The 56965-nt window shown below is 67.3% G+C and carries 50 protein-coding genes and 4 tRNA genes (1 of these 54 cut by a window edge); 30 read left to right on the forward strand and 24 right to left on the reverse strand.

Annotation, left to right across the window (positions count from 1 at the left end; translation table 11 throughout):
* From AVE30378_RS26245 to AVE30378_RS26275, 7 genes are all read left to right on the forward strand, one after another.
* Positions 1–1409, forward strand: a 1409-nt coding sequence (locus tag AVE30378_RS26245; protein ID WP_165360309.1) for a 3-hydroxyacyl-CoA dehydrogenase family protein, incomplete at its 5' end; no start/stop codon positions are given.
* Positions 1410–1441: 32 nt separating this feature from the next.
* Positions 1442–2764 carry an OmpP1/FadL family transporter gene (locus AVE30378_RS26250; protein WP_129245143.1) on the forward strand — a complete coding sequence of 441 codons (1323 nt, stop codon included), beginning with the start codon at positions 1442–1444 and terminating at the stop codon, positions 2762–2764.
* A 49-nt stretch (positions 2765–2813) separates the two neighbouring features.
* A complete protein-coding gene (locus tag AVE30378_RS26255) occupies positions 2814–5204 on the forward strand; it encodes a 3-hydroxyacyl-CoA dehydrogenase/enoyl-CoA hydratase family protein (protein WP_129245145.1) in 2391 nt (796 codons plus the stop codon).
* Positions 5205–5360: 156 nt separating this feature from the next.
* The gene (locus tag AVE30378_RS26260; RefSeq protein WP_129245147.1) at positions 5361–6560 is read left to right on the forward strand and encodes an acetyl-CoA C-acyltransferase; all 1200 of its coding nucleotides are present in this window, start codon (positions 5361–5363) and stop codon (positions 6558–6560) included.
* Between the two features lie 17 nt (positions 6561–6577).
* Complete coding sequence (locus AVE30378_RS26265) at positions 6578–7123, forward strand: DUF4442 domain-containing protein (protein ID WP_129245149.1); 546 nt, start codon at positions 6578–6580, stop codon at positions 7121–7123.
* Positions 7087–7677 carry a chalcone isomerase family protein gene (locus AVE30378_RS26270; RefSeq protein ID WP_129245151.1) on the forward strand — a complete coding sequence of 197 codons (591 nt, stop codon included), beginning with the start codon at positions 7087–7089 and terminating at the stop codon, positions 7675–7677. Before AVE30378_RS26265 ends, AVE30378_RS26270 begins: the two co-directional genes overlap by 37 nt.
* A gap of 5 nt (positions 7678–7682) precedes the next feature.
* On the forward strand, positions 7683–9380 hold the full coding sequence (locus AVE30378_RS26275; RefSeq protein ID WP_129245153.1) for an AMP-binding protein: 1698 nt from the start codon (positions 7683–7685) through the stop codon (positions 9378–9380).
* 16 nt (positions 9381–9396) lie between these two features.
* Here AVE30378_RS26275 and AVE30378_RS26280 read toward each other — a convergent pair whose 3' ends face one another.
* Entirely contained in the window at positions 9397–10965 is a 1569-nt protein-coding gene (locus AVE30378_RS26280) for a sulfatase-like hydrolase/transferase (RefSeq protein WP_129245155.1), read from the reverse strand.
* Between the two features lie 8 nt (positions 10966–10973).
* The gene (locus AVE30378_RS26285; RefSeq protein ID WP_129245157.1) at positions 10974–11948 is read right to left on the reverse strand and encodes a Bug family tripartite tricarboxylate transporter substrate binding protein; all 975 of its coding nucleotides are present in this window, start codon (positions 11946–11948) and stop codon (positions 10974–10976) included.
* A 154-nt stretch (positions 11949–12102) separates the two neighbouring features.
* On the opposite strand from AVE30378_RS26285, the gene AVE30378_RS26290 reads away from it, so the two are divergent.
* The 6 genes from AVE30378_RS26290 (at position 12103) to AVE30378_RS26315 (ending at position 19329) form a co-directional block, all read left to right on the forward strand.
* Positions 12103–12627: a MarR family winged helix-turn-helix transcriptional regulator gene (locus tag AVE30378_RS26290; protein WP_129245159.1), complete on the forward strand. Its 525-nt coding sequence runs from the start codon at positions 12103–12105 to the stop codon at positions 12625–12627.
* Positions 12628–12875: 248 nt separating this feature from the next.
* Positions 12876–14993, forward strand: a complete 2118-nt coding sequence (locus AVE30378_RS26295) for a TonB-dependent siderophore receptor (RefSeq protein WP_244235149.1) — start codon at positions 12876–12878, stop codon at positions 14991–14993.
* A 139-nt stretch (positions 14994–15132) separates the two neighbouring features.
* Complete coding sequence (locus AVE30378_RS26300) at positions 15133–16164, forward strand: 2-keto-3-deoxygluconate permease (protein WP_422393622.1); 1032 nt, start codon at positions 15133–15135, stop codon at positions 16162–16164.
* Positions 16161–17378 carry a D-threonate kinase gene (gene dtnK / locus AVE30378_RS26305; protein ID WP_129245161.1) on the forward strand — a complete coding sequence of 406 codons (1218 nt, stop codon included), beginning with the start codon at positions 16161–16163 and terminating at the stop codon, positions 17376–17378. The genes AVE30378_RS26300 and dtnK overlap by 4 nt, the downstream gene beginning before the upstream one ends.
* On the forward strand, positions 17375–18427 hold the full coding sequence (gene pdxA / locus AVE30378_RS26310) for a 4-hydroxythreonine-4-phosphate dehydrogenase PdxA (protein ID WP_129245163.1): 1053 nt from the start codon (positions 17375–17377) through the stop codon (positions 18425–18427). Before dtnK ends, pdxA begins: the two co-directional genes overlap by 4 nt.
* Before the next feature lie 5 nt (positions 18428–18432).
* Positions 18433–19329: a GntR family transcriptional regulator gene (locus tag AVE30378_RS26315; protein WP_129245165.1), complete on the forward strand. Its 897-nt coding sequence runs from the start codon at positions 18433–18435 to the stop codon at positions 19327–19329.
* 28 nt (positions 19330–19357) lie between these two features.
* Here the strand turns inward: AVE30378_RS26315 and AVE30378_RS26320 are convergent, their stop codons facing one another.
* Entirely contained in the window at positions 19358–20026 is a 669-nt protein-coding gene (locus AVE30378_RS26320) for a FadR/GntR family transcriptional regulator (RefSeq protein ID WP_129245167.1), read from the reverse strand.
* Between the two features lie 183 nt (positions 20027–20209).
* On the opposite strand from AVE30378_RS26320, the gene AVE30378_RS26325 reads away from it, so the two are divergent.
* A complete protein-coding gene (locus AVE30378_RS26325) occupies positions 20210–21079 on the forward strand; it encodes a fumarylacetoacetate hydrolase family protein (protein ID WP_129245169.1) in 870 nt (289 codons plus the stop codon).
* A 62-nt stretch (positions 21080–21141) separates the two neighbouring features.
* Positions 21142–22113 carry a Bug family tripartite tricarboxylate transporter substrate binding protein gene (locus tag AVE30378_RS26330; protein WP_129245171.1) on the forward strand — a complete coding sequence of 324 codons (972 nt, stop codon included), beginning with the start codon at positions 21142–21144 and terminating at the stop codon, positions 22111–22113.
* Between the two features lie 40 nt (positions 22114–22153).
* Here AVE30378_RS26330 and AVE30378_RS26335 read toward each other — a convergent pair whose 3' ends face one another.
* From AVE30378_RS26335 to AVE30378_RS26355, 5 genes are read right to left on the reverse strand one after another with little or no spacing between them, the layout of a single operon-like run.
* Positions 22154–23635: a class I adenylate-forming enzyme family protein gene (locus tag AVE30378_RS26335; protein ID WP_129245173.1), complete on the reverse strand. Its 1482-nt coding sequence runs from the start codon at positions 23633–23635 to the stop codon at positions 22154–22156.
* A 9-nt stretch (positions 23636–23644) separates the two neighbouring features.
* Positions 23645–24379, reverse strand: a complete 735-nt coding sequence (locus AVE30378_RS26340) for a CoA-transferase subunit beta (protein ID WP_129245175.1) — start codon at positions 24377–24379, stop codon at positions 23645–23647.
* Positions 24372–25205, reverse strand: a complete 834-nt coding sequence (locus AVE30378_RS26345; protein ID WP_129245176.1) for a CoA transferase subunit A — start codon at positions 25203–25205, stop codon at positions 24372–24374. Before AVE30378_RS26345 ends, AVE30378_RS26340 begins: the two co-directional genes overlap by 8 nt.
* Positions 25206–25236: 31 nt before the next feature.
* The gene (locus AVE30378_RS26350; protein ID WP_129245179.1) at positions 25237–25959 is read right to left on the reverse strand and encodes an enoyl-CoA hydratase/isomerase family protein; all 723 of its coding nucleotides are present in this window, start codon (positions 25957–25959) and stop codon (positions 25237–25239) included.
* Positions 25956–27125 carry a CaiB/BaiF CoA transferase family protein gene (locus AVE30378_RS26355; protein WP_129245180.1) on the reverse strand — a complete coding sequence of 390 codons (1170 nt, stop codon included), beginning with the start codon at positions 27123–27125 and terminating at the stop codon, positions 25956–25958. Before AVE30378_RS26355 ends, AVE30378_RS26350 begins: the two co-directional genes overlap by 4 nt.
* A 311-nt stretch (positions 27126–27436) precedes the next feature.
* On the opposite strand from AVE30378_RS26355, the gene AVE30378_RS26360 reads away from it, so the two are divergent.
* Both AVE30378_RS26360 and AVE30378_RS26365 read left to right on the forward strand, forming a co-directional pair.
* Positions 27437–28405 (forward strand): tripartite tricarboxylate transporter substrate binding protein, encoded by a 969-nt coding sequence (locus AVE30378_RS26360; RefSeq protein ID WP_129245182.1) that lies wholly within the window; start codon positions 27437–27439, stop codon positions 28403–28405.
* Positions 28402–30003, forward strand: coding sequence for an FAD/NAD(P)-binding protein (locus AVE30378_RS26365; RefSeq protein WP_244235150.1), 1602 nt, complete (start codon positions 28402–28404; stop codon positions 30001–30003). Before AVE30378_RS26360 ends, AVE30378_RS26365 begins: the two co-directional genes overlap by 4 nt.
* Here the strand turns inward: AVE30378_RS26365 and AVE30378_RS26370 are convergent.
* Together AVE30378_RS26370 and AVE30378_RS26375 are read right to left on the reverse strand one after the other, a co-directional pair.
* The gene (locus AVE30378_RS26370; RefSeq protein WP_129245185.1) at positions 30000–30761 is read right to left on the reverse strand and encodes an IclR family transcriptional regulator; all 762 of its coding nucleotides are present in this window, start codon (positions 30759–30761) and stop codon (positions 30000–30002) included. The genes AVE30378_RS26365 and AVE30378_RS26370 overlap by 4 nt on opposite strands.
* Before the next feature lie 61 nt (positions 30762–30822).
* The gene (locus tag AVE30378_RS26375; RefSeq protein ID WP_129245187.1) at positions 30823–31437 is read right to left on the reverse strand and encodes a cysteine dioxygenase family protein; all 615 of its coding nucleotides are present in this window, start codon (positions 31435–31437) and stop codon (positions 30823–30825) included.
* A 167-nt stretch (positions 31438–31604) separates the two neighbouring features.
* Between AVE30378_RS26375 and AVE30378_RS26380 the strand changes: the two genes are divergently transcribed.
* The 3 genes from AVE30378_RS26380 to AVE30378_RS26390 all read left to right on the forward strand — a co-directional run bounded on the left by AVE30378_RS26380 (position 31605) and on the right by AVE30378_RS26390 (position 33538).
* Positions 31605–32405: an SIR2 family NAD-dependent protein deacylase gene (locus AVE30378_RS26380; protein ID WP_129245191.1), complete on the forward strand. Its 801-nt coding sequence runs from the start codon at positions 31605–31607 to the stop codon at positions 32403–32405.
* 151 nt (positions 32406–32556) lie between these two features.
* On the forward strand, positions 32557–33156 hold the full coding sequence (locus tag AVE30378_RS26385; RefSeq protein WP_129245194.1) for a helix-turn-helix domain-containing protein: 600 nt from the start codon (positions 32557–32559) through the stop codon (positions 33154–33156).
* Positions 33157–33289: 133 nt separating this feature from the next.
* Complete coding sequence (locus AVE30378_RS26390; RefSeq protein ID WP_129245196.1) at positions 33290–33538, forward strand: hypothetical protein; 249 nt, start codon at positions 33290–33292, stop codon at positions 33536–33538.
* A 94-nt stretch (positions 33539–33632) separates the two neighbouring features.
* Here the strand turns inward: AVE30378_RS26390 and AVE30378_RS26395 are convergent.
* Positions 33633–33709, reverse strand: a tRNA-Arg gene (locus AVE30378_RS26395).
* Between the two features lie 198 nt (positions 33710–33907).
* On the opposite strand from AVE30378_RS26395, the gene AVE30378_RS26400 reads away from it, so the two are divergent.
* A complete protein-coding gene (locus tag AVE30378_RS26400) occupies positions 33908–34138 on the forward strand; it encodes a DUF3079 domain-containing protein (RefSeq protein ID WP_129245198.1) in 231 nt (76 codons plus the stop codon).
* A 93-nt stretch (positions 34139–34231) separates the two neighbouring features.
* Here AVE30378_RS26400 and AVE30378_RS26405 read toward each other — a convergent pair.
* Both AVE30378_RS26405 and AVE30378_RS26410 read right to left on the reverse strand, forming a co-directional pair.
* Positions 34232–34308, reverse strand: a tRNA-Arg gene (locus AVE30378_RS26405).
* An 82-nt stretch (positions 34309–34390) separates the two neighbouring features.
* Positions 34391–34467, reverse strand: a tRNA-Arg gene (locus AVE30378_RS26410).
* A 264-nt stretch (positions 34468–34731) separates the two neighbouring features.
* Here AVE30378_RS26410 and AVE30378_RS26415 point away from each other — a divergent pair.
* Complete coding sequence (locus AVE30378_RS26415; protein ID WP_129245200.1) at positions 34732–35754, forward strand: GH25 family lysozyme; 1023 nt, start codon at positions 34732–34734, stop codon at positions 35752–35754.
* Positions 35751–37697 (forward strand): GH25 family lysozyme, encoded by a 1947-nt coding sequence (locus AVE30378_RS26420; protein ID WP_129245201.1) that lies wholly within the window; start codon positions 35751–35753, stop codon positions 37695–37697. The genes AVE30378_RS26415 and AVE30378_RS26420 overlap by 4 nt, the downstream gene beginning before the upstream one ends.
* 45 nt (positions 37698–37742) lie before the next feature.
* Here the strand turns inward: AVE30378_RS26420 and mnmH are convergent, their stop codons facing one another.
* Both mnmH and AVE30378_RS26430 read right to left on the reverse strand, forming a co-directional pair.
* A complete protein-coding gene (gene mnmH, locus AVE30378_RS26425; RefSeq protein WP_129245203.1) occupies positions 37743–38807 on the reverse strand; it encodes a tRNA 2-selenouridine(34) synthase MnmH in 1065 nt (354 codons plus the stop codon).
* Between the two features lie 212 nt (positions 38808–39019).
* Entirely contained in the window at positions 39020–39979 is a 960-nt protein-coding gene (locus AVE30378_RS26430; RefSeq protein ID WP_129245205.1) for a LysR family transcriptional regulator, read from the reverse strand.
* 127 nt (positions 39980–40106) lie between these two features.
* On the opposite strand from AVE30378_RS26430, the gene AVE30378_RS26435 reads away from it, so the two are divergent.
* The 3 genes from AVE30378_RS26435 to AVE30378_RS26445 all read left to right on the forward strand — a co-directional run bounded on the left by AVE30378_RS26435 (position 40107) and on the right by AVE30378_RS26445 (position 42720).
* Entirely contained in the window at positions 40107–41024 is a 918-nt protein-coding gene (locus AVE30378_RS26435) for an alpha/beta hydrolase (RefSeq protein ID WP_129245207.1), read from the forward strand.
* A gap of 50 nt (positions 41025–41074) precedes the next feature.
* Positions 41075–42004 (forward strand): alpha/beta hydrolase, encoded by a 930-nt coding sequence (locus AVE30378_RS26440; RefSeq protein WP_129245208.1) that lies wholly within the window; start codon positions 41075–41077, stop codon positions 42002–42004.
* Between the two features lie 77 nt (positions 42005–42081).
* A complete protein-coding gene (locus tag AVE30378_RS26445; protein ID WP_129245210.1) occupies positions 42082–42720 on the forward strand; it encodes an SDR family oxidoreductase in 639 nt (212 codons plus the stop codon).
* Between the two features lie 151 nt (positions 42721–42871).
* Here the strand turns inward: AVE30378_RS26445 and AVE30378_RS26450 are convergent.
* From AVE30378_RS26450 to cysS, 6 genes are all read right to left on the reverse strand, one after another.
* Positions 42872–42964: transfer RNA gene (locus AVE30378_RS26450), tRNA-Ser, on the reverse strand.
* Between the two features lie 86 nt (positions 42965–43050).
* Positions 43051–44316, reverse strand: a complete 1266-nt coding sequence (locus tag AVE30378_RS26455; RefSeq protein ID WP_129245212.1) for an aspartate kinase — start codon at positions 44314–44316, stop codon at positions 43051–43053.
* 160 nt (positions 44317–44476) lie between these two features.
* Positions 44477–45451: a tRNA lysidine(34) synthetase TilS gene (gene tilS, locus AVE30378_RS26460; RefSeq protein WP_425265796.1), complete on the reverse strand. Its 975-nt coding sequence runs from the start codon at positions 45449–45451 to the stop codon at positions 44477–44479.
* A gap of 151 nt (positions 45452–45602) precedes the next feature.
* Entirely contained in the window at positions 45603–46568 is a 966-nt protein-coding gene (locus AVE30378_RS26465; RefSeq protein WP_006225512.1) for an acetyl-CoA carboxylase carboxyltransferase subunit alpha, read from the reverse strand.
* 36 nt (positions 46569–46604) lie between these two features.
* A complete protein-coding gene (locus tag AVE30378_RS26470; RefSeq protein WP_129245216.1) occupies positions 46605–47249 on the reverse strand; it encodes a DNA-3-methyladenine glycosylase family protein in 645 nt (214 codons plus the stop codon).
* 20 nt (positions 47250–47269) lie between these two features.
* Positions 47270–48724: a cysteine--tRNA ligase gene (gene cysS / locus AVE30378_RS26475; protein WP_129245218.1), complete on the reverse strand. Its 1455-nt coding sequence runs from the start codon at positions 48722–48724 to the stop codon at positions 47270–47272.
* 387 nt (positions 48725–49111) lie between these two features.
* Between cysS and AVE30378_RS26480 the strand changes: the two genes are divergently transcribed.
* The 3 genes from AVE30378_RS26480 (at position 49112) to AVE30378_RS26490 (ending at position 51199) form a co-directional block, all read left to right on the forward strand.
* Entirely contained in the window at positions 49112–49795 is a 684-nt protein-coding gene (locus AVE30378_RS26480) for a tetratricopeptide repeat protein (protein WP_129245220.1), read from the forward strand.
* Between the two features lie 134 nt (positions 49796–49929).
* On the forward strand, positions 49930–50439 hold the full coding sequence (locus AVE30378_RS26485) for a peptidylprolyl isomerase (protein ID WP_088141682.1): 510 nt from the start codon (positions 49930–49932) through the stop codon (positions 50437–50439).
* Positions 50432–51199 (forward strand): UDP-2,3-diacylglucosamine diphosphatase, encoded by a 768-nt coding sequence (locus tag AVE30378_RS26490; RefSeq protein WP_129245222.1) that lies wholly within the window; start codon positions 50432–50434, stop codon positions 51197–51199. The genes AVE30378_RS26485 and AVE30378_RS26490 overlap by 8 nt, the downstream gene beginning before the upstream one ends.
* 301 nt (positions 51200–51500) lie before the next feature.
* Here the strand turns inward: AVE30378_RS26490 and AVE30378_RS26495 are convergent, their stop codons facing one another.
* The 3 genes from AVE30378_RS26495 to azu all read right to left on the reverse strand — a co-directional run bounded on the left by AVE30378_RS26495 (position 51501) and on the right by azu (position 54605).
* Positions 51501–52364, reverse strand: coding sequence for an undecaprenyl-diphosphate phosphatase (locus AVE30378_RS26495; RefSeq protein WP_129245224.1), 864 nt, complete (start codon positions 52362–52364; stop codon positions 51501–51503).
* Positions 52365–52382: 18 nt separating this feature from the next.
* Complete coding sequence (locus AVE30378_RS26500) at positions 52383–53966, reverse strand: TerC family protein (RefSeq protein ID WP_129245226.1); 1584 nt, start codon at positions 53964–53966, stop codon at positions 52383–52385.
* 189 nt (positions 53967–54155) lie between these two features.
* Positions 54156–54605, reverse strand: coding sequence for an azurin (azu, locus tag AVE30378_RS26505; RefSeq protein WP_129245228.1), 450 nt, complete (start codon positions 54603–54605; stop codon positions 54156–54158).
* A 282-nt stretch (positions 54606–54887) separates the two neighbouring features.
* Here azu and AVE30378_RS26510 point away from each other — a divergent pair, with 282 nt between their 5' ends.
* Positions 54888–56965: the 5' portion of a NosR/NirI family protein gene (locus AVE30378_RS26510; protein WP_129245230.1), read on the forward strand. It continues 169 nt past the right edge of the window; only the first 2078 of its 2247 coding nucleotides appear in the window; its start codon is at positions 54888–54890; the stop codon falls past the right edge of the window.

Here is a 56965-nt window from a genome sequence, read left to right on the forward strand (position 1 = left end):
CGGACGCGCGGGTCCCTCCCCGCCTGCTGCTGGCCGCCGCGCGCCAGACCGTGCTGTCGGGCAAGGCGCCGCGCCGCGCGCGCGGCCCCGGCGGCTGGGCCAACCTCTGGCCGCTGAAGGCCATCGTCGCCCGGCGCGCCCGCAAGCAGATCGCCGCCAAGGATCCGCAAGGCCACTATCCCGCCGCGCCCGCCATCGTGGATCTCTGGGAAAAGCACGGCGGCAACGCGCTGCAGGCGCCCGAACTGATCGACCGCATCATCGCGTCCGGCACCGCCCGCAACCTGCTGCGCGTGTTCCGCCTGCAGGAACGCCTGAAGGCCAACGGCAAGCAGGCCGGCATCGCGCCCGCGCGCCGCGCGCACGTGGTGGGCGCCGGCGTGATGGGCGGCGACATCGCGGCCTGGTGCGCGCTGAAGGGCATGACCGTCACCTTGCAGGACCAGGACATGGCCCGCATCGCGCCCGCCCTCAAGCGCGCGGCCGAATTGTTCTCGCGCCGCCTGAAAGACCCGCGCGAAGCGCGGGCCGCGTTCGACCGCCTGATTCCCGACCCGGCCGCCGACGGCGTGCCGCTGGCCGACGTCGTCATCGAAGCCATCAGCGAACAGCCCGAGGCCAAGCGCGCGCTGTACCGGTCGCTGGAACCGCGCATGAAGGCGGACGCCCTGCTCGCCACCAACACGTCCAGCCTGTCGCTCGAAACCCTGCGCGCCGGCCTGGCGCGTCCCGAGCGGCTGGTCGGCATCCACTTCTTCAACCCCGTGGCCAAGATGCCGCTGGTGGAAGTCGTGCACGCGGAGGGCGACACGGGCGAGGCGCGGGCCCGCGCCTGCGCCTTCGTCGGACAGATCGACAAGCTGGCGCTGCCCGTCAGGAGCGCCCCCGGCTTCCTGGTCAACGCCGTGCTGGCGCCGTACATGCTGGAAGCCATGCGCAGCGTGGACGAAGGCGTCTCCGCGCAGGCGGTGGACGCGGCCATGGTCGCCTTCGGCATGCCGATGGGGCCGCTGGAATTGGCCGACACCGTGGGCCTGGACATCGCGCGCGCCGCGGGCGAAGAACTGGCGGGCGGGGCCGCGCCGCCGCGCTGCCTGGCCGACCGGCTGGCGCGCGGCCAACTGGGCAAGAAAAGCGGCCAGGGCTTCTACACCTGGCGCGACGGCAAGCCGGTCAAGAGCGCCGACGCCCCGGCCGGCGCTCCGCCGGGACTGGCGCGGCGCCTGATCCAGCCCTTGATCGACGCCACGCGCGAGCGCGTGGCCGCGGGTATCGTCGCGGACGCCGACCTGGCCGACGCGGGCGTGATTTTCGGAACGGGGTTCGCGCCCTTCACGGGCGGCCCCCTGCATTACCAAAGCGGCGACAGACCGGATTCCTCCGGGATGGCAGAATCCGCGGCGCATTAAAGCGCATACATCCAACACGAGGAGGCAGTACCATGAGCAGACGTTCATTGTCCCTGAGCACCTTGTCGGCCTTCGTGGTCGGACTGGGAGCCGCCACGGCGGCCCACTCGGCCGGCTTTCAGCTCCTTGAGCAGAACGCCAGCGGGCTGGGCAACGCGTACGCGGGCTCGGCGGCAAATCCGGAAAACGCCAGCATCATTTACTACAATCCCGCCGGCATGACCTACCTTCCGGGCTTCAATGTGTCGGGCGGGGTCAACCTGATCAAGCCGTCCTTCAAGTTCAAGGACAACGGCGACAGCCGCAACCCCAGCGCCCCCGGCCTGCCGGGCTCGGGCCTGGGCGGCTCGGCGCCCACCGGCGGCAACGGCGGCGACGCCGGCAACCTGGGCGCGGTGCCCAATCTCTATGCCTCCTGGCAGTTGAACGAACAGTGGTATCTGGGCCTGGGCATCGGCGCGCCGTTCGGCCTGATGACCGAGTACGACGACGACTGGGTGGGCCAGTACCACTCCAACAAGTTCGACATCAAGACGATCAACATCAACCCGTCGGTCGCGTACAAGGTCAACGAGCAGTTCTCGATGGGCTTCGGCCTGAACTGGCAGCACATCGACGCCAACTACAAAAAGAAGGTCGTGCTCCCCGTTCCCGGCGTGCCGCTGGCCACGACCGGCGACGCCGACCTGAACCTTAAGGGCGACGCCTGGGGCTGGAACGTGGGCTTCATGCTTCAGCCCACCGAGGACACCCGCATCGGCCTGTCCTACCGTTCCAAGATCAAGCACACGGCGAAGGGCGACACCGACATCGACGACATCTATCCGCTCGGCAACTCGGTCTCGTTCGACTCCAAGGCCACCGTGACCCTGCCCGACACCCTGGTGCTGAGCGGAGCGCACCAGTTGAACGAACGCTGGGAACTGCTGGGCGACGTATCCTGGACGGGCTGGAGCAGCATTCCCAGCCTGAAGATCCGCAATTCGGGCGCCGGGGCGCGCGACGACGAACTGCCGCTGAACTTCCGCGACACCTGGCGCGTCGCCCTGGGCGCCAACTACAAGTTCGCGCCGGACTGGAAATGGAAGTTCGGCGTGGCCTTCGACCAGTCGCCCGTGCACAAGGAATCCGACCGGCCGACGTCGCTCCCCGACAACGACCGCTACTGGTTCTCGACCGGCGTGCAATGGCAGGCCACCAAGAACACGACGCTGGACGTGGGTTATACCTATCTGTACCTGCGCAAGACGGACATCGACACCACGTCCGGCAACCAGTTGACCAAGGGCCGCGTGGCGGGCACCTACGACAGCAATGCCCACATCCTGGGCGTGCAGTTGTCGGCCCGCTTCTAGCCCCGGGACGGCGGGTCCGCCCGCCCTCCGCTTTTTTCAGGAGACTTCCTTGAGCAAGTTCGTCGTCAAACACGTCGCCGTCCTGGGTGCCGGCGTCATGGGCGCGCAGATCGCCGCCCACCTGGCCAACGCCGGCGTGCCCGTCACGCTGTTCGACCTGGCCGCGCCCGAAGGCGACCGCAACGGCATCGTCAAGAAGGCGCTGGCCGGTCTGAGGAAACTGGAGCCAGCCCCGCTGGCGGGCGCCGCGCGCCTGGCGCTGATCGAGCCGGCGAACTACGACGATCACCTGGACCGGCTGCGCGGCTGCGACCTGGTCATCGAGGCCATCGCCGAACGCATGGACTGGAAAACGGCGCTGTACGAGCGCATCGCGCCGTACGTCGCGCCCGGTGCCATCGTCGCCTCCAATACCTCCGGCCTGTCGATCGACGCCCTGGCCCACGCCCTGCCCGCAAGCCTGCGCGACCGTTTCTGCGGCATCCACTTCTTCAACCCGCCCCGCTACATGCGGCTGGTCGAGATCATCGCCACGCCGCACACCCAGCCGACCGTGCTCGACCAACTGGAAACCTGGCTCACGTCGAAGCTGGGCAAGGGCGTGATCCGCGCGCTGGACACCCCCAATTTCGTGGCCAACCGCATCGGCGTGTTCTCCATCCTGGCCGCCATGCACCATACCGCGCGCCTGGGGCTGGGCTTCGACGAAGTGGACGCCCTGACCGGCCCGAAGATCGGCCGCCCCAAGAGCGCCACCTACCGCACCGCCGACGTGGTCGGCCTGGACACGCTGGCCCACGTCGTGGGCACCATGGAAAAGAACCTGCCGGACGATCCCTGGCACCGCTACTTCACGCTGCCCGATTGGCTCTCCGCCCTGATCGCCAAGGGCGCGCTGGGCCAGAAGAGCGGCGCGGGCGTCTACCGCAAGCAAGGCAAGGAGATCCAGGTCCTGGACCTGAAGGCGCGGGATTACGCGCCCAGCGCGGGCAAACTGGCCGACGAGGTCGCCGCCCTGCTCAAGGAGCGCGACCCCGCCCGCCGCTTCGCCGCGCTGCGCGCGAGCGCGCATCCCCAGGCCCAGTTCCTGTGGAGCCTGTTCCGCGACATCTTCCACTACAGCGCGGCCCAGCTCGAGCACGTGGCGGACAACGCCCGGGATCTGGACCTGGCCATGCGCTGGGGCTTCGGCTGGTCGCAAGGGCCGTTCGAAACCTGGCAGGCCGCCGGCTGGCAAGGCATCGCCGCCGCGGTAGCCGAGGACATCGCGGCCGGCCGTAGCATGAGCGACGCGCCGCTGCCGGCCTGGGCGCTGGAGCCCGGCCGCCAGGGCGTGCATGCGCCCGAAGGGTCGTACTCCGCCCGCACGGGCCGGTTGCATCCGCGTTCGGCCCTGCCGGTGTATCGGCGCCAGTTGTTCCCCGAACGCGTCTTCGGCGAAGCCGCCGACGACCGCGGCGTCACGGTCTGGGAAAACGAAGGCGTGCGCCTGTGGAACCTCCCGAAGGTGGACGCGGGCATCGCCATCCTCTCGGTCACCTCGAAGAACCACACGCTGGGCGCGGAGGTGCTGGAAGGCATCCTGCAATCGGTGGCGAAAGCCGAGCGCGAATTCGACGGGCTGGTGATCTGGCATGACGCGCCCTTCGCCGTCGGCGCCAACCTGCAGCAGGTCTCCGAAGCCTGCGCCGCCGGCCACTGGGAAATGCTGGAAGCCACGGTCGAGAAATTCCAGCGGGCGTCCCAGTCGTTCAAGTATGCCCAGATACCCGCCGTCGCCGCCGTGCAGGGCATGGCGCTGGGCGGAGGCTGCGAATTCCTGATGCACGCCTCGCACCGGGTGCTGGCGCTGGAAAGCTACATCGGCCTGGTCGAAGCCGGCGTCGGGCTGATCCCGGCGGGCGGCGGCAGCAAGGAATTCGCGGCCCGCGCGGCCGCGCTGGCGGCGCGCACGGCCACGCCGGGCGAAGTCTTCCCCTACCTGCAGCCGGTCTTCCAGAACATCGCCACGGCGCAGGTAGCCAAGAGCGCGCTGGAAGCCGTCGCGGCCGGCTTTGCGCGCGACCATGACGCCGTGGTGTTCCATCCCGCCGAACTGCTGTTCGTCGCCATCGGCCAGGCCCGCGCCGCGGCCGACGCCGGCTACACGCCGCCGCCGCGCCTGCGCGACGTTCCCGTGGCGGGCCGCAACGGCATCGCCAACTTCGAAATGGTGCTGGTCAACATGCGCGAGGGCGGCATGATCAGCGCCCACGACTACCTCGTGGCGCGCAGCGCGGCCGTCGCCCTGTGCGGCGGCGAGGTCGACACCGGTACGAAGGTGGACGAGGAATGGCTGCTGGCCGTGGAGCGCAAGGAATTCATGGCGCTGCTGCGCACGCCTGAAACCCAGGCGCGTATCCGCCACACGCTGGACACGGGCAAACCGTTGCGGAATTAGTCCCCCCCCCCCGCAGCGCCTGCGGCGCTTCCCCCCCGGGGGGGCGCCGGTGGCGGACCGGCGGAGCCGGATCCGCGCGGCCTGGCTCAGGGAAGCCGGCGTGCGCGGGGAGAATGGAGTTGATATGTCTCAGTGTGGATATATGAGGAAATGAATATGAGCACGCAGATTCAAGACGCCTACATCGTCGCCGCCACGCGCCTGCCGGTGGGCAAGCGCAACGGCGCCTACGCCACCGCCCGCCCCGACGACATGCTGGCCGCCGCGCTGAACGGCGCGCTGGCGCAGGTGCCCGGGCTGGACCATGCGCGCATCGAAGACGTGATCGCCGGCTGCGCCATGCCCGAAGCCGAACAAGGCATGAACGTGGCGCGCATCGGGCTGTTGCTTGCCGGCCTGCCGCAAAGCGTGGCCGGGGTCACCGTGAACCGCTTCTGCGCGTCGGGGCTGCAGGCCGTGGCCGACGCCGCCGCGCGCATCCGCATGGGCGAGGCCGACATCATGATCGGCGCCGGCACCGAATCCATGAGCGCCATGCCGCAGATCATGGGCAACAAGGTGTCGATGAACCCGGCCATCTTCGCGCATGAAGAGAACCTCGGCATGGCGTTCGGCATGGGCCTGACGGGCGAAAAGGTCGCCGAACGCTGGAAAGTCTCGCGCGAGGACCAGGACGCCTTCGCCCTGGCTTCGCACCAGAAGGCCTGCGCGGCCATCGCCGCCGGACACTTCCGCGCCGAAACCACGCCCTATGAAGTCGTGGCGCACCTGCCCGACGGCGCCAGCGGCGCGGTGCGCGTCGTGCGCCGCCTGGTGGAGGTTGACGAAGGCCCGCGTCCGGACAGCAGCGCCGAGGCGCTGGCCCGGCTGAAGCCGGTGTTCGCCGCGCGCGGCAGCGTCACGGCCGGCAACAGCTCGCAGATGTCGGACGGCGCCGCCGCCGTGGTCCTGGTGTCCGACCGCATCCTGCGCGAATTCAACCTGAGCCCGCTGGCGCGCTTCGCCGGCTTCGCCGTGGCCGGCGTGCCGCCCGAGGTCATGGGCATCGGCCCGGTCGCCGCGATCCCCAAGGTGCTGGCGCGCGCCGGCATCGGGCAGGACGACCTGGACTGGATCGAACTGAACGAAGCCTTCGCCGCCCAGTCCCTGGCGGTCATCCGCGAACTGAAGCTCGACCCGGCCAAGGTGAACCCGCTGGGCGGGGCCATCGCGCTGGGCCATCCGCTGGGCGCGACGGGCGCGATCCGCACGGCCACGATCACGCACGGCCTGCGCCGCATCCGCGGAAAGTACGGCCTGGTGACCATGTGCATCGGCACCGGCATGGGCGCCGCGGGCCTGTTCGAGGCGATGTAGGCACCGCGGCCGGCAGCATGAAACCCTATTGGTTCAAGAGCCTGTCGCCGCAGTGGCGCGCGCGCCTGATGCGGGTGGGATTCAACCTGCATCCGGCGTTCCGCGCCACCGGCGGCCGCGTCGTGCACGTGTCGCCGGATTTCCAGCACATCCGCATCAAGCTGCCGCTCCTGCGCCGCACCCGCAATATCGTCGGATCGATGTACGGCGGTTCGCTCTTCGCGGTCACCGACGGCGCCCACCCCACGATGCTGATGGCCGCGCTGGGCGCGGACCACGTCGTCTGGGACAAGGCGGCGTCCATCCGGTACCGCAAGCCCGCCTACGCCACCCTGTACGCGGATTTCCGCCTGCCGGCCGGTGAAATCGCGGAGATACGGCGGATCCTGGCCCGCGACCATGAAACCACCCGGCACTACACGGTGGAACTCAAGGACAGGGACGGCATCGTCTACGCCGTCGTGGAGCGCACGATCTACATCGCGGACAAGACGTTCTACAAGCAGAAGAACACAGGAGGAGACAAATGCCTTGCATCCCCGGAGGGCGATCCGCCGCCCTGAGCATCCTGCTGGCCGCCAGCCTGGCCGGCGGCCCCGCTCACGCTGCCGGCGTGGAGATCGCCGGCGTGAGCGTGCCGGCGGCCCTGTCGCCGGACGGCCGCGGCCTGGTGCTCAACGGCGCCGGCGTGCGCACGAAGTTCGTCGTCAAGGTCTACGTGGCGGCGCTGTACGCCGCCGAAAAGAGCGGCGACGCCGCCGCGTTGATAGACAGCGACCAGCCTCGCCGCATCCGCCTGCAACTGCTGCGCGACGTGGACGGCAAGAGCCTGGACGGCGCCCTGCAGGACGGTTTGCGCGACAATACGCCCGCGCAGGAACTCGCCGCCCTGAAAGCGCCGGCGGAGCGCCTGTCCGGCCTGATGGCGGAAATCGGCGCCGTCCGCGAAGGCGACGTGGTCGACCTGGACTTCGATGCCCGCGGCGTCTCGGTCGCCGCCAACGGCACGCCGCGCGGCCGCATCGACAGCCCCGCTTTCGCGAGCGCCCTGTTGCGCGTCTGGCTCGGCGACAAGCCGGCGCAGGCCTCACTGAAGAAAGCCCTGTTGGGGAACTAGCGACGATGGAACGAATCTGGCAGAAAAGCTATCCGCCCGGCGTGCCCGCGGAAATCGAGATGGACGGCACGACGACGCTGGTCTCGATCGTCCGCGAAAGCTGCCGCCGCTATGCGGACAAGACCGCGTACATCAGTATGGGGCGGCCGATGCGCTACGCGAAACTCGACCGGCTGACCCGCGACTTCGCGGCATGGCTGCACGCCAACGGCCTGCGCCGCGGCGACCGCGTCGCGCTCATGATGCCCAACCTGCTGCAATACCCCGTATGCCTGTTCGGCGCCCTGCGCGCCGGCTGCGTGGTCGTCAACTGCAACCCGCTCTACACCGCCCACGAACTCCAGCACCAGTTGGCCGACTCGGGCGCCCGCGCCATCGTGGTGGCCGACAACTTCGCCGCCACCCTGCAAAAGGCCCTGCCCGGCACCGCCATCGAGCGCGTGCTGGTGACTTCCATCGGGGAACTGCTGGGGCCGTTGAAGGGCCGCCTGGTGGACTTCGCGGTCCGCCGCGTCAAGCGCATGGTGCCCGCGTGGTCCCTGCCCGGTTCCACCCGGCTGGGCGATGCGCTGCGCGCGGGGCGCGGCGCCCCCTTCGCCGAAGCGGAACTGGACCAGCGCGACCTCGCCTGCCTGCAATACACGGGCGGCACCACCGGCGTGGCCAAGGCGGCCATGCTGACCCACGGCAACCTGGTGGCCAACGTCAGCCAGGCCTATGCCTGGGTCAGGCCGCTGGTGACCGAGGGCGAGGAATGCGTCGTGACGGCCTTGCCGCTTTATCACATCTTCGCGCTCACCGCGAACTGCCTGACCTTCATGAAGATGGGCGCGAGCAACCTGCTCATCGTCAACCCGCGGGATATCGCCGGGCTGGTCAGGGAAATGGGCAAGGTGCCGTTTTCCGCCTTCACCGGCGTCAACACGCTGTTTAACGCGCTGCTCAACCACCCGGATTTCGCGCGCCTGGATTTTTCGCGGCTGCGCCTCACGATGGGCGGCGGCATGGCGGTGCAGCGGTCGGTGGCCGACCGCTGGAAGGCCGTGACCGGCCGGTCGCTGGCGCAGGCCTATGGCCTGACCGAAACTTCGCCGGCGGTCACGATCAACCCGCTGGACGTGCAGGTCTTCACCGGGTCCATCGGCCTGCCCGTGCCGTCCACCGATCTTTCCATCCGCGACGACGACGGCCGGGAGCTGGGCATCGGCGAACGCGGCGAAATCTGCGTGCGCGGCCCCCAGGTCACGCAGGGCTACTGGATGCGCCCCGACGAAACCGCGCTGGTCCTGTACCCGGACGGCTTTCTGCGCACGGGCGACATCGGCTACGTGGACGAGAACGGCTACGTTTTCCTGGTCGACCGCAAGAAGGACATGATCCTCGTGTCGGGCTTCAACGTGTATCCCAACGAGGTCGAGGACGCGGCCGCGCTGCATCCCGGCGTGAAGGAAGTGGCCGCGGTGGGCGTCCCGGACGAACGCTCGGGCGAGGCCGTCAAGCTGTTCGTCATCCGCAAGGACCCCGCCCTGGACGCCGAGACCCTGATCGCGCATTGCCGCAAGCATCTGACCGGCTACAAGGTGCCGCGCTACGTCGAGTTCCGCGACGACCTGCCGCGCACCAACGTCGGCAAGATCCTGCGCCGCGAACTCAAGCCCGCCGCGCAGCAGACCGAACCGGCGGCATCCTCGGCCAAGCCCTGAGGACGCGGGCGCCGCGCTACCATTGGCCGAAGAACACGCCGGCCCGCTTGTGCGCGTTGGTCGCCTTTTCCACGGCTTCGTCGCTGATCGTCGTGCGGCGCTTGCCGCGCAGCATCCAGTCCAGCAGGCGCTGGCGCAGTTCCAGCCGCGTGCCGGCATGCGCGCTGCTGCGGCCGAGGTCCTGGTATTCGTCGGGATCGGCATGCAGGTCGAAGAGCTGCTCGGGCTCGTCCAGCCAGTACACGTAGCGCCATCGGTCCGTCCGGACCGACCAGGCGCGGGCGTTCTGCGGCGTCTTGCCGCGCAGGACGCGCGCCTGGCGGAAGCTGTAGTCCAGTTCCGAGAACACGCAGTCCCGCCACGGCGCGGCGCCGTCCCCGCCATGCAGCAGCGTCTGAAGCTCCCGGCCCTCCAGCCGGTGCCTGGGTCCGGGCGTTCCCAGCGCGCGCAGCACCGTGGGCACCAGGTCCACGCTTTCGACCATGTCGTCCAGCACCTGGCCGCGCGTGGCGTCGGCCTCGACCGACGGATCCATCACGATGAAGGGCACGCGCTGCACGGTGTCGTAGAACAGTTCTTTTTCGCCCAGCCAGTGGTCGCCCAGGAAGTCGCCGTGGTCCGCCGTGAACACGATGAGCGTGTTCTGCATCAGGCCGGCGCTTTCCATGTAGTCGAACAGCCGGCCCAGGTGGTCGTCCAGTTGCCGGATCAACCCCTGGTAGGCGGGCCGCACCACGCGCACGCACTCGTCGGTGGAGAAACTGACGCTTTCTTCCTGCTGCCGGTAGGCCGCCACGACCGGATGCGCGTCCGTCAGTTCTTCGCGGCTGCGCCGCACCGGCAGGCACTGGTCGGCCGTATAGCGCCGGTGGTAGGGCGCCGGCGCCATGTACGGCCAATGCGGCTTTACGTAGCTCAGGTGCAGCACCCAGGGCTGGCCGCCGCGCCGCTTCATGAAGTCCAGCGCCTGGTCCGTCATGTAGGCGGTCTCGGAGTGCGGCTCCGCCACGCGCGAGGGCAGGTGCACGTTGCGCATGTTCCAGCCGCTGACGACGCGGCCGTCCTCAGCCACCCCGGCGATGACGTAGTCGGTCCAGGGATCGGCGCTGTCGTAGCCGTGGCGGCGCAGGAAGGCCGGATACCCGCTTTCGTCGCCGGGCGTGTGGTGGCCGTCGTAGCGGTCCAGTTCGGTGAAGCCGCCGCGGGCGAGCAGGACGCCCAGCTCGGAGGCCCCGTCGATGGCCAGCCGCTCCATGCCGGCCTTGTCCGGAATGATGTGCGTCTTGCCGGCCAGCGCCAGGTCGCGCCCCTGCCCCGCCAGGTATTCGCCCAGCGTGATTTCGTTCACGGACAGGGGTACCCGGTTCCAGGTCGCGCCGTGGCGCGACGGATAACGGCCCGTGTAGTAGCTCATGCGCGAAGGGCCGCAGACGCCCGAATTCACGAAGGCGCGCTCGAAGCGCGTGCCGCGCGCCGCCAGCGCGTCCAGGCTGGGCGTCCGCAGATACGGATGGCCGTAGCAACTCAGGTGGTCGGCCCGCAGTTGGTCCGCCATGATGAACAACACATTCTGCACCGTGCTCATCGCCGCTCCTATTGCTCCGCCTTGAAGCCGGAGGCGCGCACCACGGGTTCCCATTGCTCGCGGTAGGCCGCCAGCGCATCGGCGGTGCCGCGCGCGTCCAGGGACACCGGCTCCAGGTAGGCGGCGCGCACGGCTTCCTGCATGGCGGGCTCGCCCAGGATGGCCGCGATGTCCGCGCCCAGGCGTCCAATCTTGGCCTGCGGCATCGCCGCCGGCGCAAAGAATGCGTTCCAGCCGTCGGCCGCGAGATTCACGCCCCCTTCGCGGAACGTCGGCACGTCCTTCAGTTCGGCGTCGCGCGCGTCGCCCGAGACGGCCAGGATCCGGATCTTGCCGGCGCGGTGCTGCGGCAGCAGGGTATCCAGCGTGTCGATGCCCTGCGGCAGGATGCCGCCTATCAGTTCGGAGATCAGCGGCGCCGAGCCGCGGTAGCCGACCACTTCCGGCTCCTGGCCGATCTCGCGGCCCAGCATCAGCGCGAAGAAATGCGGCAGGCTGCCCGTGGCCGGCACGCCCACGGTGAATTGCCCGGGGTGCGCCCGCAGCCACTGCCGCATGCCGGCCAGGTCCTGGATCGGCGAACCGGCGGAGACGGCCAGCGCGAACTTGTAGCGGCTGACCAGCGATACCGGCTTGAAGTCGCGCTGGGCATCGTAGCCGGGCTGGGCATAGACCAGCGGCGCCACCACCATGACCGCCGGGTTCGCCAGCATCAGCACGTTCTGGCCGGGCGCGGCCGCATGCAGGCCCTGTGCCGCGATCCGGCCGCCCGCGCCCGTCTTGTTCTCGACCACGACGGGCACGCCGACCCGTTCCTTCAGGCGGTCGGCGACCAGCCGCGCAATGCGGTCGGAACTGCCGCCCGGCGGATATCCCACCACGATCGTCAGCGCCCCGTCCAGCGGGGCCTGCTCCGCACAGGCCAGCGGCACGGTGCCCGCCAGCGTTGCCGCGACCGCGGCGCCTGCCATCCATTTACGCATCGTCTTCTCCTGGAGACAGCGGCCCGCTGTCGATTGTGCTTGTCACTGCCCGGCCGGTTCCCAAATAGGAAAATTGAATTTAGCAACGGGAGCATTTGTTGATCTAATCCAGGACTTCCCATAACGATATGCGGCGCGTCAAAGAGGAGCAGCCATGCCGACCGTCCCCCCGTCCGGCCAACGCCACCTTGAGGACATGTTGATGTACCGGCTGTACCAGGCCTGGGCGCAATCCAATCCGGTCTTCCTGCGCCTGTGCGAAGGGCGGTTCGGCATCACGCGCCGCGAATGGCGCATCCTGGCCTGCGCCGTCGAAGGCGGCATCATGAGTTCGGCCGAACTGGCCGCCGCCGCCAAGCTCGACCTGGCGCGCACGTCGCGCACCCTGGGCGCGCTATGCGAAAAAGGCTGGCTGCGCCGCCTGCACGACAGCGCCGACCGCCGCGTGGTGCGCGTGGAGGCGACGGCCGAGGGCCTCGCCCGCTACGAGGCCCTGCTGCCCGAAGTCTCGCGGCTGAACGACCTGCTGGTGCAGGACCTGAGCGACGCCGAGGTCGCCCTGCTGCGCGGCTTCCTCGGCCGCATCGAACAGCGCGGACGCCGCATGGCGGAAGACAACATCGTCGCGGAAAAAGCCAGCCGCCGCGAAGGCGGCACGCGCCGGGCCCGATACGCCTGAGGCGGGGCTGTCGCGCCGCGCCAACAAACGGCGGCCGATATCGCTGCCATGCGAACGATCCGCAAACCGCTGATAGCACGGCGCTTTTTCCGTATTGCCCTGCGAACCGCCCCCGCGCCGCAGGGCTTTCTTACATCTGGGATCGGCCCGTTTCCTGACATGCGCCTGGCATTCAATTAATAATAATTATCGCTTCTATTTGTATGTTCAATCGGCTGCCATCCACCCGCGGCCGCTGGGGAGATCTCTTGAACCACCATCCTTACCCGGCCGCCCGGCGCGCGCGGCCGCAGGCCCTGTTGCCCATCGCCGCCGCACTGGCCGCCTGCCTGGGCGCGCCGGCGCGGGCCCAGCCCGCCCAGCCCACCACCGTCCTGCCCGCCGTGCAGGTCACCGGCACGGGCGAAACCGCCACCGGCCCGGTCGAGGGATACGTGGCCACGCGCAGTTCCGCCGGCACCAAGACCGACACGCCGCTGTCGGAAACGCCCCAGGCCATCACCGTGATCCCGCGCGACCAGATCGTGGACCAGGGCGCGCAGAACATCCAGGACACCATGAACTATGCCGCCGGGGTGCGGCCGAACGCCTACGGCGTAGACAACCGCGCCGACTACGTGCGCATCCGCGGGGTCGAGCCGGTCCAGTACCTGGACGGCCTGCGCCAGTATTTCAGCTTCAACAATCCGCGCACCGAGGTGTACGCGATGGAACGCGTGGAAGTGCTGCGCGGCCCCTCGTCCATGCTGTACGGACAGGGCAGCACCGGCGGCATCGTCAACCTGGTCAGCAAGCGCCCCCAGGCGGAAACGCAGCGCGAGATCGGCGTAATGCTGGGCAACCACAACCGCCGCGAGATCCAGGCCGACCTGACGGGCCCGGCCAGCGAAGACGGCCAGTGGCTGTACCGCGTCGTCGCCGTGGGCCGCGACAGCGACACCCAGGTCCAGCACGCGCCGGACGACCGCCTGATGCTGGCGCCGTCGCTGACGTGGCGCCCCAGCGCCGCCACCTCGCTGACGTTCCAGGCCACCTGGCAGAAAGACCGCGCGGGCACGACGCAATCGTTCCTTCCGTGGAGCGGTTCGGTGCAGGAGAATCCCAACGGCCGCATCCCGACGCGGCGCTTCGCGAGCGAGCCCGGCTTCGACGCCTACGACACCGAGCAATTCAGCGTGGGCTGGCTGTTCGAACACCAGTTCAACGACACCTGGAAAGTCCGCCAGAACTTCCGCAACACGGTCAGCAGCGTCGACTACAAGACGCTCTATCCCAACGTGTACGGCGACCGCCGCGGCGATTCGTACATCGATCCGGAACAACAGACCGTCGACCGCATCTTCTACGTCAACAAGCCGCGCATGCGCACCCTGCTGGCCGACCAGAACCTGGAAGGCAAGCTGAACTGGGGCCGCGCCGAACACACGGTGATCTTCGGCATGGACTATTCGCGCTACCGCGAAACCGGCAAGACGGCCAGCGGCCTGGGTTCGCCGCTGAACCTGTTCCATCCGGAATACGGCAACGTGCCCGAGTACGAACTGTCGGACACGCCCAAGCTGAACCAGCAGCAACTGGGCTTCTACGCGCAGGACCAGATCAAGTTCGACAAGAACTGGATCTTCCTGGCGGGCATCCGCCGCGACCGCGCGGACAGCACCTCCGAGGGCCAGGACCGGGAAACCGACCTGGCCACCACCAAGCGCTTCGGCCTGATGTACGCCGCCGACAACGGCTGGTCGCCCTACCTGAGCTACAGCGAATCGTTCACGCCGATCGCGGGCGCCGACTTCTACAACCAGCGCTGGAAGCCGATGCGCGGCAAGCAGGTGGAGGCCGGCATCAAGTACCTGCCGAAGGATGCCGACATCGAGTTCACCGCGGCCGCCTACGACCTGCGCGAGAAGAACCGCCAGACCAACGATCCCGACAACCCCAACAACCAACTGCAGGCCGGCAAGACGCGCACGCGCGGCGTGGAACTGGAACTGCGCGGCCGCGTCACCAGGGAACTGGACGTGATCGCCAACTACATCTACACCGACCTGGACCCGCAACTGGAGGCCCAGCCCAAACATATGGCGTCCATGTGGGGCAAGTACCGCTTCGCGCTGGCCGGCCAGCCCGGCTTCGCGGTGGGCGCCGGCGTGCGCTACCTGTCGGCGTTCCGCGATGGCGGCGCGCCCGAAACGCCCGCCGTCACGCTGTTCGACGCCATGCTCAGCTACGACAACGGCCCGTGGCGCTACGCCCTCAACGTGAACAACATCGCGGACCGCACGTACGAGGTGGTCTGCCTGGACCGCGGCGACTGCTTCTACGGCGCCCGCCGCACGGTCATGCTCAGCGGCGCCTACCGCTTCTAGCGCCGGCCCGCCCGCTCCGGGACGGGAAAACCTGTACGTACATGCTGTACGTACAGGTGTACACTACGGTTTTTCAACCGCCCGACAGACGCGCGCATGAACGTCTGCAACCACAAAAACCGTCCTGGAGACTCCGACTGTGTCGAACGAAACTTCCCGCTCGCCCCTTTTTGGCATGATGCAGAAAATCCCCGGTGGATTGATGCTGGTGCCGCTGATCCTGGGTTCCCTGATCGGCACCTTCGCCCCTGACGCGCTGACCATCGGCGGTTTCACCACCGCCCTGTTCAAGAACAGCGCCATGCCGCTGATCGCGCTGCTGATCTTCGCGACCGGCACGCAGGTCAACACCCGCACCGGCGGCCCCATCCTGGCCACCGCCGGCACCATCCTGCTGATGAAAACCATCGTGCCCGCCACCCTCATCATCATCCTGGGCAGCTACGTGGGCCTGGACGGTGTGTTCGGCATCTCGATCCTGGCGATGCTCGCGGCCTTCGACAACAGCAACGGCGGCCTGTGGCTGGCCTACACCGGCCAATACGGCGACGCCCGCGACCGCGGCGCCTACGTGGCCAGCGCGATCAACGACGGCCCCTTCTTCAGCCTGCTGTTCCTGGGCGCGTCCGGCATGGCCGACATTCCGATGATCGCCCTGGTGGCGGCGCTGGTGCCGTTCCTGCTGGGCGTGCTCGTCGGCAACCTGGATCCCAAGTGGCGCGACGTGCTCAAGCCCGTGCCCAACATCGTCATCCCGTTCTTCGCCTTCGCGCTGGGCACCGGCATCAACCTGGGCGCGGTCATCAGCGGCGGCTTCAGCGGCCTGCTCCTGGGCCTGGTCATCAGCCCCATCACGGGCGGCCTGGTCTACCTGGGCTATCGCCTGATCCTGCGTCGCGGCGGCAAGAGCGGCCTGGGCTTCGCGGCCGGCACCACCGCCGGCAACGCCATCGCCACGCCCGCCGTAGTCGCGGCCGCCGACCCCAACTTCCAGCAGTACGTGTCGGCCGCCACCGCGCAGGTCGCCGCCTGCGTGCTGATCAGTTCCATCCTGGCGCCGGTGCTGGCCTCGTACTTCCTCAAGCGGGCGGGTGAACTCAAGTCCGAGGACGCGGACGCGCCGGAGGGCCTGCCCGCCGGCCTGCGCGAAGCGCGCGGGGAGGCGCTTTGAATCCTACGATCGCCATCGTCGCCGACGACCTGACCGGGTCGGGCGACACCGCGGTGCAGTTCGTCCGCGCCGGCTGGAGCACGCACCTGTCCATCGGCGGCGCCGACGAAGCGCTGTCGGGACCGGCCACGGCCGGCGTCGAAGTGCTGGCGGTAACGACCAATAGCCGCGCCCTGTCCGCCGCCGACGCGGCCCAGGCCGTGCGGCGGAACGTGCAGCGGCTGCGCGCGGCCGGCGTGTCGCGCCTGTACAAGAAGGTGGATTCCACCTTGCGCGGCGCGTTCAAGGCCGAGATCGACGCGGCGCGCGAGGCCTGGGGCCCGGACACGGTGGCGGTGATCTGCCCCGCGTTCCCGGCCACCGGCCGCACCGTCGAGCAAGGCATTCTCTATGTGAACGGCAAGCCGGTCACCGAAACCTCGGCCGCCACCGACCCGGTCACGCCGGTGACCGAAAGCCATATTCCCACCCTGCTGGGCTGCGCCCATGTGGCGGCGCAGGACGGCGACACGCCGCAAGCGCTGGCGGCGCGCATCCGGCAGGCCGGCAATACGGTGGTGGTCGACGCGGCCACCGACGCCGACCTGGAACGGCTGGCGCGCGCCATCGGCCTGCTGGGCGAAAGCGCCCTGCCCGTGGGCGCGGGCGGCCTGGCCGTGCCGCTGGCCCGGGTCTGGGCCGGCGCCGACCAGACGGCGCCCGTCGTGGTCGTCGTGACCTCCCAGCACAGCGCGGCGCGCGCGCAAGCCGCCGCCCTGCGGGCCGCGGGCGCCGACACCTGGACGCCGTCGCTGGCCCAGTTGGCCGACGACGCGGCATGGCAGGCCTGGAGCCGCCCCCTGCTGCAAGCGCACGCGCAAGCCCCGCGGGAAGCCGGCACCGTGCTGCTGCTGGCTCCTGAAGGACAACTGGACGGCCTGGACTCCGAGACGGTCGCCGAACGCCTGGGCAGCCTGGCCGCGCAGCTCATCGCCGCCTCGCAGGCGGCCGGCGTCGTGGCCACCGGCGGCGACGGCGCGCGCAGCGTTCTGGTCGCGCTCGGCGCCCGCGGCATCGCGCTGGTGGACGAAGTCATGGGCGGCGTGCCCCTGGGCACGCTGACCGGGGGCGCGGCCGCCGGCCTGCCCGTGGTGACCAAGGCCGGCGGCTTTGGCACCGAAGACGTACTGGTTCGCGCGGTCCGCGCGATCCGCGACAGGAGATTCAAGCGATGACACAACCCCAACCCAACAAGCTGCCCTTGCTGGCCGTGACCCTGGGCGACGTGGCGGGCATCGGGCCGGAGATCACGGCCAAGATGCTGATGGGCCATGACGACCTGCGCCAGAAGGCCCGCCTGCTGGTGGTCGGCGACGTGGACGTGATGGCCAATGCCGTGCGCGGCCTGGGCGGCGACCCCGCCATCGTCCGCAAGCTGGACCGGGCGGCCGACTGCGCCAACACGCCCGGCACGATCGAAGTGCTGCAGGCCGGCCCGTCGCTGGCCCACGTCAAGCAGGGCGAAATCAGCGCGGACGCGGGCGACGGATCGGTGCGCTTCGTCACCACGGCCTGCGCCCTGGCGCGCGCCGGCGAAGTCGACGGCATCGTGACCGCCCCGCTGAACAAGGCCGCCATGCACGCCGCCGGCCACAAGTGGCCCGGCCACACCGAACTGCTGGCCCACGAGTTCGGGGTCAAGACCTTCTCGCTGGTGCTGTCGGCCGGCGACCTCTACATCTTCCACGCCACCACCCACGTGTCGCTGCGCCAGGCCATCGAAGACCTGACCCCGGCGCGCATGCGCGCGGTGCTGCGCCTTGCCGGTTCGTTCGCCAAGGCGCTGGGCCGCGGCGACCAGCCGGTGGCCGTGTCGGGGCTGAACCCGCACGCGGGCGAAAACGGCATTTTCGGCAGCGAAGACGCCGACATCCTGGCGCCCGCGGTGGCCGAAGCCAATGCCGCGGGCATCCTGGCGGCCGGCCCGATCCCGGCGGACGCGCTGTTCCCGCAGGCCGTGCGCGGCAAATGGCAGTTCGTGATCGCCTGTTACCACGACCAGGGCCACGCGCCCTTCAAGGCGGTCTACGGCGACGACGGCGTGAACATCACCGTCGGCCTGCCGGTCGTGCGCGTGTCCGTGGACCACGGCACCGCCTTCGACATCGCCGGAAAGGGAATCGCCCGCGAAGACAGCCTGGTCCTGGCCGCCGAGCGCGCCGCCCACCTGGCCCCGGGCTGGACGCATGTATGGGAAACTGCGCGGGCACAAACCGGAGGTTGATTCCCATGGCGCCCGCCACGCACGACGCATTGCCCGTTCTTGACCGCTCCGGCGATACGCCGCTGCACGCCCAGGTGGCGGCCCTGCTGCGCGGATACATCCGCGGCAACAAGCTCGCGGCCGGCGCCGCGCTGCCCAGCGAGGCCGCCCTGTGCGAACGCTTCGGCGTGGCGCGCAGCGTCGTGCGCCAGGCGCTCGCGGCCCTGGCCGCCGAAGGTCTGATCCATCGCGAAAGCGGACGCCCCGCCACCGTCGCGGCGCCGCAGGAACATCGCCGGCTGGTGCAGCGCTCCACCGGCCTGTACGAGCAATTCGCCCAATCGGGCGTGGCCCTGCAAACGCGCGTGCTGACCTTCGCCCGCGCCGAGCCGCCGGCCGAAGTCGCCGAGTTCTTCGGCACCGGCCGCCTCTTGATGCTGGAACGCCTGCGCCATGTGGCCGAAGCGCCGCTGGCCTATGTGCGCACCTGGCTCCCCGCCGACGCCGTCCCCGGACTGCGTGCCGAAGATCTGGCCGACGCCTCCCTGCACGGCGTGCTCACGCGCCGTTTCGGCCTGCGCCCCGGCGCGGGGCGCAACCAGATCCGGGCGGTCGCCGCCGATGCCGCGCTGGCCGGCCTGCTGGACACGCCGGCAGGCACGCCCCTGCTGATGCTGCAGGGCCGCGGCATGGACCAGCACGGCCAGCCGCTGGAATGGTTCACCACCTGGCACCGCGCGGAGCAATTGGTGTTCGACGTGGACGTGAGCGTGGGCCACGAAAGCGTGCAGCCCCGCTTGCAGACCGCGCCGCCCGCGGCAAGCGCCGCGTCCGAAGCCGCCGGGAACGATCCGCTCGCGCGCGCCCAGGCACTGGTGTCCGAACTGTCCGCCGAACTGGCCAGGCTGCGCGGCCAGCGCTGAAACGCGCCGCCCGCGAGGCCCCTCCCCGCTATCCCAGCAGGTTGTCCCGCACGTGCAGCAGATGCCGCCGCACGGCTTCCATCGCCCGTTCGCTATCGCGCTCGTGCAGCGCGTCGACAATCTCGCGATGCTCGGCCTGATATGCCTGGCGCCTTTCCGGCGTCAGGCTTTTCCGCTTGAGCACGCCCCAACTGGCCTGCGATCGGGCCGCCGTCATCAAGGCGAACACTTTTTCGATAAAGAGATTGTGGGTGGCCGTGGCCATCAGCTCGTGCAGCTTGGCATCCCAGACTTCAAACGCTTCAAAGCTGGTCGCGGCCTCGGCTTCCCGGCAAGCATTCTGCATGGCGGCGAAGTCGGCGGGCGTGCCGTGCCGCACCACCAGCGCGGCGATGGCCGGCTCCAGCACCAGCCGCGCCGCCATCAGTTCGGCCGGACTGGTCGATAGCACTTCGCTACGCAATACGGCCTCGGCCTGCGCCAGCGCCGAGGGCGGATTGGCATAGGTCCCGCTCCCCACCCGCTGCGAGATCAGCCCTTCATCCTTCAATTCGGACAAGGTCCGGCGCACCGTGGACCGGCTGATGCCGAACTGCTCGCTCAGGGCGCGCTCCGTGGGCAGGCGGTGCCCGGCCGGCCAGGCGCCGGACTGCAGGTTCTCGATGATGACCGCCCGCAAGGCGGAAGCTTTGTTCATGGGCTTTCCTGGAATGATCGGCGCCAATGATACCAAACCAGTCCAATTTGAGACGATATGTCGAATTTTTCGCCGAATCGGTTTATTTTGGTATATTCACAACCGAAATTGGGTCTGAAAATACCTTAATTGGTATTTTTTGGTATTAAATCAAAGGCGGCTAGCGCCGCCCTGGGAGCAGAAATGAAGATTGCAGTATTCCGAGTCGATGGCGAACGCCGGGTGGGCGTCGTTTCCGATGACGGCGCCACTGTCACCGCGCTGGACTTCCCGCGGGATCTCGCGGACTGCGGCGCATTGGCCGCGATCCAATTGCTGGCCGAAGGCCGGTCCTTGCCGGCCACGACCGGCCCGTCCTACCGCTGGGACCAGGTCGAGCACGAAGCCCCCTTGCCCGCGCAGCGGCGCAACCTGTTTTGCGTCGGCCGCAACTATCACGCGCACGCCAAGGAATTGCGCGACTCGGTATTCAAGGACAACGACGCCAATCCCGAGTCCTGGCCCATCGTGTTCACCAAGGTCCCCGAAACGGTAGTCGGCCCTTGGGCCGACGTCCGGCTGCCCACGGGCATTTCGGACAAAATCGACTACGAGGCCGAGCTGGCGGTGGTGATCGGCAAAGGCGGCCGCAATATCTCGCGCGCGGAGGCCATGAGCCATGTGGTCGGCTACACGGTGGTCAATGACGTCACGGCGCGCGACGTGCAGATGCGCCACCAGCAGTGGGACCTCGGCAAATCGTTCGACACGTTCTGCCCCATGGGCCCGTGGCTGGTGACGGCCGATGAACTGGACGGCCGGAAAACCCGCGTGCGCTGCTGGGTGAACGGCGAACTGCGCCAGGACGGCAACACCGAAGACCTCATCTTCGACATTCCCACCTTGATCGAAACCTGCTCGCGCGGCATCACGCTGTATCCGGGCGACGTCATCGCAACCGGCACGCCGGCCGGCGTGGGCCAGGGCCTGACCCCGCCGCAGTTCCTCAAGCACGGCGATGTGGTGCGGGTGGAGATCGACGGCATCGGCAGGATCGAGAACCGCTTCGTCTAAGACAAAGCGCCGGCATGGACACGGCGCGACGACGCGGCACCTAACGACACAAGGAGTGAGACATGAACCTGCGTTGCAAGCAGGCGGCCGCGGCTGCCCTGCTATCGTTTGGCGCGGCCGGCGCGATGGCCGCCGGCTATCCCGACCATCCCGTGACCATGATCGTGCCGTTCCCGCCCGGCGGCGTCGCCGACACGATTGCGCGGCCGCTGGCCCAGGCCATGGGCGACAAGATGGGCCAGCCCATCGTCATCGAAAACAAGGGCGGCGCGGGCGGCGCCATCGGCATCGGCCAGGCGGGACGCGCCAAGCCTGACGGCTACACGATCCTGATGAGCCTGTCGTCCATCTCCATCCTGCCCGCGGCGGACCGCCTGCTGGAACGCAAGCCCGCCTACCAGTTGGATCAGTTCGTGCCGATCGCGCGGATCACGGCCGATCCGACGGTGCTGGTGGTGCGCGCCGATGCCCCGTACAAGACGCTGCGGGAGTTCATCGACGCCGCCAAGAACCAGTCCGGCAAGTTCAGCTACGGCAGCTCGGGCATCTACGGCACCATGCACGTTCCGATGGAAATGCTGCAGAACTCGGCCGGAATCAAGATGATGCATGTGCCCTTCACCGGCGCCGGCCCGGCGGTGCAGGCGCTGGTCGGCGGACAGGTCGACGCGCTGGCCACCGGTCCGTCCAGCGTCATGCAACTGATCCAGGCCGGGCGCGTCAGGCCGCTGGCGCATTGGGGTGACGGCAGGCTCGACAGCCTGCCGCAAGTGCCGTCCTTCAAATCGCAAGGCTACGACATCAGCTTCGTGCAATGGTCCGGCGTATTCGCCCGCACCGGCACGCCGCCTGAGGTCGTCGACCGGCTGCGCAAGACCGTCAAGGAAATCCTTGACGATCCCGGCGTGCAATCCCGGATCGCCGGCACCGGCAGCCCCGTGCAATACCTGGATGCGCCGGCCTTCGATGAATACTGGAAGAAGGATTCCGTATCGCTGGAGCAGGCGGTGCAGAAAATAGGTAAGGTCGAGTAAACGGCGGAGCCCGCGGGCCCCGCGCCATGGAAGGCCGCCGCTAAGCGGCGGCCTGCCGCGCCAGGGCCTTGCGGTCCACCTTGCCCACCGCGTTCTCGGGCAGGCGCTCCAGCCACAGCACGTCGCGCGGTACATAAATGCGGCCCAGGCGGGCCAGCACCTCGGCCTGGATAGCCGAGGCGTCCGGCCCATCATCGCCCGCGCGCTGTACGAAAATCACCGGCACTTCGCCCAGGTCCGCGTCCGGCGCGCCCACGACGCAGCACGCCGCCACGCCCGGCAAACCGGTAACGACGCCCTCGACCAGCGCGGGCGAGATGTTCTCGCCTCCCCGGATGATCACGTCCTTGATGCGGCCCGTGATGCTCAGGTAGCCCTGTTCATCGAAACGCCCCAGATCGCCGGTGCGCAATAGCCGCAACGCGCCCTCGTCCGCGCCCTCCACGCCCAGGTAACCCAGCATCAGACTATCGCCCGCGATGCAGATCTCGCCTTCGCCGCCCGGCGCTGCCTCGGTGCCGTCCGGCAAGCGCAGGCTCACGCTCTGCCCCGCCAGCACCGTGCCCACCGAGCCCACGCGCCGCGCGCCGGGCGGATTCATGGTGGACGTGCAGGTGGCCTCCGACAAACCGTAGGACACAACCAGCGGACAGCCCAGGAACGCCTCGATGCGCCGGTGCAGCGCCTCGGTGATCGGGGCCGAGCCGCAACGCGCGAAGCGCAGGCCCGCCAGGCTGTCCGGATCGAATTCCAGTTCCAGCATGCGGGCGTACATGGTGGGCACGCCGGTGACGATGGTGGGCCGGAACGCGCGCAGCAGGCCCGGCATGTCGTCCGCGCGGAAGCGGCCCGCCAGCGCCACGCTGGCCCCCGCCAGCAGCGGCGCGAAAATCTGGTTGTTCAGCGCGTTGGTATGGTGCAGCGGCATCACGTGCAGCAGGCGGTCGTCCGGCGTCAGGCCGGTGTGCGCCAGCACGCCGCGCGCATTGTTGGCCAGGCCGCGGTGGCTCAGGAGCACGCCCTTGGGGTGGCCCGTGCTGCCGGAGGTGAACAGCAGCAGGCCGGGGTCGCCGGGCGCGACGCCGGCCGCGCCGCTCCAGTCCAGCGGGCCTTGCGCGACGCGCCCCGCGTCCAGCCGGCGCGCCGGCGCCAGGCCGCTGGCCTGCGCGGTTCCGGCATTGGGCTCGTCGTACAGCATCCATGCCAGGCCCACCGCCGCCACGCGCCTTGCGGTCTCTTCGACCGACAGCCGCGGCTCCAGGGGGCACGGGCACGCGCCCGCCGCCATCGTTCCCAGGATGGCCAGCACCTGCTCCAGCGACCGCTCCATGGCGATCGCCACATAGCTGCCGGGCGCGACGCCGGCCGCGCGCAAGCCGCCCGCGACCCGCCCGACCCGGCCATGCAGATCCTCATACGTCAGCGCGCCTTCCGCGGTCACGATGGCCGGGCGCGCCGCCCATTGCGGCTGGCTCCAGGCGCGCGCGCACGCCGCCGCCAGGGTGGCATCGGGTATCGTCATGGCGGACTCCTAGCGCAGCGCGACCGCGGCGTCGCGTTCGAACTGCCCGTCGGCATCCAGCTCGCGCAAGGCGCGGGCCTCGGCCGCCGTGGGCGGTTCGGAAGGCGCCGCCCCCGCCGCGTCGAAGTCGAAGCCGGTGCGCTCGCGCACTTCGGACAGGCTGGACTCCGGATGCCACGATTGCAGCGCCAGCCTTCCGTCGCGCTTGACGAATACCGCGATGGGCGTCACCACGCCGTGGAACCCGCCCCAGGACGTCATGAAGTCCAGCTTGGGCACAAAGGTGCGGCGCGAGTGTTCCGTGCGCCAGGTGCAGGCGCGCCTGGCCGTCGGCAGCATCACCGCGCCGCCGCCGCCGCCCGGCAGGCGCACCTTGGGTTCGTGCCAGTCGCCGATGCAGGAATTGTTGGCGCAGCCCTCGCCGTCGATCTGCGCCGCGCCCAGGAAGGTCAGGTCCATGCGGCCGCGGGTGCAGAGGTCGTAGAAATCCTCGTTCGAGAAGATCGACGCGGTGTGTTCCGCCAGCACCGGATCCGAACTGGAAAGCGGAATGTGCGAAGGCCGCGGGTTCACGCCTCCGGCCACGTTGATGTAGACGAAGTCGAAGTCGTAGGCCCGCTTGGCCAGCAGGCAGGCCAGCATCGGCATGGTGGAATTCACGCCGCTGAAGGTGATCTCGTCCGGGCGGATGAAGCGCGCCAGGTTGGTCACGATGTACGAAAAGCCCGACCATTGCTCAGCCATGATGCACCTCTTGCGCTTCGGGCGCGGCGGCCATGTGCGCCTGCAGATCGCCCTGCTTGTCCATGTATGCCTCCACCGCCGGATAGTCGATGGCGTAGTCGGGCCAGCAGGATCCCGGCCACGCGCCCCGCGGCACCACCGCGTACGCCTGCACCATGAAGAACGGGATCAGAGTGGATTCCGGGTTCGCCTCGAACACGGCGCTGTCGACGACTTTCTCGGCCACCACCAGCACGCTGCCCGCGGCGCGCGACATGATGCGGTCCCAGTGCGCGGTGCCCTGCACCCGCACATTGCCCCGCGCGTCCACCTCGGAAGCCTGGATCACGGCGAAGTCGGGCCGGATCGCCGGCACCACCCAGGTCTTCTGGCCGCTGCCATAGGGGTCGTCCAGGCATTTCCAGCCATTGAGTTCGGGCAGCCCGCTGCCGTGCAGGCCGCCGCAAGGCTGGAACGGCACGCCGAAAGCCGCCGCCCGCAAGCCGGCGGTCAGGCTGGCGCAGGCATGCTCCTCCAGTTCGATCTCGCGGCGCTCCACGGCCTTGCGGTACCACGGCGCCAGGCCGAAGTTGCCTTCCATCGCGACGATGCCCGCGCGCACGCGGCGCAGCGCGCCCGCGCGGCACAGAATGTCCACGTCGTAGCCCGGCGACTGCTTGACCAGTTCCAGGTCGCGCCGCCCCTGGCGGATCAGTTCGCGCACGAAGGCGAACGGCCCGCGGTGCAGAAAGCTGCCGCCCAGGGCGATCGACGCCCCGTCCGGCACCAGCGCCGCCAGCTCCACCAGCGAACGCCGCTTGTTCTCTTGGTTGAATCCCGATGCCATGTTGTCTCCTTGCCTGCTTTGTCTTGTAGGGCTAGCGCGCCTGCAGATAGGCCGCCACGCGCGCCTTCAGGCCGGGCTGGGCGGCCGAGCGCACCAGGCGGGCCAGGTCGGTGTCGGGCGCTTCGGCCGACAGCGCCGCGTACAGTTGGACGCGGCTGGCGCACGTCAGGGCGGACGCGGTTTCCAGCGCCTGCCGCTCGATGTCCGGCCATGCTGGCGGCGCCGCGAGCCGGCTGGCGAAGCCGTCTCGCAAGGCCTCTTCCGCGCCGAACGTGGCGGCCTGCTCCAGGATGGCGCGCGCACGCTCGGCGCCCACCAGCGACGCGAAACGCCGCGTGCCCAGCACCAGGCCGAACTTCAGTCCGGGCATGCGGAACGTGGCGTCCGGCGCGCTGACGCGCCACTTGCAGGCGCCGAACAGGTCCACGCCCGCGCCGAAGTTGCGCCCATGCGCCAGCGCCACGGTCAGGCAGGGCGAGCCCGCCAGCCGTTGCAGCAGCATTTCGATGCGCACGAAGCGCAGCAGCAGGTCGCCTTCGCTCTGCGCCTCCCAATCGCCGAAGTCGAAGCCGGCGCTGAAGTTCCTGCCTTCGCCCTTCAGCACGATGAGCCTGGCGCCTTGCGCCTCGGCCTCGTCCAGCGCGGCGATCAGGGCCTCCACCAGGTCGGCCGACAGCGCGTTCATTTTCTCGGACCGCGACAGCGTAAACACGCGGCTGCCGCCTTGTCCGTCGATACGCAGGGCGCCGCTCATGCCGCCGCCCCCTTCTTGCCCGCGCGCAGCGCGCCCAGCACTTCGTCATTGTGCTCGCCCAGCGCGGGCGGGCGGCGGCGCAAGGCCGTGGTCTCGCCGTCGAAGCGCACCGGCAGGCCGAAGGTGCGCGTGCGCACGCCGTTCGGCAGTTCCACGGACTGCACCCAGCCCATGTGCTCCACCTGCGGGTCGGCCAGCACTTCGGAATAAGTGTTGATCGGCGCGCACGGCACGCCGGCGGCGCGGAAGCGCGCCAGCCAGGTCTGCGCGTCCTCGGCCTCGAAGATGGCCTCCAGGATCTCGCGCAGCGCGGTCTGGTTGCGCGCGCGGGCGCTGGTATCGGTAAAGCGGGAATCGGCCAGCAGGTCTTCCCGGCCGACCACGGCGCACACGCCCTTCCACAGCGCCTGGTTGCCCGCAGCCATGCCGAAGTAGCCGCCCTTGCAGCGGAACGCCTGGTACGGCGCGTTGCGCGGATGCGCCGAACCCAGCTTGACCGGATCCCGGCCGCTGCCGAAGAACTCCGAGGTCTGCAAGGCCGCGATGCCCAGCGTCGCGCCCAGCATCGGCACGTCGATGTGCGTGCCCTGCCCGCTGGCCTGCGCCGCCCGCAGGGCCGACGCGATGGCGAAGGCCCCGTACAGCCCCGCCGAAAAGTCCGCTACCGGCACGCCGCACTTCACGGGTTCCCCGCCGGCTTCGCCCGTCACGCTCATCAGCCCGCTCATGGCCTGGATGGTCAGGTCGAAGCCGCCTTCCTGCGAACGCGGCCCCGACTGGCCATAGGCCGAAATCGAACAATAGACGAGCGCGGGATTCACTTCGCGCAACTGGGCGTAGCCCAAGCCCAGGCGTTCCATCACGCCCGGCCGGTTGTTCTCGATCAGCACGTCCGCCGTCGACGCCAGTTCGCGCGCCAGGGCCAGGTCGGCCGGGTCTTTCAAGTTCAGCGTCACCGAACGCTTGTTGCGGTTGAGCGACGCGAAGTTCTCGCTGTAGCCGTCGGAGATGGGCGGCCAGCTTCGCAGTGTGTCGCCGCCTTCGGGGTTCTCGACCTTGATCACGTCGGCGCCCATATCCGCCAGCAACATGCCGCAAAACGGGCCCGCCGCGACGTTGCAAATCTCCAGCACCGTGATGCCGGCCAGTGCCGAATTGGGTGTCATGTCTGACCTCTCGTTATGAAAATTCAATATTTGGGATTCGAAAAATATTATAAGAGCGCGCCGCCCGGAATGGCATCATCCGGCCAGGCTTGGCCGATTTCGCCTTGATTCCGCTTGAATCTTAGTGCAATCCCTAGGTGCATCGCTTAATTGTTGACCAGCATATCACCGTGTAGAATTCTACGTAAACCATTTATTGATACATGAATCCTATATTTTAGGACTTAATAAATGGCCGCAGCGACGACAGGCGGCCGCAGCCGCGGTCCGCGTCCGCGCATGACGGCCCCATCCACCCAAAGGAGAATTCCATGAAAAAGTTATGGCGCATTGCCCTGGCGGGCGCGGTCCTGGCGCTGGCCGCCGGCCCGGCCGCGGCGGACGGCTGGCCCGCGAAACCCGTGCGCATGGTCGTGCCGTTCCCGCCCGGCGGCGCGACCGATGCCGCCGCGCGCATCTATGCGCAACACCTGGGCGACTACCTCGGACAAAGCGTGGTGGTGGAGAACAAGGCCGGCGCGGGCGGAGAGATCGGCGCGGAATTCGTGGCCAAGTCCCCCGCGGACGGCTACACGCTGCTGATGGGCGCCGTGGGCAGCCATGCGATCCACGCCGCCATGCCGGACAAGCCGGGCTATGACTTCGGCACCGCCTTCGTCGGCGTGTCCATGGCCACCAGCATGCCCATGGCCGTCGCGGTCAACAGCGACAAGATCGCCGCCAGGAACGTCCAGGAACTCGTCGCCCTGGCCAAGAGCAAGCCCGGATCCATCACCTACGGCTCGGCCGGACCCGGCACGTCGCAGCACATGGCGGGCGAACTCTTCCAGGTCGCGACCGGCACCCGGCTCATGCACGTGCCCTACCGCGGCAGCGGGCCGGCCATCACCGACCTGTTGGGCGGCCAGATCGACATGGTCATCGAAACGCTGCCGGCGCTGTTGCCGCAGGTGGCCAGCGGCAAGATCCGGCTGCTGGGCGTGACGACCGCCACGCGCGCCACCGCGCTGCCGGACCTGCCCACCCTGATGGAGCAAGGCGTGAAGGACTATTCGGTGGCCACCACCTACGCGCTGCTGGCTCCCGCGGGCACGCCGCCGGCCGTGGTGGACAAGCTGTCGGCCGGAATGCAGAAGGCCGCCGCCATGGCTTCGGTGCAGCAGGCCGCGCTGAAGCTGGGCGCCGACGCCGTGGCCACCACGCCCGCCGACACCAGCCGCGTGCTCAAGCAGGAAGTCGCCCGCTGGGCGGAAGTCGTGCGCCTGTCGGCCGCCAAATGACGGCGCCGCGCGCAACGTCGTCGCCGCCCGCGGCGGACCTGGCCATCGTGGGCGGCGGTTCGGTGGCCGTCAGCTTTCTCTACCAGTTCCTGCTCTGCCTGGATCCCGCCGCCGGCCCGCCGCCCGCCATCGTCCTGTACGAACCGCAGGCCGAACCGGGCCCGGGCGGCGCCTACCAGGACGACCTGTCCAGCAACCTGCTCAACATCCCCGCCGGCAATATGTCGGCGCTGGCGGACCACAGGCTGGACTTCGTGGAGTGGCTGCGCGGACAGGACCCCGCCTGGCTGCGCGCCCAGGGCGCGGAGACGATAGACCCCGCCGATTTCCTGCCCCGCCCGTTGTTCGGGGCCTATATGCGCGCGGTCTACGCGCGGGCCCGGGACCTGGCGCGCACGCTGGGCGTCGCGCTCACGCACGCGCAAAGCCGCGTGCGCCGCGTGGCGCCGCTGCCTGCCGGCGCAGGCGTGCGCGTCGAACCCGAGCAAGGCGCGCCCTGCGTGGCGCGCCTTGCGGTGCTGTGCAACGGCAATCTGCCCTCGCTGGCGTTCCCCGGCCTGCGGGACGCGCCCGGCTATTTCAACAGCCCCTATCCCGTCCACGCGCTGGCCGGCGGCATCGCCGCCGACGCGCCGGTCTGCATCGTCGGCACGAGCCTGAGCGCCGTGGACGCGGTGGCCGCCTTGCAGCAGGCGGCGCATCGCGGCCCTATCCTGTGCGTCTCGCGCAATGGCCGCCTGCCCGCCGTGCGCAGCCCCCACAATCGTCCGCCGGACAGCCTGCGCCAACTGAGCCGCGACGGCGCGCTGCGGCTTGCCGCCAGGCACGGCGGCGGCCTGTCGGTGGACGTGATCGCCGCGGCGCTCAAGGACGAGGTGCTGGCCCTGGGAGGCAGCGTGGACGCGGACGACCTGCTGGGCCTGGCGGGCGATGCGCGGATCGCGCTGGACGAAGAGATCAGGCGGTCCGCGCTGGCGGCCCGGCCGTGGCAGGCCGTGGCGGCGGCGACCAACGCGGCCGTGGACCAGATCTGGCACTTGATGCCCGATGCCGAACGCGGACGCTTCCAATCGCAATGGCGCTCGCTGTGGATGGCGCGGCGCGCCACCTTCCCCATGCGCAATGCGCTCAAGCTCCAGGCGCTGTTCCGCACGGGCCAGTTGCAGGTCGGCGCCGGCTACCTGGACAGCCGGTACGACGCCGCCAACGGGCTGTTCCATACGCGGCTGCGCGGCGCCTCGGGCGCCATCTCCACGCACGCCAGCCGCTACCTGGTCAACGCCACCAGCTTCTCGGTGGATGCGCCGGGCGCGCAAGACCCGCTGGTGGCTTCGCTGCTGCGCGACGGACACGCGCGGGCCGATCCCCATGGCGGCCTGGCGCTGGACTACGGAACGGGCTGCCTGAAGAATGCGCGGGGCGAGGTCCAGCCTGGTATATCGGTATTGGGCAGCCTGGCGGGCGGCACCTACTTCTGGACCACGTCCATGGACGTGAATGCGCGGCTTGCGCGCGACCAGGCGCGCCGCATCGCCGCGGAGATCTCGCGGGCGGGCGTCCGGGAAGGCCCGCCCATGCTGAAAGAAGCCTTGCGCTAGCCCAGAAAGCCCCGGCGATAACCCATCCCCTGCGAAATGGACTGCGCACACGCCGCCACATCCGGCGCCAACTGCTTCATCCTCGCCGCGCTGAGGCGGTCCAGCGGGCCGGATATGCCAACCGCCGCCACCGGCTGGTCCAGGCTGTTGAACAGGGTCACGGCCAGCCCGCCCACCCCTTCGCGCCATTCGCCCCGGTTGACCGCGTAGCCGGCGCGCGCGATCTTGCGCAGCTCGTCTTTCAGCAGCGGCATGGACACGATGGTCGACGGCGTATGGCGCAGCAGCCTGTCGGCATAGCGTTCGACATAGCCTTCGGCCTGGTAGGCCAGCAAGGCCTTGCCGGTGGCGACCGCGTAGGCGGGCGCGCGTCCGCCCACCATCGAATAGGCGCGTATCGGCTGCGGGCTGTCGATCTTGTCGATGTAGACCACGTCGAAACCGTCCAGCACCGATAAGTGCACGGTCTCGCCGGTCTGGTCCGCCAGCGCGCGCATGAAGGGCGCGGCCAGCTTGCGCACGTCCAACTGCGCGAGCTGGCGGGCCGCCAGTTCGAACAGGCGCACGGCGCCGCGATAGCCGCCGCCGTCATCGTCCTTGATCACGTAGCCGGCGTGTATCAGGGTCTGCAGGGTGCGGTGGGTGTTGCTGCGGGTCAGCCCGACCCGGGCCGCCAGCGCGTCGATGGTGCGCGGCGGATTGTCCACGTCGGTCACCGCCTCCAACACCATCAGACCTTTGAGCAGCGTCTTGTCCATGGTTTTTTCCTAATATTTAGGACAGAAACATAGCATGAGACGCCGCGCGCGAACAGGCTTGCTAGGCGATGGCCGCCCGGACGGCCTCCGAACGGTCCCACAGGTTCGGCAGGCTGGCCGAGGAATAGCCCGACACGAACGGCTTGGCCTGCCCGCTGGCGGGGTCGTAGACATGGCGCGACACGGCGCCGATATTGCCGCCGTACATGTGCACGCTGATGGACACGCGGTCCGCGTAGGCATTGGACACGCGGTGGATGTCGCCCTCGGCCGGCGACAGGCGCTCTACGTCGCCCGGCTTCAGCGTGGTCGCAGCCCCCGTGGGCGCGATACGGCCGTCCGGATCGCGGACGTAGCGCTGATTGACCTCGGCGCCCCGCAGCATGCCCACGTAGCCCCACACTTCGTGGTCGTGCACCGGCGTGGCCTGCCCCGGCCCCCAGACGAAGCTCACCAGCGAGAACCGCTCCAGCGGGTCGCAGTGCAGCAGGTACTGCTGGTAATACTGCGGATGCGGCGCGGTACAGGCCTCGGGCAGCCAGTCGTCGTGGCGCACCAGGTCGGCGAACGCGGCCTCGAGCGCCGGGGTCTGCGCAAGCGCCGTCGGCGACGCCAGCCGCGTCGCGGTGGCGATGAAATGGCGCAGCCGGTCCAGGCCGGCGTGAGATTCAGGCATTGCGTTTCTCCAAGGCGTTTGGATATCCCAGATTGAAAAAACAGTATCCACGATTCGGGACGGATGCGCACTCATGGCCCTGCCGCCGGCCGGGCGATCGCGCCGAGCTTTTCTTGACAGGGCCGCCCCTGCGCGTGCAGCGTATCGGACTGTCTCGAAGATAAGAAATGAAAAATCCGCATCACGATATACCCGCCACGCTGGCGAGCGCGCTGCAAGAGGCGCGCCGCGTGGTCGTCTTCACCGGCGCCGGCGTTTCCGCCGAAAGCGGCATCGCCACCTTCCGGGACGCCTTGACGGGCCTGTGGTCCCGTTTCGATGCGCAGGCGCTGGCCACGCCCGAAGCGTTCCGGTCCCACCCCGACATCGTCTGGGGCTGGTACGAATGGCGGCGCGCCCAGGTCCTGCTCGCCGCGCCGAACGCCGCGCACCGCGCCATCGCGGAACTGGAGCGGCGCGTCCCGGAACTCATCGTCGTCACGCAGAACGTGGACGACCTGCACGAACGGGCGGGCAGTACCCACGTCGTGCATCTGCACGGCAGCCTGCACGCGCCGCGCTGCTCGTCCTGCGGCGCGCCGCAGCCGTTTCCGGAAGGCGCGCCGAACGAACCGGAGGAAGGCCGGCGCATCGCGCCGCCCGCATGCGCGCGCTGCGGCGCGCCGGTGAGGCCCGGCGTCGTCTGGTTCGGCGAAAGCCTGCCCGCCGACGCCTGGAACACCGCCATCCGCGCCGCGGAACGATGCGACCTGCTGTTGAGCATCGGCACCTCGGCGCTGGTCTACCCGGCGGCCGAACTGCCGCAGCGCGCGCTGGCCGCGGGCGCGGTCGTGGCGCAGATCAACCCCGCCGCCACGCCGCTGGATGCGCGCGCCCATCACAACCTGCGCGGCGCGGCCGCCGACATCGTGCCCAAGCTGCTGGCCAGCGCGGGATTTGGCGCCGGCGACCGCCCTTCCGATCCGTAGCGCACTGCGATCCAGAGGCCTTGCAGCGTGAAGATTCGTGAGGATTGCAGCCAACGGTGTCGCGTTGAATCCACGCTGCCCGCAAGTCCAGGGGAAACCCCAAATCCCACCGTGCGCACTGCGGGATACAGTGGCGAAATAGGTTTCGGCCGTGGAGATCATCATTCCGTTTTCCTGGAGACTTCCCGACGTGTTCGTGCGTTCGCCAGACGGTGTCCTGCACCGTGTGGTGCGTCACGCCACGACCACCGAAACCATCGCCAAACTCGAGAACATGCCCAGCAATTACCACCTGGATTGCGAATGCATGCTCGATAACGGCGAAACCCTCTGTTGGATCGGCAACGACCAGTATCGCCAAGTGAATGGCGGCGCGATCTTCACCGCCGAATCCGTCGTCACCGCGCCTCGCGGCGAATCCCGCAAAAGCGCCGCAAGAAGCGGCGTGCACGATGCCCGCAGGAAACCTGCGCCGCGCAAGAAGCTTGCCGCGGGCCAAGGGCACGTGCCATTAGCTGTCGTCAATCTGAAAACCGGCAACGACTGGAGCCTGATACGCGCATGGCGCGAGCATCTCAATATCAGCACCGCTGACATGGCTGCCCGGCTAGGCGTCGACCACTCCATCTATGTCGAACTGGAACGGCCGCGCCCACGGCCCCGGCAGGTCATCCTGGACCGCGTCTCCGAAGCCCTGGGCGTCTCTCCCGACCAGCTCGACGATTCATTGTTAGGAGGACATTTTCATTAGGACCCGTTCGTCCTGAAAGGATGGGCAGGCCCTGCCCCGCGCCGGAACATCGAACTTCCCGCCTGGCACTCTTGAAATGTTCAAACGACTTTGGCGCCGCACACATCATTGACCCGCGCATGGAGGTATGAATATGCTCGGCACAGCAAGACGACTTACCGACGTCCTCGCCACCGCCCCGGACGGCACGTTGTACCGCATCGAACGATTCGTCTCGGACCCTGACGCGTATTCCGCGCTGGGCACGTCGCGCTTCGACCCCAAGACCCATTGCGTATGCCGCACCAGCGCGGGCGACAAGGTCGCATGGCTGGGCGGACAGGCCTATCAGTTGCTCAAGAGCGGCACTGCGTTGACGGCGATGGACCGGCGCCGACAATGAATGCCGCGCAGAAAGAAAAAGCGGCTTGATGACAGATCATCAAGCCGCTTTTTTCACATTCCGCCAAAACCGCGGCAATGTTCTCGAATTGGGTTGGTGCGCCCGGCAGGATTCGAACCTACGACCCCCTGGTTCGTAGCCAGGTACTCTATCCAGCTGAGCTACGGGCGCCCCGAAAGAGGCGTGTTTATACCATGGAACAAACGCCGCGCGCAAATCGGGCGGGCGCCTGGCAGGCGCCGGCCATGTTTGACCGCGGTCAAGGAGAACGCTCGCGCAGCGCAGTACGCTGGATGCGTACGCGACGGATCCGCGCCGCGCCGCGATTCACCCCTTTTCCCGACGCGGACCAGACATCAGGCATCCGCCATGGCCAAGAAGTTTCCGCTGCATCCCACGCACCCCGAACGCATCTGCTGGGGCTGCGACCGCTACTGTCCGACCGATTCGCTTGCCTGCGGCAACGGATCGGGCCGCACCATGCATCCCGCGGAACTGCTGGGCGACGACTGGTACACAGTGGGAGACTGGGGCTTCGACGAAGAAGAAGCGCCGCAAGACGCCGCCAAGGAAAAACACCCGGCCACGCAGGCGCACTGAGAAGCCGGCCCGCAAAACAAAAAGGCCTTCGATGCGAGATCAAAGGCCTTTCCATTTTCTTTGCTGTATTGGCCAGGCCCAATGAATGGGACTTGGCGCGCCCGGCAGGATTCGAACCTACGACCCCCTGGTTCGTAGCCAGGTACTCTATCCAGCTGAGCTACGGGCGCTTCGGCAAAGAGGCAAAATTATATCAGAAAATCTTGCCGCTTTTTTATTGCGTTTACTCTTACTGCTCTTGCTTCATTGAACTGGTGCGCCCGGCAGGATTCGAACCTACGACCCCCTGGTTCGTAGCCAGGTACTCTATCCAGCTGAGCTACGGGCGCGTTTCAAAGCAAGCCTTGAATGATAGCCCTAATTCGGGGTCTGCGCAAGTCAGGGGGCCCGGGCACAGGAACGCCAAGCCGGCCCGATGCACGGGAAGGAGTGCGTTCTCACCATTGCGGCACACCCCGGCGCGGCAGTAAAAAGCGTGCGTGGAACCAACCGGGCCTGCCACTTGCTCAAGCGTCGCGTGTAGCCGCTCAAAGACGAGTGGCGCACGGTGCCAAGCAGGGGTCTGTCGACCATCTTTGAAGAGGAGCGCCTCCATGCTCTCGAGTCTTCGCCGCTTGGAAGCCTATCTGGCCGCAATTGCCGCGCTGTTTGCCCTGCAATCGGCCCACGCCCTGGATACGACACCTACCGAATCGGCTGCCGCGACAAGCGCCGCGACCCTTGGACTGGTCTACCTGACCGATGATCTTTCCCGCAAGGATCTCTTCAACGAAATCCTGAAGATTGACGCGGCCGCCGGCTCCGAAGACCCTACCCAGTATTTCAATCTCTACAACGCTTTCCGCTTCCCTGACGACGTCAAAGTGGATGCGGTTCTTAAGACGCCGCGCACAAATTCACTGTTCGGCGTCGACATCAGCCACCACACGCACTCCGCTTTTCCCATTGAACAACTGCGCAAGCGCGAGGTTCACTTCATTTACATGAAGGCCACCCAAGGCGCCAGGTATCTCGACCCCAAGTTCTCAAGCTTCTGGACCCGAACCGGAAACTTGCCGAAAGGCAGCGAAGTCCATCGCGGAGCCTTTCATTTCCTTTCCAGCGGCGACGGCAGAATTGCCCCGGCGGAATGGGGAAAGATCCAAGGCAGGACCTTCGTCAAGGTCATCAAGGCCAACGGCGGCCTGCTGGAAACAGACATGCCCCCCGTCGTAGACTTGGAGTGGGACAAGGAAAATTCGGCGTCGAAGGACCGCTGGACGGATCGCAAGCCCGATGAGATTCTCGAAACACTCATGGCCTTCCTGTCCGTCGTCGAAACAGAGCTGAATCGCAAACCGATGATCTATACGGCTCGCTCATGGTGGAACGAGCGGATCGGCTCTGAAGAGAAATTCAAAGCACTTTCACGATACCCTCTGTGGATAGCCGACTACTCAAAGACATCTCAGGCAAATGAGATTCCCAGGACCATCAACGGTGTCAAATGGGTGCTGTGGCAATACACCGACTCCGCCAAGATGGCGATCGGCTTTAACGATGCTTTCGACGCCAACATTTTCAAGGGCGAGCCCGCCACGTTCTACACCCTTCTCGGCATCAAGGCGTTCGAATGAAACGTCCATCGCCATTGAGGCTGGGGTGCATTGCCGTCTCGCTGACGGCAACCGCTCTCGGGGCTGAACCCGAACCCTATTCCGGCACCTGCGCGAACGGCGCCCCGGCCCACGAGGCCAAATATTGCCCGTATTTCGAGCATTTCAATGCCGCTCCGGGGAAACAACAGTTGGACGTGCGCATCAGAGACGCTCTGCGGGTCTCCGATAGCGCCGCTACGCGTGCCATCGGATTAGTGATCGCAATCGATTCGTATCCGAACATGCCCAATAGCGATCTACCGGCGGCCAAGGTGGATGGCGACCGGCTCGTGCGGTTTCTTGTCGAGACACAGAAATTCGATGAAGTCATCGTGCTGCGAAACAAGGACGCGACCCCCGAGAACATTAACTATTTCCTATACAAGTACCTGCCCAACCGCGCGGCCGACTTCAACAAGATGGCCAGGCTCCTGATCGCCTATTCCGGCCACGGCCGGTACGGCACCCAAGATGGGCAGACCGATGTGCCGGCCGCGTTCGTGCTAAGTCCGGCCAAGGATCCCGGCGGGTCCGAGCACATGTACCGCATGCAGGAATTCGCCTCGGCGGTAGAGGCGCTGGCAACGCGCTACTTCCATGTTCTGACGCTCGTCAATGCATGCTACGGCGGGAACTTCTTCACCAACGGCAAGGCCGGAGGCAATCCGGACACATTTGTAAAACGAGGATCCTATGCGCTTACAGCGGGATCCAGCGACGACTTCGTACTTTCACTGGATCCGAGTCGAGGCAGCCTATTCTTCGATCTGATTATCGAGGGCGTCTCCAACGGCGAGGCCGATCCGCTGTACTGGGAAGCCTACAGTGTCGTCGGCGACGACGGGGAAAAAGTCCAACAGCAAGGCCTCACGCGCACGCTTGCGTTGACGACTTACCTTTCCAGCAGCTACGCCAGGATTACCCGGCTGAAGTCCAAAGCCAACCCTGGATTCAGCCTCAGCGCGCCCTGGATAGGCCCCGCACAAGCGGGGACCGCATTGGGCGGGTTCTTCTTCTTGTCGGACCGCGGCGCGCGGGGCGTCATGACGGCCGCCAACGCCTACGGCGCCCCGGGCTCACCCTCAACGCCGGCCAAATTCGGCACGCCCGAATCGAGCACCGCTGTGGCGGCCGTGCCGACCGAACCCGCTACACCGGCGGGACAGGCCCAAGCCATCGAACGGATGACCTTGCCGCCGGGTCCTGTCAGCAGCATCCCCGGCAGGCCGGACATAAAGATCTTCAAACCGCCCGACATCTACCCCATCAAGGGCTTCGACCTGTCATCGGCCGACGGCCGGATCGACTGGCAGACGTTTTCCCAGGCAAACTCCCCGCGATTCATCTATGCCCGAGCCGCAGGCTGGGCTGGCCCCGACCCGACCTTCAAGGACCGCTGGTCGAATGCCAAAGCGCTGAAGATGGATCGCGGCGCCTACCTGAAGTATGACTTCTGTCTATCGCCCAGCGACCAGATGAAACGCATCGCAGGTATCGTATCCATGGATCCCGACTCCCTGCCGTTTGCGATAGAAATCGTGCACCCCAAAGGCGAGAGCAAGAAACAACTGGATTGCCTGAACGCCATCGGGATGGACAAGGCCAAGACCGACATACTCGACCTGGCGTCCAGGGTTCGCGGCCACTATGAAAAAACGCCGCTACTCTATGGAAATCGCCACAACCTATCGACCTTCCTGGACGACCGCTCCAACGAATTCATGATCTGGCTGGGCAGCTATGGCGCGACCGGAATAAAGCTGAGCGGCCGAAACCCCTGGACCCTCTGGCAGTATTCCGGCACGCTCAATATCAAGGGCGTAGGCACCAAAACCACTGGCGAAGTGTTTTTTGGCACCGAAGCGCAGTACCGTCTTTTCAAAGACGGACAAGACAACGTGGCTCTGAAGGCGGTCGATTGAGCCGCCTGCCGAAGCGCATTGACACCTTGCCAATGCGGGCGCAGCTCAGGATACGGCGCCCGCCGCTTCCAGCCCGGCCAGCAGCGCCCGGGCCTGTTCGACAACATCCGCGTCGTTCGGCCGGAAGTCCAGGCGCAGCGCTTGCGGCAACCGCGCGAAATGCGCATGGCAGCTACGGGCGTAGGCCGGGTCGTAGTGCCGGTCTATCAGTTCGCGAGCCAGTTCGACGCGCAGGCGCTGGTCCACCAGGGCCTGCCAGCCGCCCACCCGCTCGCGGCTGTGCAGGCCGATCATGCGTCGCAACTGCGCCTTGAGGGATTCCGGATCGTCGAACAGCCGCGCGTAGTCCTGCAGCAGGAAGGCGGCGCGGTCCTCGCGCGTGGACCTGACCTCGATGCAGGGGCTCGCGTGCATGGCGGCCAGCAGCGCCGCCGGCAAGGCGACCGCGCCGATCTTGCGGCTCTCGGCCTCGACGAATACCGGCCGCGACGGATCGAACGCGCGCAAGTCCTGCGCCAGTAGCGTATCGAAGCCTTTTTGCGATGGCTGGGGCACGCCGGCCCAGGCCCCGAGCAGCGAGCCGCGGTGCGAGGCCAGGCGCTCCAGGTCCAACGTCTGCGCGCCGGCCTGGGCCAGGGCGTTCAGCAGGCGCGTCTTGCCGCTGCCGGTGGGCCCGGCCAGCACGATGTAGCGCAGGGCCGCGGGCAAGCGGTCCAGCGCCTCCAATGTCGAGCTGCGATAGGTCTTGTAGCCGCCGTCGAGCTGCCGCGCGCGCCAGCCGATCATGTTGAACATGGTCGTCATGGAGCCGGAGCGCATGCCGCCGCGCCAGCAATAGATCAGCGGCCGCCAGCCCTGGCGCCGGTCCGCGAAGGTGGTGTCCAGATGCGCGGCGATATTGCGCGCCACCAGCGCGGCGCCGACCCGCGAGGCCTCGAGCGGCGAGGCCTGCCTGTACAGCGTGCCGACCACGACGCGCTCTTCGTTGCTCAGCACCGGCGCGTTGATCGCGCCGGGGACATGGTCGTCGGCGAATTCGAGCGGCGTGCGCACGTCGATGACTTCATCGAAATCGTCCAGCCGGTCGAGCGTGGCGAGCAGGTGTTTCAAGGGAGCGGCGCGAAGAAGGGAAAGCGGAATTCTCTCATGCGGCCCGGACATGAAAAAGGTCCGCCGTCAATTCTCTCGTGCTGACATGAAGCGGGACGAAAGATCTTATGGGGCAATAGGTTGGGTCAGATTGCGGCCGCTATATGCTCCCGCCGCTTTTCGCGCCAGGTGCGACACAGGCGTTTCGAGGCGGCGGGCAGGATCGCGCGTCGTCAGCCCGACTTGCGAGGCGCGGAAGCTTTGCCTGACTGCTGCGCAAGCTGTTCCCGCCGCTCGATCAGGAAATCCATCAGCGCCCGGATCTTGGCGGGCATCTGCGAGCGCGACGGCACATAGAGGTAGAAGCCTGGAAACGGCCGGCACCAGGGCGCGAGCACACGTACCAGCCTCCCGTCCGCCAGGTGTCGGCGAACGCAAAGATCCAGATACTTGATCAAACCCACACCCTGAACCGCAGCGTTCAGCATGTTTTCGTCGTCGTTGAACACGGCGTTGCCTTTGGGCTCGAACAGCACCGTTCGTCCCTCGGCATCAGGCGATGTGAACGACCAGCGGTCGATCGTGCCGCTGGAGGTGAAGCGGTATGCCAGGCAGTTGTGCCGCATGAGATCGGCCGGCGTCTCGGGCAGTCCATGCCGCTCGAAATACGCGGGCGCCCCCACGATGGCCATCTCGATGGGAGGCGTGACAGGCACCGCCACCATGTGCTCGTCCAGGCTCTCACCCAGGCGTAAGCCGGCATCCATGCCGTCGGCCACGATGTTCGAGAAGCCGTCGTTCATCACCAGTTCCAGCCGCAACTTCGGATAGCGCGCCAGAAACTCACCCATGTGCGGCTCGATCAGCAGCCGCGCGGCTATGCGCGAAGCGTTCATGCGGATCAGGCCCGAGGGCTCGGCGTGCGCTTCGCCCAGCTCCGCGACCGCGCGCTCGATGGCCGTCAGCGCGGGTTGCAGGACATCCAGCAGGCGCTGTCCTTCCTCCGTCAGCGACATGTCCCGCGTCGTGCGATTGAGCAGCCGCACGTTCAGATGCTGCTCCAGCCCTTTCAGGTGCTGGGACAGGGCCGCGCGCGTCACCTCCATCTCCGTGGCGGCCTTAGTGAAGCTGCGATGGCGGGCGATGTGGGCGAACCACGTCAGCGTGGAGACAAGAGAAGGTTCGATGGGCATTTGTTTAGTTTAACTAACCAGTCATGTTTCCAGAAGGCCATTTATCTAATCCAATGCCGCTCCTACGATGAAGTCCTGTCCTCGCAACACCTGCTGACGACCCTTCATTCACCACAGGAGAACGCACATGCCCCACGTCACTTTCAAGAATCTCAACGGCCAAGGCATCACTCTGGCCGCCGTCATCGACTTCCCCGCCGGCTTCGATGAATCCAGGAAGTACCCGGCCGTCGTTGTCTCGCCCCCCGGCGGCGGCGTGAAGGAACAGACCGCAGGCCTGTATGCGAGGAAGCTGGCCGGGCACGGCCTGATCGCCATTGCCTTCGACCGCTCTTACCAGGGCGAGAGCACGGGCGAGCCGCGCCAGTTGGAGAACCCCTATATCAGCACCGAAGACGTAAGCGCCGTGATCGACTACCTGACCACGCTGCCCTACGTGGATCAGGACAAGATCGGTGCCATGGGCATCTGCGCAGGCGCCGGCTACAGCGCCAACGCAGCGATCAACGACCGCCGCATCAAGGCGCTGGGCATGGTGAGCGCGGTGAACATCGGCCAGATGTTCCGCAATGGCTGGGACGGCTCCGTCAAGGACGCGGATGCCCTGCCCTACCTGGAGGCGGGTTCCGCGGCGCGCACGGCCGACGCCAGCAGCAACGACATGGCCACCATACCGCTGGCCCCTCTGAAGGAGGAGGACGCGCCCAACGCCGAACTGCGCGGCGCCTGGGAGTACTACCACACGCCGCGCTGCGAGCATCCCAACGCCCCCGGCTACACGCTGGCACGCAGCCTCACGCAGATCATCACCTACGACGCCTACAACAAGGCCGAAGCCTTCCTGACCCAGCCGATCCTGGCCGTCGCAGGCGGCAATGCGGGCAGCAAGTGGATGAGCGACGACCTGATAGCCCGCGCCTCCAGCAAGGACAAGACTCTGCATGTCGTCGAGGGCGCTGACCACATGGATCTGTACGACGTGCCCAAGTACGTGGACGAGGCCGTCTCGAAGCTGGCTCCGTTCTTCCTGGCCAAGCTGAAGTAAGCCATTCCAAGGCTGTACCACTCTTATTTTCACCCGACACGGAGCCATCCATGAGCAATATCAAGACCGTCACCTACCAGAACCTTGGCTGGGAAACCGCTGCGGATATCTACCTTCCGCCGGGTTTCGACGACAAGAAAAAGTACCCCGCCATCGTCAGCACCCACCCCATCGGCAGTTGCAAGGAGCAAACCGCCGGCAACATCTACGCCAAGGGCTTGGCCGAGCAAGGTTTTGTCGTGCTGGTACATGACGCCAGTTTCCAGGGGGCCAGCGGTGGCATGCCGCGCTTCATCGAGGACCCGGCCATCCGCGTCTCGGACATCCGCTACGCTGTGGATTACCTGCAATCGCTGCCCTATGTGGAGGCCGAACGCATTGGTGCCATCGGCGTATGCGGCGGCGGCGCCTACACCGTGCATGCGGGCATCACCGACCATCGCCTCAAGGCGCTGGTGTCCATCACTGGCGTGAACTACGGCCGCTTGATTCGCGAAGGTTTCGCCCAGTTCAAACCGCTCGAACTCGCCCGGAACATTGCTCAGATGCGTGCGGCCCAGGCCCAGGGTGCCGAGCGCGACGTGGCCGATCTGCTGCCCGAATCCGTAGCTTCTGCTCAGAAGGCCGGCATCACTGACATCGATGTTCTGGAGGCCACCGACTACTACAAGACCGCGCGCGGCCAACAGCCCCATGGCGCCACCAGCCAGTTGATGTCGTTCAGCGGCGCGGCCATGGGCTGGGATGCCTTCTTGAACGCCGAGGTGCTGCTGACCCAACCTCTGATGGTCGTCATCGGAGACAAGCCCGGCGGCTTCGGCGCCTACCGCGACGGCTGGGAGATCTACAGCCGCGCCGCCTCGGCGAACAAGCACATCGTCGTGGCCGAGGGCTGGTCGCACTATGACCTGTACGACAAGCCCGAGCCGGTGGCTATCGCCATGGCCAAGGTGGTGCCGTTCTTCAAGGACCACCTCTAGGCCTTCGGGGCGTGGATTACTGCCGCCTTCCAACCCGCGGGCGCCAAGGCGCCCGCTGTCACATTGGGAAAACAAGCATGAAAAACATCCTTATCCTCGGCGCCGGCGGACAGATCGCGCAATGGGTCGTGAAGACGCTGGCCAATCAGCCGGACAGCGCTGTAACGCTGCTGCTGCGCGCCCCGAAGAGGCTCACGGGCCAGGAGCCCGCGAACGCCAAGGTCGTGATCGGCAACGTGCTGGACAAGAAACTGCTCAAGAGCGCCATGGCTGGGCAGGACATCGTCTATGCCAACCTTATCGGCGAAGACTTGGACAAGCTGGCCCAAGCAGTCATTGCTGCAATGCAGACCGCAGGGGTCAAGCGCTTGGTCTTCGTTCTGTCGTTGGGCATCTACGACGAAGTACCTGGCAAGTTTGGCGAATGGAACAACGCCACCATCGGTGAAGACCTCAAGCCTTATAGACGCGCGGCCGACGCCATCGAAACCTCGGGCCTGGACTACACCATCGTGCGCCCGGCCTGGCTGATGGACGAAGACGAGGTGGATTATGAAACCACGGCCAAGGGTCAACCCTTCAAGGGCACCGTGGTGTCACGCAAGAGCGTGGCCGATCTGATTGCCAAGCTTATTGCGAATCCCGGACTGTATGTGGGCGAGAGCCTAGGCGTGAATAAGCCGGACAGCGACGGCGATAAACCGTACTTCATGTAAAGCGAGGCCGAAGATGCCCAAGTGGTTTGCCCTCTCTGGCTCTGGCGCAGCCCAGTGCTGGAACCATCCTGAAATGAAAAAACCCGCAATCGCTTTCACGATTGCGGGTTCTTTATCCCCGATGCCGGCCGGAGCCAACTCGGAGAAAATCTGGCGGAGATGGTGGGATTCGAACCCACGATGCAGTTTTTAGCCACATACTCCCTTAGCAGGGGAGCCCCTTCAGCCTCTCGGGCACATCTCCGAAGAGAACGAGATTCTAGCACGACTTTTTTCGCTCTTGCCCGCCCGGCGGGCCCTCATCGCAAAAAAATCGTGCCGAATCCCTGATCAGGCCTTCTCGGCGGGCGCCTGGTCCAGGCCGAAGGCCTTGTGCAGCGCGCGCACGCCCAGTTCCATGTACTTGTCGTCGATGATCACCGAGGTCTTGATTTCGCTGGTGCTGATCATCTGGATGTTGATGCCTTCCTGCGACAGCGTCTGGAACATCAGGCTGGCCACGCCCACGTGCGAGCGCATGCCGATGCCGACGATGGAGACCTTGGCGACCTTCTCGTCGGTGGACAATTCACGCGCGCCCACGGCGGGGATGACTTCGCGCTTGAGCAGGTCCACGGCGCGCGCGAACTCGTTGCGGTTCACGGTGAACGAGAAGTCCGTCGTGCCGGCCACGGACTGGTTCTGCACGATCATGTCGACGTCGATATTGGCGGCGGCGACCGGACCCAGGATGGAGAAGGCGATACCGGGCTTGTCCGGAACGGCCAACAGGGTGATTTTGGCTTCGTCGCGGCTGAAGGCGATGCCGGAGACAACGGCGGCTTCCATTTTTTCGTCTTCCTCAAAAGTAATCAGCGTGCCCGAGACCATTTCTTCTTCGAGCGGGATAAGCGGGTCGGTCAGCGAGGACAGGACCCGGACCGGCACACGGTATTTTCCGGCGAATTCGACCGAGCGGATCTGCAGGACCTTGGAGCCCAGCGACGCCATTTCCAGCATTTCCTCGAAGGAAACGACGGCCATGCGGCGCGCTTCGGGCACCACGCGCGGATCGGTCGTGTAGACGCCGTCCACGTCGGTGTAGATCAGGCATTCGTCGGCCTTGATGGCGGCCGCCACGGCCACGGCCGAGGTATCGGAACCGCCGCGGCCCAGCGTGGTGATGTGGCCCTCGGGATCGATGCCCTGGAAGCCCGTGACGATGACCACGCGGCCGGCGTCCAGGTCGCCGCGGATGCGGGCGTCTTCGATGGAGCTGATGCGGGCTTTCGTGAAGGACGAATCCGTGCGCACGGGCACTTGCCAACCGGCATAGCTGCGCGCCGGCACGCCTTCGGCCTGCAGGGCAATGGCCAACAGCCCGCTGCTGGCCTGTTCGCCGGTGGCGGCGATCATGTCGAGCTCGCGGGCGTCGGGCTGCGGCGAAATCTCGCGCGCCAGGCCCAGCAGGCGATTGGTTTCGCCCGCCATCGCCGACGGGACAACGACAACCTGGTGGCCGGCGGCGTGCCACTTCGCGACGCGGCGCGCCACGTTCTTGATGCGCTCGACCGAGCCCATCGAAGTACCGCCATATTTGTGAACGATCAGGGACATCTCGTACTCTGGCTGGGAACCCGCCGCAAAGGTTGACGGGCAAAGCCGTATATTCTAGCGCGACGGTAAAATTTTGCGCAGTTTGCGCGAATTTCTGTCCATACCGCGGTTATCGGCGCGCTTATTCGCGGAAATTCCGCGACGGACCCGCCACGAGACGCTATCCCCTGGGCTCCACCCAGACCCTGCCCCGATGGCAGCGGATGACGTGGCCGGCCTGCTCCACCCGCAGTTGGCGGTCGTGGCCCAGGCTGTGCAGTCCGCGCAGTTGGCGCAGCAGGTCCCGCATGCGGGCGTCGGTGGGCATGCGCGCGCCGTTGCGCTCCAGCCAATGCCGCAGGACGTGCGCCTGCCGCGCCTCGGACAGGCCGCGCCACGCTTGCAGCGAAAAGCTGGCCCCGTCCGCGCCGGGATCGAGCGCCGCGAAATCCTCCCGCGCCACCTCGTCCAGGATTTCGGCCGCCTGCGCCATGTGGCGCGCATGCCGGGCGACGATGGCCCGCCATCCCGGCCAGCGGGCGTCCAGCACCGGCGCCAGCAATTCGCGCAGGGCCGCCCGCGTGTAGCGGGGGTCCGCATTGGTGGGATCCTGCACCGGCCGCCAGCCGCTGGCGTCCCGGACCGCGTCCGCCGCCCGCAGGATCGTTTCGCGATCGAGCTCCAGCCAGGGGCGCACATAGACCACGCCATCGCGCCGCGAAACGGGCGCCATGGCCGCCATGCCCGCGAGCCCCGTGCCGCGCAGCAAACGCAGGAGCACGGTTTCCGCCTGGTCGTTGCGATGATGCGCCAGCAGCACGTGGGTCGTTCCCTGCGCATGCGCCAGTTGCGCCAGCGCGGCGTAGCGGGCGTCGCGCGCGGCGGCTTCGATGCCCTTGCCCGTCGCCAGCCCGACCTCGACGCGGGCTTCCGACAGCGGCAGCCCCAGGAGGGCCGCCAGCGCGCCCACCTGCCGCCCCCATTCGTCCGCGTCGGCCTGCAGGCCGTGATGCACGTGGAAGAGCGCGACGCCAATGCCAAGCTCGGGCGCCACGGCGGCCGCGTGCACGGCGAGCATGGCCGAATCCGCCCCGCCGCTCACCGCCACGGCGATGCGCGCGGGACGCTCGGGCAGGGCCAGCAGCGCGCGGCGCAGGGCCGCAGCAAGATCGGAAGACAAGGGGAGCGGATGGACCGCGCCCGCCTCATCCCGATGAGTGGCGTCGGGCGTTTGGCGGGCGGTCATGATGGGAGGGCGCGTGGCGCGTGGCCGCGACGCCGGCTCGGGGCCGGCGCCTCGGGCCGCTTCAGGCGCGCACTTCCTGGTAGGCGCCGTAGGACAGCAGGCGCTGGACGCGCTGTTCCACGAGCTGTTCGGGCGTCATGCCCTGGAGCTGGCGCAAGGCGTCGCCCAGCGCGCGGCGCAGCAGGCGGGCCATGACGCGGGGATCGCGATGGGCGCCGCCCACCGGCTCGTTGACCACGCGGTCCACCAGGCCCAGGTCTTTCAGGCGGGGAGCGATGATGGCCAGCGCCTCGGCGGCGTCCGGGGCCTTGTCGGCGCTGCGCCACAGGATGGACGCGCAGCCTTCGGGCGAGATCACGGCGTAGGTGGCGTATTGCAGCATCAGCACGGCATTGCCGACGGCGATGGCCAGGGCGCCGCCCGAGCCGCCTTCGCCGATGATCGTGCAGATCACCGGCACCTTCAGTTCGGCCATGGCGTACAGGTTGTGGCCGATGGCCTCGGACTGGCCGCGCTCTTCGGCGCCGATGCCGGGGTAGGCGCCCGGGGTGTCCACGAAGGTGAACACGGGGATGCCGAACTTCTCGGCCAGGCGCATCAGGCGCAGCGCCTTGCGGTAGCCCTCGGGACGCGGCATGCCGAAATTGCGGGCGGCGCGTTCCTTGGTGTCGCGGCCCTTCTGGTGGCCGATGACCATGCAGGGCGTGCCGTTGAAGCGCGCCAGGCCGCCGATGATGGACTGGTCGTCGGCGTACATGCGGTCGCCGTGCAGTTCGTGGAAGTCGGTGAACATTTCGCGCACGTAGTCCAGCGTATAGGGACGCTGGGGGTGGCGGGCGACCAGGGCCGTCTGCCAGGGCGTGAGCTTGGCGTAGATCTCCTTGGCCAAGGTCTGGCTCTTCTGCTGCAGACGTCCGATCTCGTCGGAGATGTCCACCGCCGAATCGGCCTGCACGTAGCGCAGCTGCTCGATCTTGTTCTCAAGCTCGGCGAGCGGTTGTTCAAATTCCAGAAATGTATTGCGCATGTAGTGTGGTTCCGTAGATGGGCTGCCTGGCGTGCGTCAGTACTGGACCGGAGTCGGTTCCAGACTGCGCCACAGATACCAGGTCGCCACGGTACGCCAGGGTTGCCACGCCAGCGAGACCTCGCGGGCCTCGAAGCGAGAGACAGGCTCGCCGCTGAAATAGTGTAGCGAGATTGCCTTGAGCAACCCAAGATCATCCAGCGGCAGAACGTCAGGCCGCTGCAGATTGAAAATCAAAAACATCTCCGCCGTCCAGCGCCCGATGCCCCGGATGGCGACCAGCTCGGAAATGACGGCTTCGTCGTCCATCGCCGCCCACTTCTCGGGGTGGACCCGCCGTTCGCCGAAATGCACGGCAAGATCCAGCACGTATTCGGCCTTGCGCTGGGACAGGCCCGCCGCGCGCAGGCCGTCGACGCCGACGCGCAGCACGGCGACGGGCGTGGGGCGCTTGCCCACGGCGTCGATGAACTTGGTCCAGACGGCGTCGGCCGCCTTGGAAGAGATCTGTTGCCCGACGATCGCCCGCGCCAGCGTCACGAAAGGCGTGCCGCGCGAAGTCAGCCAGACCTCCGGATGCTGGGGGATGATCTTCTTCAGGATGCGGTCGCGCCGCATCAGGTGGGCTACGGCGGCTTCCCAATACTCAGGCTTGGGAATCTCGAGGTCGGCGGTAGGCATGGCGGGCGTATCCTGGGGGCTCAAGCGCGACGCCATTGCGTCAGGCCACCCGGTTTGTCGTCCAGCTCGATGCCGGCCTCGCGCAGTTCCGCGCGGATGCGATCGGCTTCGGCGAAGTCGCGGGCGGCCTTGGCGGCGGCGCGCGCGTCGATCAGGGACTGGATGGCCTCGGGGTCCAGCGCGCGGCGCTCGCCCTGCTCCATCGCGGCCGCCGAATAGCGGGTGGGCGACTGGAAATAGGCCGCCGGATCCTGCTGCAGCAGGCCCAGCAGGGCCGCCAGCGCCTTCATCTGGCCGGCGCTGCGCGCGCTCTTGCCGCGATTGGCCTCGGAGGCCAGCTCGAACAGGGCCGCCACGGCGCCCGAACTATTGAAGTCGTCGTCCATGGCCGCCTTGAAGGCCTGGGCCTGGGGCTCGTTCCAGTCGATGCCCTGGCTGTCGGCGGGCACGTTCTGCAGCGCCTGGTACAGGCGGTCGAGCGCGTTCTGCGCGTCGATCAGGTTGTCGGGCGTGTAGTTCTGCGGGCTGCGGTAGTGGTTGCGCACGATGAAAAAGCGCACCATTTCCGCTTCGCGCGGATTGACGCGGTAGGCGGCCTGGTCGGCGGCCGGCTCGTCGAGCGCGACGGTCTGGCGGATGGTGCGGAAATTGCCCAGCGACTTGGACATCTTGTCCGAGTCGACCATGAGCGGGCCGCAATGCATCCAGATGTTGGCCAGGGCGCCGCCGAAGGCGCCTTCGGTCTGGGCGATTTCGTTTTCGTGGTGCGGGAATTTCAGGTCCGGACCGCCGCCGTGGATGTCCAGCGGCAGCCCCAGCAGGGCCTTGCTCATGGCCGAGCACTCGATGTGCCAGCCCGGGCGGCCCAGGCCGTAGGGCGATTCCCATTTGGTGTCGGCGGGTTCCTCGGCCTTGGCGGACTTCCAGAGCACGAAGTCCAGCGGGTCGCGCTTGGCCGAGCCCACAGCGACGCGCTCGCCGGCGCGCAGGTCGTCCAGCGTCTTGCCGGAGAGCTTGCCGTAGCCGGGAAAGCCGCGGACGGCGTAGTTCACGTCGCCGTCGTCGGCCTGGTAGGCCAGGCCGTTCCGCTCCAGCTTGCCGATGATGTCCAGCATCTCACCCACGTACTGGGTCGCGCGGGGCTCGCGGTCCGGCGCCTCGACGCCCAGCGCCCGCTCGTCGGCGTGCATGGCCTCGATGTAGAACTCGGTGACTTCGCCGATGCGGCGGCCGGTCTCGACGGCGCGGCGGATGATCTTGTCGTCGATGTCGGTGATGTTGCGCACGTAGTCGACCGCCAGGCCGCTGGCGCGCAGCCAGCGCTGCACCACGTCGAAGGACACCAGCATGCGGGCATGGCCCAGATGGCAGAAGTCGTAGACGGTCATGCCGCACACGTACATGCGTACCTGCCCAGCCTGGGCCGGCTTGAACGGTTCTTTGGTACGCGACAACGTGTTGTAGATTTGCAGCATGGCGCTCTATTCGGCTTCGTCTAAATTTTCCGTGGCGGTTGCGGAAAGTTGCCGCCGAAGGAAAATGCCTTCGGCGCGTGCCGCCGGGGTCGGATTGCGATCCCGCATCAAACCCCTGCCCAGGGCCCCCGACCCTTGCCCCTGCCCCCCGCCATTACCCTACTATCCATCGAGCCATGGCGCGGCCATTTCCGGGACTGTGTTCCTGGCGGCATTGTCGATTGCTTCGTCGATTTTCTCGCCAATACCGCCGACAATACCGCCGGACCTCTTGCCCGATGTCGAGCCAAAACCCAACCGGGGCTAAAATGGTGGTCGTCAAGTATAGCAAGCGGCCCGGTCGCGCGCGTAAGCGATGACCCGCCATGACTTTTAACGGATGACCACGTGACTATCAAGCCGCGCTTTCGCGTCGCCCTGCTCGCCCTGGCCCTGGCGAGCGCGCCGATTGGAGCCTCTCTGGCCCAGTCCATGGCCGGCGGCGCGGGGGAGAACCCCAACGCCAGCCGCACCACCCTGGATCCCATCCCGCCCGAAGGCGGCTGGGAAGGCCTGGCCAATCTGCTGGAAGCCGTCAAGCCCGGCGTCGACACGCGGCTGGCGCCCTCGCCCTCGCAGATCACGACGTACATCGAGCGCCTGCTGAACCGCGGCGACAACGAAGAGGCGCTCGCGCTGATCGAAAAGCGCCAGGCGGAAACCCAGGGCCAGCGGGGCACCGACGTGCAGTTGATGTTCCAGCACGCGCGGGCGCTGGCCGCCCTGCACCGCACGAACGAAGCCATCGACGTCTACACCGAGATGACCACCCGTTACCCGGAACTTCCGGAACCCTGGAACAATCTGGCGGCTCTATATGCGGGTCGCGGCGAACTCGAAAAGGCGCAGGATTCCCTGCAAATGGCCTTGCGCGCCGACCCGGGCTACGCCGCCGCGCGCGCCAACCTGGGCGACCTGCAGCTCCTGCAGGCCCTGCGCACCTACAAGAAGGCCGCCAGCGACGGCGTGCCGGGCATGCACGACAAAGCCCGCGAAGTCGAAACCATGTTGAAGGATAAACAAGGCAAATGATGTCCCGCTTTTCTCCTCTCCACCTGCTGCGCCTGACGGCGTGCTCGTTCGCGCTGGCCGCATTCGCGCCGGCGCTCGTCAGCGCCGCCCCGGCGGCCGATTCCTCCACCTCCACCTCTGAAGGCACAAAAGCCATGAGCACCAATCCCCGCGTCAAGCTTCAAACGAACCAAGGCGACATGGTCATCACCCTGGACGCCGCCAAGGCGCCCAAGACCGTCGAGAACTTCCTGACCTACGTCAAGGAAGGCTTCTACAACGGCACGGTGTTCCACCGCGTGATCGATGGCTTCATGGTCCAGGGCGGCGGTTTCGAACCCGGCATGAAACAGAAACAGACCCATGCCCCCATCGAGAACGAAGCCAACAACGGCCTGAAGAACGACAAGTACACCCTGGCCATGGCCCGCACCAGCGACCCGCACTCGGCCACGGCGCAGTTCTTCATCAACGTGTCCAACAACGACTTCCTGAACTTCACCGCCCCCACCCCCAACGGCTGGGGCTATGCCGTGTTCGGCACCGTGACCGAAGGCACGGACGTGGTCGACAAGATCAAGGGCGTGAAGACCGGCAACAAGGGCTTTCACCAGAACGTCCCGAACGAGGACGTGATCATCGAGAAGGCCGAAGTTCTTGAATAAGATCAGTCTGCCCGGTCCCATCTGGCTGGCGTCCGACCTGCATTTGGGGCCGGGCACGCCGGCCACTTCGGAGGCCTTCCTGGGCTTTCTGCAGGCGGCGCGCGAAGAAGCCGCCGCCCTGCTGCTGCCGGGCGACATCTTCGATGCCTGGATCGGCGACGACGTGATCCGCGCCGCGCCGCCGTGGCTTGCCACGGCGTTGACGGCGCTGCGGGACACCGCCGCGCGCATCCCCGTGTGGCTCGGCCGCGGCAACCGCGATTTCCTCATCGGCGAAGAACTCGCCAAGGCGCTGGGCGCGCGGCTGCTGCCCGAGCCGGCGCTGCTGGAAACGGATTTCGGTCCGGTCCTGCTGACCCACGGCGACGAATTCTGTACGGACGACGCCGCCTACCAGCAGTTCCGCCAGATGGTCCGCAACCCCCAGTGGCAGGCGGAGTTCCTGGCCAAGACCATCCCGGAGCGGCTGGCGATGGCGCAACAGGCCCGCGGCGAAAGCCAGGCCGCCAACCAGACGAAGTCCATGGAGATCATGGACGTCAACGCCGGCGCCATCGAAGGGATCTTCCGAGACACCGGCGTGCGCGTCCTGGTGCACGGCCATACGCACCGTCCCGCCCGCCACGTGCTGGAGGTCGACGGCAAGAAGCGCGAACGCTGGGTGCTGCCCGACTGGGACTGCGACCACGTCACCCCGCCGCGCGGCGGCTGGCTGGTCATCGACCGCGACGGTCTTCAGTTCTACGATCTGGAAGCGTAGGATGGGTGGAGCGCGAGAGTTCTTAAGCTAGAACACCGCCCTCCAGCGCGCGAAACCCATGCGGCCGTGGGCAGACAGTGCCCGGCATCCCCGGGGTGTCTGACACCCGAAGAGACAACCTTCGGCTTGCACCAGCGTTTCAGGGGTGTCAGACACCTGCATAGGCAGACAGTGCCCCGCAACGGTCAAAAAAACAGTCTACCCACGGCCGCATGGGTTTCGCGCGCTGAGCACCGAGGTTCTTGCCTAGGAACTGCCGCGCTCCACCCATCCTACAAGGGCCTCCCATCTCGCGAAGCCTTCAGCGGGTGAAGACCCAGGCCGCGACCACCGCCCCGAAAACGATCCGGTACCAGGCGAAGACGCGGTACGTGTGGTTGGCGACGAAGCGCAGCACGGCGCGCACCACCACCATGGCGCTCAGGAAGGCGGCGATGAAGCCGACCGCGATGCCCGACAGGTCCTGCTGGGTGAGCAGGTCGATGTTCTTGTACATGTCGTAGACGGCCGCGCCCAGCATCGTCGGCATGGCGAGGAAGAACGAGAACTCCGTCGCCGTCTTGCGCTGGATGCCGGCGATCATGCCGCCGATGATGGTCGCCCCCGAACGCGAGGTGCCCGGGATCATGGCCAGGCATTGCGCCACGCCCACGCCCAGCGCCTGCTTCCAGGAAATCTGTTCCAGCGTGCGGGCCGTGGCGCGTTCGTCGGAAGCCGTGTCGTCGGCCGCGCCCGGCTGGTCGCCCGGCGTGTGGTGGGTCTTGCGCTCGACGTACAGCATGATGAGGCCGCCCAGCACCAGCGTCACGACCACCACGCCGGGATGGTAGAAGATGCTCTTGATGGACTTGATGAAAATCGCCCCGATGACGGCCGCCGGCAGGAAGGCGATGATCAGGTTGCGGGTGAAGGCCATCTCGCTGGGCACGCCCGTGAAGGTGCCGCGGACCAGCCGCAGCAGGCGCGCGCGGAAGACCCACATCACCGCCAGGATGGAGCCCAACTGGATCACGACCTCGAAGACCTTGCCCTGGCTGGACTGGAAATTCATCCAGTCGCCCACCAGGATCAGGTGGCCGGTGCTGGACACGGGGATGAACTCCGTCAGGCCCTCGATGACGCCCAGGACGAAAGCTTTGATCAGGTATAGCGCGTTTTCGGTCACGATGCGGAGTCGGTCCAGTTAGTCGTTGGCAAGGGAGGCGTCGTCGGCATGCAGCTCTTGGGGCCGCTTCTCCACGCGCACCAGGGCGATGCGGCGGCCGTCCATTTCCAGGACTTCGAAGCGGAAATGGTCGTGATGGATTTCGTATTCGCAGACGTCGCCCGGCTTGGGCAGATGCCCGAAACGCGACAGCAGGTAGCCCGCCAGGGTGGAGAAGTCCTGGGCTTCGTCGACCAGCCCCTCGGTCTCGAGCACCTGCTCGACGTGGTGCAGGTCGGCGGCGCCGTCGATTTTCCAGGTGTTGTCGCCGTCCGCGACGATGTCGGGCAGTTCGTCCTCGTCGGGGAATTCGCCGGCGATCGCCTCGAAAACGTCGATGGGCGTCACCAGCCCCTCGATCGCGCCGAATTCGTCGGCCACCAGCACCAGTTGGCCGCGCGAGCGCTTGAGCGTGTCCATCAGGCGCAGGATGCCGATGGCCTCGTGCACGATGATGGGGTCGCGCAGGCGGTTGCGGCGCACCCTGCCCTCGGTGATCAGGTCGGCCACCAGGTCCTTGGCGCGGGCGATGCCCAGCACTTCGTCCAGCGAGCCCCGGCAGACGGGGAAGAAGCTGTGCGGCGCCTCGGTCAACTGGCGGCGGATGGTTTCCGGATCGTCGTCGATGTTGATCCAGGAAACGTCCGTGCGGGGCGTCATGATGGACCGGATGGAACGCTCGGCCAGCGTCAGCACGCCGCTGACCATATTGCGCTCCTCGACCCCGAACGCCGGAATGGCCGGGCCGTCGGCGCTGGGCAGGTCGGGTTCGTCGGCCGGCGGGCGCTTGCCCAGCATGCGCAGGACGGCCGAGGCCGTGCGTTCGCGCATGGGGCGGCGCGCGTCCAGCTTGAGCAGATTGCGGCGCGCCACCTGGTTGAGGGCTTCGATGGCCACCGAGAAGCCGATCGCCGCGTACAGGTAGCCCTTGGGCACCTTGAAGCCGAACGCTTCCGCCAGCAGCGAAAAACCGATCATCAGCAGGAAGCCCAGGCACAGCACCACCACCGTCGGATGGGCGTTGACGAAGCGCGTCAGCGGCTTGGACGCCAGCAGCATGATGCCGATCGCGATGACGACCGCGATCATCATGATGGCCAGGTGGTCCACCATGCCCACGGCCGTGATGACCGAATCCAGCGAGAACACCGCGTCCAGCACCACGATCTGCGTCACGATCACCCAGAAGCTGGCATACACGCGCGGCCCCGAGGAGCCGCCGTGCTGGGAGCCTTCGAGGCGCTCATGCAGTTCCATGGTGCCCTTGAACAGCAGGAACAGGCCGCCGATCAGCAGGATCAGGTCGCGCCCCGAGAATGACAGCGGACCGATGGAAAACAGGGGGGAGGTCAGCGTGACCAGCCATGACATGACCGACAAGAGGCCCAGGCGCATGATGAGCGCCAGGCTCAGGCCCATGATGCGCGCGCGGTCGCGTTGCGCAGGGGGCAGCTTGTCCGCCAGGATGGCGATGAAAATCAGGTTATCGATTCCCAGGACGATCTCAAGGACGACCAGGGTAAGCAAGCCGACCCACGCGGTGGGGTCCAGCAGCCACTCCATCAGGAGCTCCAGAAGTTACACGACCGGTAATCGTACATGGAAAATCCGTGACACGCCGGTGACGGGCCCCCTCCGTACGCCCGATGCGCGGGCGGTTTAGCCCGTTGGAACCAGGGCTTTTTTCGCCTTGGACCGCCCCCGGGGCAAAAAAAAACCGGCCCAGGGCCGGCGTCCGCTTGCGGGGACCGATCAGTCGCTCAGCTTGAGCGTGCCCTTCATCATGGCCCAGTGGCCGGGGAACGAGCAGAAGTAGGCATAGGCTTCGCCCGGGGTCAGCTTGGACACGTCGAGCGTCACCGAATCCGACTCGCCGCCGCCGATGACCTTGGTGTGCGCGATGACGCGCGCATCGCCCGCCTTCACGTAATCCTGCGCCAGGCCGGCGCCCATGCCGTCCGTGGCCACGCCCTGCTTGTCGGCCTCTTTGGTGAGCACCCAGTTGTGGCCCATGGCGACCTTGGCCATCTTGCCGACATGCTTGAGATGCACGGTGAACTGCTTGCAGCTTTTATCGACGACCATTTCCTTCAGGTTGTACTGCATGGCGTCGTTGCTTTCGATGGTTGCTTCGCATTGAGCGGCCAGCGCGGGCAGGCTGGCTGCGGACAGAACAATGGCTAGGGTGGCTTTTGCCAGCATGGAGACTCTCCGTAAACATGGCGGCCATTCTTCGACTCGCGCGAGGCACATGCCTGCGTCGCTGCCGCCACGCACCAGTCTAGGACGGCGCGCAACCCGCGCTATTGACCGACATCAATGCCGCCCCGTTCAGACGCGGAAAAATCGGGAAATCCCCATGCCCCGTAGGGGTATTGGCGTTATACAAGCGCCGATATTGCGCCCATTGACAAACCGCAATACGAACCCTTCGGCATATTCGTAGGATGCCTGCAAACAATTGCAAACAAGAAGAGTTCGAGCATGGAAGGCAGCACGGCGGCGGGGCTACGGTTCATTCGGTTCATCCAGGCGGCATTTCTAGCCCTGCTGCTATGCGCGTCGGGCGCCGGCATCGCGCAGGCGCAGCGGCTGCCGGACTTCCTGGCCGCCACGCCGATAGGCGAACTCTTTCCCGGCGCCGACCGCGTCGACGCTCCGGCCGGCAAGCCGATGGCCGCGAAGGCCTATGCGGGCGGGCGCCAGGTGGGCGTGGTGTATCTCACCTCCGACGTCGTCAACACGCGCGGGTACTCCAGCAAGCCCATCGACGTGCTGGTGGCCCTGGCGAACGACGGGCGCATCGTCGGCGCCAAGCTCGTCGAACACCATGAGCCCATTGTGCTCATCGGCATTCCGCAAGCCAAGGTGGACCGCTTCATCGGCGGCTACGTCGGCCTGAATTTCGTCGAGTCCCCTCCCCGCCACGGCGCGCCGCCGCCCGTGGACATCATCAGCGGCGCGACCGTCACGCTGATGGTGATCGGCGACAGCATCACGCGTTCGGCCATCGCCGTGGCCCGCGCCTACGGCATCGACAAGACGGCGCCCCCCGCGCAGCAGGCGGCGCCAGCCGCGGCCCGCGTCGTGGACGATACGCAGGACGCGGTCCAATCGTGGCAGGCCCTGCTGGACGCCGGCGCCGTGCGCAATCTGCGCCTGTCGCCCGCCGACGTCGACAAGGCCTTTCGGGACTCCGGCCGGGGCGACGCCGCGGCCGGCGCCGAAGCCAAGTCGGACGACGATACTTTCATCGACCTTTACGCCGCGCTCGTCAGCGTGCCCGCGATCGGCCGCAGCCTGCTGGGCGACACGGAATGGCAGCGCCTGAAGGAAAGGCTCAAGCCCGGCCAGCAGGCCGTGCTGGTGGCGGGCAATGGCGCCTATTCCTTCAAGGGTTCGGGCTACGTGCGCGGCGGCATCTTCGACCGCGTCGAAGTCATCCAGGACGAAAGCAGCTTCCGGTTCAGGGACCGCAACCACCAGCGCCTGGCCGACGTCGCCGCGCAGGGAGCGCCCGCGTTTCGCGAGGTCGCGCTGTTCGTCGTGCCCGACGACGCCGCGCTCGACCCCGTCGCGCCCTGGCGCCTGCAGCTCATGGTGCAGCGCGTGCTCAGCGTCAACGACAAGGCGTTCGTCACCTTCGACCTGACCTATGAACTGCCGCAGGCCTACACGCGGCCCGCGGACGGCGCGCAGCCGCCCGCCGCTTCCGCCGGCAATCCCGCGGCGGCGGCGCAGGCCGCCCCGGCCGACGACCCCGCGCCCGCGCTGTGGAAGCAGATCTGGCGCGGCAAGGCCGGCCAGGTGGCGATACTGACCGTGGCGCTGCTGGTGCTGGTGGGCATCTTCTTCTTCCAGGACCAGCTCACCAGCCGCCCGCTGCTGCACGACCGCCTGCGGCTGGCATTCCTGGCGTTCGCGCTGTTCTGGATCGGCTGGTACGGCCAGGCCCAGTTGTCCATCGTGAACGTGCTGACCTTCTTCTCGGCGCTGCGCAGCGACTTCCGCTGGGAATATTTCCTGATGGATCCGCTGGTGTTCATCCTGTGGTGCGCCACGGCGATCTCGATGGTGTTCTGGAACCGCGGCGCGTTCTGCGGATGGCTGTGCCCGTTCGGCGCCCTGCAGGAACTCGCCAACCGCGCCGCCAGGCGCCTGGGAGTGCGCCAGGTGAAGATCGGGCACGGCGTGAACCAGCGCCTGTCTACGCTGAAGTACGTCATCTTCCTGCTGCTGTTCGGCTTCTCGCTGTACGACCTGGGGCTGGCCGAGCAGCTTTCCGAAATCGAACCGTTCAAGACGGCGATCATCCTGCGCTTCGTCCGCTACTGGCCCTTCGTGGCGTTCGCCGTGGCGGTGCTTGCCGCGGGCCTGTTCGTGGAACGCTTCTTCTGCCGCTATCTCTGTCCGCTCGGAGCGGCCCTGGCCATCCCGGCCCGCTTGCGCATCTTCAATTGGCTGCGCCGCTACCGCGACTGCGGCAATCCCTGTCAACGCTGCAATCTCGAATGCCCGGTGCAGGCCATCGACCCCACCGGCGAGATCAACCCGAACGAATG

It is taken from the genome of Achromobacter veterisilvae, from assembly GCF_900496975.1.
Classification (GTDB): Bacteria; Pseudomonadota; Gammaproteobacteria; order Burkholderiales; family Burkholderiaceae_B; genus Achromobacter; species Achromobacter veterisilvae.

Excerpts from the sequence above, each read along its gene's own strand:
- AVE30378_RS26250 (WP_129245143.1), top strand. The coding sequence starts at position 1,442 with ATGAGCAGACGTTCATTGTCCCTGAGCACCTTGTCGGCCTTCGTGGTC.
- AVE30378_RS26260 (WP_129245147.1), top strand. The coding sequence starts at position 5,361 with ATGAGCACGCAGATTCAAGACGCCTACATCGTCGCCGCCACGCGCCTG.
- AVE30378_RS26265 (WP_129245149.1), top strand. The coding sequence starts at position 6,578 with ATGAAACCCTATTGGTTCAAGAGCCTGTCGCCGCAGTGGCGCGCGCGC.
- AVE30378_RS26270 (WP_129245151.1), top strand. The coding sequence starts at position 7,087 with ATGCCTTGCATCCCCGGAGGGCGATCCGCCGCCCTGAGCATCCTGCTG.
- AVE30378_RS26275 (WP_129245153.1), top strand. The coding sequence starts at position 7,683 with ATGGAACGAATCTGGCAGAAAAGCTATCCGCCCGGCGTGCCCGCGGAA.
- AVE30378_RS26280 (WP_129245155.1), bottom strand. The coding sequence starts at position 10,965 with ATGAGCACGGTGCAGAATGTGTTGTTCATCATGGCGGACCAACTGCGG.
- AVE30378_RS26285 (WP_129245157.1), bottom strand. The coding sequence starts at position 11,948 with ATGCGTAAATGGATGGCAGGCGCCGCGGTCGCGGCAACGCTGGCGGGC.
- AVE30378_RS26290 (WP_129245159.1), top strand. The coding sequence starts at position 12,103 with ATGCCGACCGTCCCCCCGTCCGGCCAACGCCACCTTGAGGACATGTTG.
- pdxA (WP_129245163.1), top strand. The coding sequence starts at position 17,375 with ATGACACAACCCCAACCCAACAAGCTGCCCTTGCTGGCCGTGACCCTG.
- AVE30378_RS26315 (WP_129245165.1), top strand. The coding sequence starts at position 18,433 with ATGGCGCCCGCCACGCACGACGCATTGCCCGTTCTTGACCGCTCCGGC.
- AVE30378_RS26320 (WP_129245167.1), bottom strand. The coding sequence starts at position 20,026 with ATGAACAAAGCTTCCGCCTTGCGGGCGGTCATCATCGAGAACCTGCAG.
- AVE30378_RS26325 (WP_129245169.1), top strand. The coding sequence starts at position 20,210 with ATGAAGATTGCAGTATTCCGAGTCGATGGCGAACGCCGGGTGGGCGTC.
- AVE30378_RS26330 (WP_129245171.1), top strand. The coding sequence starts at position 21,142 with ATGAACCTGCGTTGCAAGCAGGCGGCCGCGGCTGCCCTGCTATCGTTT.
- AVE30378_RS26335 (WP_129245173.1), bottom strand. The coding sequence starts at position 23,635 with ATGACGATACCCGATGCCACCCTGGCGGCGGCGTGCGCGCGCGCCTGG.
- AVE30378_RS26340 (WP_129245175.1), bottom strand. The coding sequence starts at position 24,379 with ATGGCTGAGCAATGGTCGGGCTTTTCGTACATCGTGACCAACCTGGCG.
- AVE30378_RS26345 (WP_129245176.1), bottom strand. The coding sequence starts at position 25,205 with ATGGCATCGGGATTCAACCAAGAGAACAAGCGGCGTTCGCTGGTGGAG.
- AVE30378_RS26350 (WP_129245179.1), bottom strand. The coding sequence starts at position 25,959 with ATGAGCGGCGCCCTGCGTATCGACGGACAAGGCGGCAGCCGCGTGTTT.
- AVE30378_RS26355 (WP_129245180.1), bottom strand. The coding sequence starts at position 27,125 with ATGACACCCAATTCGGCACTGGCCGGCATCACGGTGCTGGAGATTTGC.
- AVE30378_RS26360 (WP_129245182.1), top strand. The coding sequence starts at position 27,437 with ATGAAAAAGTTATGGCGCATTGCCCTGGCGGGCGCGGTCCTGGCGCTG.
- AVE30378_RS26365 (WP_244235150.1), top strand. The coding sequence starts at position 28,402 with ATGACGGCGCCGCGCGCAACGTCGTCGCCGCCCGCGGCGGACCTGGCC.
- AVE30378_RS26370 (WP_129245185.1), bottom strand. The coding sequence starts at position 30,761 with ATGGACAAGACGCTGCTCAAAGGTCTGATGGTGTTGGAGGCGGTGACC.
- AVE30378_RS26375 (WP_129245187.1), bottom strand. The coding sequence starts at position 31,437 with ATGCCTGAATCTCACGCCGGCCTGGACCGGCTGCGCCATTTCATCGCC.
- AVE30378_RS26380 (WP_129245191.1), top strand. The coding sequence starts at position 31,605 with ATGAAAAATCCGCATCACGATATACCCGCCACGCTGGCGAGCGCGCTG.
- AVE30378_RS26390 (WP_129245196.1), top strand. The coding sequence starts at position 33,290 with ATGCTCGGCACAGCAAGACGACTTACCGACGTCCTCGCCACCGCCCCG.
- AVE30378_RS26400 (WP_129245198.1), top strand. The coding sequence starts at position 33,908 with ATGGCCAAGAAGTTTCCGCTGCATCCCACGCACCCCGAACGCATCTGC.
- AVE30378_RS26415 (WP_129245200.1), top strand. The coding sequence starts at position 34,732 with ATGCTCTCGAGTCTTCGCCGCTTGGAAGCCTATCTGGCCGCAATTGCC.
- AVE30378_RS26420 (WP_129245201.1), top strand. The coding sequence starts at position 35,751 with ATGAAACGTCCATCGCCATTGAGGCTGGGGTGCATTGCCGTCTCGCTG.
- AVE30378_RS26430 (WP_129245205.1), bottom strand. The coding sequence starts at position 39,979 with ATGCCCATCGAACCTTCTCTTGTCTCCACGCTGACGTGGTTCGCCCAC.
- AVE30378_RS26435 (WP_129245207.1), top strand. The coding sequence starts at position 40,107 with ATGCCCCACGTCACTTTCAAGAATCTCAACGGCCAAGGCATCACTCTG.
- AVE30378_RS26440 (WP_129245208.1), top strand. The coding sequence starts at position 41,075 with ATGAGCAATATCAAGACCGTCACCTACCAGAACCTTGGCTGGGAAACC.
- AVE30378_RS26445 (WP_129245210.1), top strand. The coding sequence starts at position 42,082 with ATGAAAAACATCCTTATCCTCGGCGCCGGCGGACAGATCGCGCAATGG.
- AVE30378_RS26455 (WP_129245212.1), bottom strand. The coding sequence starts at position 44,316 with ATGTCCCTGATCGTTCACAAATATGGCGGTACTTCGATGGGCTCGGTC.
- AVE30378_RS26465 (WP_006225512.1), bottom strand. The coding sequence starts at position 46,568 with ATGCGCAATACATTTCTGGAATTTGAACAACCGCTCGCCGAGCTTGAG.
- AVE30378_RS26470 (WP_129245216.1), bottom strand. The coding sequence starts at position 47,249 with ATGCCTACCGCCGACCTCGAGATTCCCAAGCCTGAGTATTGGGAAGCC.
- cysS (WP_129245218.1), bottom strand. The coding sequence starts at position 48,724 with ATGCTGCAAATCTACAACACGTTGTCGCGTACCAAAGAACCGTTCAAG.
- AVE30378_RS26485 (WP_088141682.1), top strand. The coding sequence starts at position 49,930 with ATGAGCACCAATCCCCGCGTCAAGCTTCAAACGAACCAAGGCGACATG.
- AVE30378_RS26500 (WP_129245226.1), bottom strand. The coding sequence starts at position 53,966 with ATGGAGTGGCTGCTGGACCCCACCGCGTGGGTCGGCTTGCTTACCCTG.
- azu (WP_129245228.1), bottom strand. The coding sequence starts at position 54,605 with ATGCTGGCAAAAGCCACCCTAGCCATTGTTCTGTCCGCAGCCAGCCTG.